The 47522-nt window shown below is 34.8% G+C and carries 38 protein-coding genes; 19 read left to right on the top strand and 19 right to left on the bottom strand.

What is annotated here, in order from left to right; genetic code table 11:
* The first annotated feature begins 322 nt into the window (after positions 1-322).
* Positions 323-634 carry a hypothetical protein gene (locus BU804_RS06190; RefSeq protein WP_143298941.1) on the top strand — a complete coding sequence of 104 codons (312 nt, stop codon included), beginning with the start codon at positions 323-325 and terminating at the stop codon, positions 632-634.
* Between the two features lie 165 nt (positions 635-799).
* Here BU804_RS06190 and BU804_RS06185 read toward each other — a convergent pair whose 3' ends face one another.
* The 3 genes from BU804_RS06185 to glmM are packed head-to-tail and all read right to left on the bottom strand — an operon-like array spanning position 800 to position 5268.
* Complete coding sequence (locus BU804_RS06185) at positions 800-2002, bottom strand: amino acid permease (RefSeq protein WP_075883410.1); 1203 nt, start codon at positions 2000-2002, stop codon at positions 800-802.
* Positions 2003-2040: 38 nt separating this feature from the next.
* Complete coding sequence (glmS, locus tag BU804_RS06180; protein ID WP_075883409.1) at positions 2041-3867, bottom strand: glutamine--fructose-6-phosphate transaminase (isomerizing); 1827 nt, start codon at positions 3865-3867, stop codon at positions 2041-2043.
* Positions 3868-3894: 27 nt separating this feature from the next.
* Entirely contained in the window at positions 3895-5268 is a 1374-nt protein-coding gene (gene glmM, locus BU804_RS06175) for a phosphoglucosamine mutase (RefSeq protein WP_039359678.1), read from the bottom strand.
* 664 nt (positions 5269-5932) lie between these two features.
* Between glmM and pcnB the strand changes: the two genes are divergently transcribed.
* The 6 genes from pcnB to BU804_RS06145 are packed head-to-tail and all read left to right on the top strand — an operon-like array spanning position 5933 to position 11195.
* Positions 5933-7207: a polynucleotide adenylyltransferase PcnB gene (gene pcnB / locus BU804_RS06170; RefSeq protein ID WP_075883408.1), complete on the top strand. Its 1275-nt coding sequence runs from the start codon at positions 5933-5935 to the stop codon at positions 7205-7207.
* Positions 7188-7958 (top strand): alpha/beta hydrolase family protein, encoded by a 771-nt coding sequence (locus BU804_RS06165; protein WP_075883407.1) that lies wholly within the window; start codon positions 7188-7190, stop codon positions 7956-7958. The genes pcnB and BU804_RS06165 overlap by 20 nt, the downstream gene beginning before the upstream one ends.
* 13 nt (positions 7959-7971) lie before the next feature.
* The gene (locus tag BU804_RS06160; protein WP_039359626.1) at positions 7972-8697 is read left to right on the top strand and encodes a glycosyltransferase family 2 protein; all 726 of its coding nucleotides are present in this window, start codon (positions 7972-7974) and stop codon (positions 8695-8697) included.
* Positions 8698-8708: 11 nt separating this feature from the next.
* Positions 8709-9392 (top strand): lipid-A-disaccharide synthase N-terminal domain-containing protein, encoded by a 684-nt coding sequence (locus BU804_RS06155; RefSeq protein ID WP_075883406.1) that lies wholly within the window; start codon positions 8709-8711, stop codon positions 9390-9392.
* A complete protein-coding gene (lpxB, locus tag BU804_RS06150; protein ID WP_075883405.1) occupies positions 9389-10558 on the top strand; it encodes a lipid-A-disaccharide synthase in 1170 nt (389 codons plus the stop codon). The genes BU804_RS06155 and lpxB overlap by 4 nt, the downstream gene beginning before the upstream one ends.
* A complete protein-coding gene (locus BU804_RS06145; protein WP_075883404.1) occupies positions 10542-11195 on the top strand; it encodes a lysophospholipid acyltransferase family protein in 654 nt (217 codons plus the stop codon). Before lpxB ends, BU804_RS06145 begins: the two co-directional genes overlap by 17 nt.
* 57 nt (positions 11196-11252) lie before the next feature.
* Here the strand turns inward: BU804_RS06145 and plsX are convergent, their stop codons facing one another.
* The 3 genes from plsX to BU804_RS06130 are packed head-to-tail and all read right to left on the bottom strand — an operon-like array spanning position 11253 to position 12978.
* Positions 11253-12272, bottom strand: coding sequence for a phosphate acyltransferase PlsX (gene plsX / locus BU804_RS06140; RefSeq protein ID WP_079988633.1), 1020 nt, complete (start codon positions 12270-12272; stop codon positions 11253-11255).
* A gap of 20 nt (positions 12273-12292) precedes the next feature.
* On the bottom strand, positions 12293-12475 hold the full coding sequence (rpmF, locus tag BU804_RS06135) for a 50S ribosomal protein L32 (protein WP_011175864.1): 183 nt from the start codon (positions 12473-12475) through the stop codon (positions 12293-12295).
* Positions 12476-12501: 26 nt separating this feature from the next.
* Entirely contained in the window at positions 12502-12978 is a 477-nt protein-coding gene (locus tag BU804_RS06130; RefSeq protein WP_075883403.1) for a YceD family protein, read from the bottom strand.
* 781 nt (positions 12979-13759) lie between these two features.
* Between BU804_RS06130 and BU804_RS06125 the strand changes: the two genes are divergently transcribed.
* The 6 genes from BU804_RS06125 (at position 13760) to BU804_RS06100 (ending at position 19221) form a co-directional block, all read left to right on the top strand.
* Positions 13760-15298: an Rne/Rng family ribonuclease gene (locus tag BU804_RS06125; protein WP_075883402.1), complete on the top strand. Its 1539-nt coding sequence runs from the start codon at positions 13760-13762 to the stop codon at positions 15296-15298.
* A gap of 6 nt (positions 15299-15304) precedes the next feature.
* Entirely contained in the window at positions 15305-16297 is a 993-nt protein-coding gene (locus BU804_RS06120) for a 1-acyl-sn-glycerol-3-phosphate acyltransferase (RefSeq protein WP_075883401.1), read from the top strand.
* A 624-nt stretch (positions 16298-16921) separates the two neighbouring features.
* Positions 16922-17071, top strand: coding sequence for an insulinase family protein (locus BU804_RS17515; RefSeq protein WP_079988632.1), 150 nt, complete (start codon positions 16922-16924; stop codon positions 17069-17071).
* A 176-nt stretch (positions 17072-17247) separates the two neighbouring features.
* Positions 17248-17772, top strand: a complete 525-nt coding sequence (locus tag BU804_RS06110; protein WP_445082300.1) for a hypothetical protein — start codon at positions 17248-17250, stop codon at positions 17770-17772.
* Between the two features lie 2 nt (positions 17773-17774).
* Positions 17775-18710 (top strand): TerC/Alx family metal homeostasis membrane protein, encoded by a 936-nt coding sequence (locus BU804_RS06105; RefSeq protein ID WP_075883399.1) that lies wholly within the window; start codon positions 17775-17777, stop codon positions 18708-18710.
* A 190-nt stretch (positions 18711-18900) separates the two neighbouring features.
* Entirely contained in the window at positions 18901-19221 is a 321-nt protein-coding gene (locus BU804_RS06100; RefSeq protein WP_042280418.1) for a hypothetical protein, read from the top strand.
* Positions 19222-19900: 679 nt separating this feature from the next.
* Here BU804_RS06100 and proS read toward each other — a convergent pair.
* The 8 genes from proS to prfB form a co-directional block, all read right to left on the bottom strand.
* Positions 19901-21424 (bottom strand): proline--tRNA ligase, encoded by a 1524-nt coding sequence (gene proS, locus BU804_RS06095; RefSeq protein WP_075883398.1) that lies wholly within the window; start codon positions 21422-21424, stop codon positions 19901-19903.
* A gap of 147 nt (positions 21425-21571) precedes the next feature.
* A complete protein-coding gene (locus BU804_RS06090) occupies positions 21572-22402 on the bottom strand; it encodes an aminotransferase class IV (RefSeq protein WP_075883397.1) in 831 nt (276 codons plus the stop codon).
* On the bottom strand, positions 22392-22883 hold the full coding sequence (locus BU804_RS06085; RefSeq protein WP_075883396.1) for a hypothetical protein: 492 nt from the start codon (positions 22881-22883) through the stop codon (positions 22392-22394). The genes BU804_RS06090 and BU804_RS06085 overlap by 11 nt, the downstream gene beginning before the upstream one ends.
* A 137-nt stretch (positions 22884-23020) precedes the next feature.
* A complete protein-coding gene (locus BU804_RS06080; RefSeq protein ID WP_075883395.1) occupies positions 23021-24415 on the bottom strand; it encodes an anthranilate synthase component I family protein in 1395 nt (464 codons plus the stop codon).
* A gap of 113 nt (positions 24416-24528) precedes the next feature.
* Entirely contained in the window at positions 24529-25266 is a 738-nt protein-coding gene (locus BU804_RS06075) for a YebC/PmpR family DNA-binding transcriptional regulator (protein WP_039359666.1), read from the bottom strand.
* A gap of 39 nt (positions 25267-25305) precedes the next feature.
* Complete coding sequence (locus BU804_RS06070; protein ID WP_075883394.1) at positions 25306-26013, bottom strand: hypothetical protein; 708 nt, start codon at positions 26011-26013, stop codon at positions 25306-25308.
* Positions 26014-26016: 3 nt separating this feature from the next.
* Positions 26017-26529, bottom strand: a complete 513-nt coding sequence (locus BU804_RS06065; RefSeq protein ID WP_075883393.1) for a GNAT family N-acetyltransferase — start codon at positions 26527-26529, stop codon at positions 26017-26019.
* A protein-coding gene (gene prfB, locus BU804_RS06060; protein ID WP_197970172.1) for a peptide chain release factor 2 occupies positions 26529-27624 on the bottom strand; the annotation gives its coding sequence in 2 pieces (ribosomal slippage) (positions 26529-27554 and positions 27556-27624; 1095 coding nt in all). Before prfB ends, BU804_RS06065 begins: the two co-directional genes overlap by 1 nt.
* A 311-nt stretch (positions 27625-27935) precedes the next feature.
* Here prfB and BU804_RS06055 point away from each other — a divergent pair.
* The 4 genes from BU804_RS06055 to BU804_RS06040 all read left to right on the top strand — a co-directional run bounded on the left by BU804_RS06055 (position 27936) and on the right by BU804_RS06040 (position 33518).
* Complete coding sequence (locus BU804_RS06055; RefSeq protein ID WP_075883391.1) at positions 27936-28883, top strand: DMT family transporter; 948 nt, start codon at positions 27936-27938, stop codon at positions 28881-28883.
* Positions 28884-29774: 891 nt separating this feature from the next.
* Complete coding sequence (locus BU804_RS06050) at positions 29775-31598, top strand: ABC transporter ATP-binding protein (RefSeq protein ID WP_075883390.1); 1824 nt, start codon at positions 29775-29777, stop codon at positions 31596-31598.
* Between the two features lie 849 nt (positions 31599-32447).
* Positions 32448-32972, top strand: coding sequence for a DsbA family protein (locus tag BU804_RS06045; RefSeq protein ID WP_075883389.1), 525 nt, complete (start codon positions 32448-32450; stop codon positions 32970-32972).
* Positions 32973-32981: 9 nt separating this feature from the next.
* Entirely contained in the window at positions 32982-33518 is a 537-nt protein-coding gene (locus BU804_RS06040) for a GNAT family N-acetyltransferase (protein ID WP_075883388.1), read from the top strand.
* Positions 33519-33591: 73 nt separating this feature from the next.
* Here BU804_RS06040 and BU804_RS06035 read toward each other — a convergent pair whose 3' ends face one another.
* Both BU804_RS06035 and BU804_RS06030 read right to left on the bottom strand, forming a co-directional pair.
* The gene (locus tag BU804_RS06035; protein ID WP_079988631.1) at positions 33592-34197 is read right to left on the bottom strand and encodes an NADPH-dependent FMN reductase; all 606 of its coding nucleotides are present in this window, start codon (positions 34195-34197) and stop codon (positions 33592-33594) included.
* A 132-nt stretch (positions 34198-34329) separates the two neighbouring features.
* A complete protein-coding gene (locus tag BU804_RS06030) occupies positions 34330-34896 on the bottom strand; it encodes a DNA-3-methyladenine glycosylase I (RefSeq protein WP_075883387.1) in 567 nt (188 codons plus the stop codon).
* A 948-nt stretch (positions 34897-35844) separates the two neighbouring features.
* Between BU804_RS06030 and BU804_RS06020 the strand changes: the two genes are divergently transcribed.
* Complete coding sequence (locus tag BU804_RS06020) at positions 35845-40611, top strand: DUF294 nucleotidyltransferase-like domain-containing protein (protein ID WP_075883385.1); 4767 nt, start codon at positions 35845-35847, stop codon at positions 40609-40611.
* Positions 40612-41376: 765 nt separating this feature from the next.
* On the opposite strand, the gene BU804_RS06015 is transcribed toward BU804_RS06020, so the two are convergent.
* Together BU804_RS06015 and BU804_RS06010 are read right to left on the bottom strand one after the other, a co-directional pair.
* On the bottom strand, positions 41377-42846 hold the full coding sequence (locus BU804_RS06015; RefSeq protein WP_143298939.1) for an Npt1/Npt2 family nucleotide transporter: 1470 nt from the start codon (positions 42844-42846) through the stop codon (positions 41377-41379).
* Positions 42847-43049: 203 nt separating this feature from the next.
* Positions 43050-43397 carry an arsenate reductase family protein gene (locus BU804_RS06010; RefSeq protein WP_075883383.1) on the bottom strand — a complete coding sequence of 116 codons (348 nt, stop codon included), beginning with the start codon at positions 43395-43397 and terminating at the stop codon, positions 43050-43052.
* 1570 nt (positions 43398-44967) lie between these two features.
* On the opposite strand from BU804_RS06010, the gene BU804_RS06005 reads away from it, so the two are divergent.
* Positions 44968-46005 carry a hypothetical protein gene (locus BU804_RS06005; RefSeq protein ID WP_075883382.1) on the top strand — a complete coding sequence of 346 codons (1038 nt, stop codon included), beginning with the start codon at positions 44968-44970 and terminating at the stop codon, positions 46003-46005.
* 196 nt (positions 46006-46201) lie between these two features.
* Here the strand turns inward: BU804_RS06005 and BU804_RS12710 are convergent, their stop codons facing one another.
* Complete coding sequence (locus tag BU804_RS12710; protein WP_158025030.1) at positions 46202-46378, bottom strand: hypothetical protein; 177 nt, start codon at positions 46376-46378, stop codon at positions 46202-46204.
* Between the last annotated feature and the right edge of the window lie 1144 nt (positions 46379-47522).

The raw sequence follows: 47522 nt of genomic DNA, 5'->3' as shown, positions 1-47522 counted from the left end.
CCATTTTGACCTCTCATGTCATATTAAACATTAGCTTGGGAAAACAAATGTTTTAAATGATGCAGAGGTCCTTTGTCATTTAAATTTTATTCTTCTTATTTATTATCAAAGAGATAAATTCAAAATTCAGGTTAACTAGATCTACTTCTCTTTGCCTCCCAAAAAAATGGCCACTTTTTATTCGATAAAGTAACAAGGTTGAAATTAAGTCTTTCAACGTAAGCAAGTTAATACTTTCCTTAAGCATTTAATTGTTGTATTTAACAAGAAAATATATTTATGTTTAAAAATAACGGTCAATTATTTTTTAAGGGGTTTGTATATGAACCAACTCATCAAAAGTTTTTTTATTGCCGGCTTACTCTGTTCTTTTATGAGTCTAGGAGCTCAATCTGACATTGGCTACAGAAATAGGAGCCAAGAATGCAACTGCAGCTATGGATGTAGATGTGATTCTGATGGGCATGATCGATATAAGGGGAATCCAAGCGATCCTAATTACTCTCATTCTCACTATGATACCTATTATGACTATCCTTCTCAAGCCAATAGCGATTCCTATAGTTACCCATCCTATGGTCAATATGAACATAGTGATGGAGGGATCGGCTTAATCAATTATAAATTTAGATGATTCCTTAAAAAAGGAACAATTATACTTGAACCGGACGCATAACCCGATTCAGGTAAGTCGATGTTGCTACCTAAGGTAGCAACATCGATATCTTAAGGCAATCCTATAAATTGCCAACGACCCGAAAAGAAGAGAGTAAAATTTCTTTCTTTTTGGGTTTTTTGTTTATGAAAATATTCTGTCAATTAAATGCTTTGTTTCGTGAAAGAGCTCAAAAACAACAAATACACCGAGCAAGATCAGTGACATTTTGCCTCCCGGTAATTGTCGATTTGACTCTAATCTTTGTCGATAACGCCCAATCCAAGTCATTAAAATGGGAAGAAGTCCTAATAAAAGAGCAACTCCAAATCCCCCTGCGTAATCTAAAGCAATTAAAAAGATATGAGGGTAACTCACAGAAATGAGGAGGGGAAAAGCAAAGATAAGTAAAGTTAAAAGCATTTTGCCTTTGATATTTTTATGAATATTCAAACCATCTGCCAAAAAATCTCTTAAACCTAACGTCACACCTAAAAAAGAAGTAATCAGAGCAAAAAAAGCAAAAGCTTGCCCTAAGTAATAAACAGCAGGATTATGAATAAAATTTTTTAAAGGATGAACAGCATTATTCCCATTTTTTAAAGCTTCTATGAGTCCTCCTGGGCCTCCTTTAGGTACAATACCTAAGATAAGTCCTTCCCAAATAATATAAGCGATTAATGGAATAAAACTTCCGATTAAAATTGATGTTCGAATGGCTTTAGCATCGTGATGCAAATAACTCGCAAGCGTTGGAATAATTCCTTGATAAGCAAAGGATGTAAAGGCAATAGGTAACACCATTAAAGAATAAGACCAATTGTAATCGCTCAGAAAAACTAGATCGACATGACGAAATCCTAATAAAACAAATCCTAAATAAGACAAAGCAAGACCTATAATAAGCCATACATTTAAACGACCCGCCCAAGCAGTAGGAATTAAAATAAGAGGAGAAAATAAAAGAACAAAAATAATTGGTCCTAGCCAATCTGGAATTGTAGATTGAGAAAACTCTACAACAATATTGCCGCAACCAACCATATAGGCAATCGTTAAACAATAGAATAAGAATAAATAAACAATCCAAGCAAAATAACGCCCTCCCTTTCCAAGCGTTTTTTCAGCCATAGTAATGATGTTCGATTCCCCTTTAATCCATTGAGAAACCTCTAAAAATAAAAGGCCTGTACTAACCATGAAAAGCCAACATAATACATAAATAGCAAGAGAGGGAAAAAAGCCAGCTAAACTTGTTAAAACTGGCAAAGCCAGCATTCCTCCTCCAATCGATGTTCCTGCGACAAGCAATGAGCCATTTAAAATGCTACCTTTCTGATGATCCATGATCCATTTCACTAATTTAAATTCGTAATATTTATTTTTTACTCAACTGTCACAGATTTTGCCAAATTGCGAGGGTGATCAATATCTGCTCCTCTTTCTTTGGCTATATAATAAGCTAATAATTGGGTTACAACAGTTGTTAAAATACTTGCTAACTCATCAATGACTTGGGGAATATAAATAACATCATCCGCGATTTTTTCTATTGCTGTCCCCTCCTGTTCTTCAACAATCGCTATGATTTTTCCATGCCTTGCTTTAATTTCCATTAAGTTGCTAAGTAGTTTTTCAAATGTTTGACGGTTAGCACAAAGAGCGACAGTAGGGCAATCTTCATTAATAAGCGCAATCGGTCCATGCTTCATTTCACCCGCTGCATAACCATTGGCATTAATATAAGAAATTTCTTTTAATTTAAGTGCTCCTTCTAAACTTGTCGGAAACATATAACGCCGTCCAAGATAAAAAAAGTTGTCAAACCCAGCATATTTTTTTGCAATTCTCTCAATCGCGATTGATTGATCTAAAACCATTTGTACTTGGTCTGGAAGCTTTAAAATAGCCTCTAGAAAATCCTGCCCTTCTCCTTTGCTCATATGACGCATTCGAGCTAAAAGAAGAGTAAATAAAGCAAGTACAACAACCTGACTAGTAAATGCTTTAGTGGAGCAAACTCCAATTTCAGCACCAGCTTTCAAAAAAATGGTCTCATCAGCCTCTCTCGTTAATGTAGAGCCTTGTACATTACATAACGCTAATACACGAGCTCCTTTTGCCTTGACTTCTTTAACGGCTGCGATTGTATCAGCAGTTTCTCCTGATTGGCTAATAGCAATGACAAAAGTCCCTGGAGGAACAACAGGATTTTTATAACGAAATTCAGAAGAAATTTCTACTTGTACAGGAATCCGCGCCTTATCTTCAATTAGGTAAGCAGCGACACAGCCAGCGTGCCAAGAAGTTCCACAAGCCAAAATCAAAATACGTTCAACCGTTAACAAATCAGTCATATTAAAATCGAGTTCTTCAAATAAAGCTGTTCCATATTCAGGCAGGATACGAGAAAGCAACGCATTTCTAATCGCTTGGGGTTGCTCATAGATTTCCTTAAGAGTAAAGTGTTCGAAAGAACCTTTTGAAATCTGCTCTAAATCTCCTTCAATGAGTTGACTTTCTTTAGTGATTTCATGATGGATATTGTAAACTTGTTGACTTCCTGCTTTAATTACAGCTATTTCAGAATTAGACAAGTAAATTGCTTGACGAGTGTAAAAAGCAAAGGCATTAGGATCTGACGAAACAAAAGCTTCGTTGTTTCCAATTCCAATCACTAGAGGACATTCATGAGCAATCGCAATGATCTGATCTGGGAAATCTTTGTGAACAACAGCAACTGCATAAGCTCCCTTTAATTCAATGACTGTTTGTTGAACAGCATTAAGTAAATCTCCTGAATAATGGTGAGCAATTAAATGAGCAATGACTTCCGTATCAGTATCTGAAACAAAATGGATTCCCTTTTCAATTAATTTTTTTTTCAAAATATCGTAATTTTCAATAATTCCGTTATGCACGACTGCAATTGACTTAACATGATCAAAGTGAGGATGTGCATTTACTTTAGTCACAGCACCATGTGTAGCCCAGCGCGTTTGTGCAATAGCCATCTTAGGAGCTAAATGCATCTGCAAAACTTCTCGCTCAAGCGAGACTACTTTACCGACTTCTTTACAAGCGACGATTTGCCCATTTTCTACTCCGGCTAATCCTGCGGAATCATATCCCCGATATTCAAGCTTTTTAAGTCCATCTAATACCATTTTGATGGGATCTTTTATTCCCACATAACCAAATATTCCACACATACTGTTCCCTTTTTCTCAATGGTATAATTATGAAACTGACAATCCAATTTCTTCTTGCACAATGTCAGCAATTTGATTTGCCAATTGAATGACTTGTTTATATTTTGGCCCTTCCACCATCACTCGACAAGTATTTTCTGTCCCCGAATAACGAACTAAAACTCTACCTGAATTTCCAAGAATTTCTTCCACTTGTGCTACCACTTCTTTCAATCGTTCGATGGAATCTAAAGAGGGTTTAGAAGACACTTTAATATTTAAACATGTTTGTGGGTAGCGTTGCACAAATGACGCCAAATCGGATAATTTAGAATCTGTTTCGATCATAATACGCAATACTTGAAGAGCGCAAACAAGCCCATCGCCAGTTGTATTGTGATCTAAAAAAATGACATGACCACTTTGTTCTCCGCCTAAGTTAGCATCGTATTTGAGCATATCTTGAATGACGTACCGATCTCCCACCTGAGATTTAATTACTTCAACGCCCAAACATTCCATAGCTTTAATAAAACCCAAATTACTCATGACTGTTCCAACGACGCGATTATTTTTTAGCAGCTTTTGCTTAAACATATCGCGGGCACAAATCGCTAACATGGTATCTCCATCAACAATTTGAGCATTTTCATCAATCATCACAACTCGATCTGCATCACCATCCAAAGCAATTCCTACATCAGCTCGATTATCAATCACAGCCTTTTGAGCAGTTTCAGGATGCATAGATCCACACTGGCTATTGATATTCAAGCCATTTGGAGTCACTCCACAAGTAAATACCGTAGCATCTAATTCTTTAAATACCAGAGGCGCTACTTTATATCCGGCTCCATTTGCACAATCCAAAACGATTTTTAAATTTTTCAGTGAAATTTTTCTTGGGAAAGTTGCCTTCACAAACTCGATATAACGTCCATCCGCATCAATAATTTTTGTGTTTTTGCCAATATCATCATCAGCAGGAAGTTCTTCATCGAAATGATTTTTTGCTATCATTGCTTCCATTTCAGCTTCCCACGAATCAGGAAGCTTAAATCCTTGTGAATCAAATAATTTAATCCCATTGTCGTAATAAGGATTATGAGAAGCAGAAATTACAATTCCTGCGTCGGCACGATAAGCACGTGTAATAAAAGCCACACCTGGTGTAGGTAAAGGACCAACCATTAAAGTATCTACCCCCATCGAACAAAGCCCAGCAATCAAGGCATTTTCAAAAACATAGCAGGACAGACGCGTATCTTTACCAATAACTACCCGAGATTTACCTAAACGACTTAATAATTGTCCCGCTGCTCGACCTAATGCTAGGGCAATTTCTGGAACCATGGGACTTTTATTTGCTCGTCCTCTAATTCCATCCGTACCAAATATTTTGAATGGTCTTTTTAACTCCACTCTTCCACCTAAACTAAAAATTATTATTCTATTAATAAATTTATCTATAAAATCCTCAGTAAAAATACCTTTTTTTTATTGGATAAGCAAGCGATTCCTTATAAAATATCTTCTTGTTAATTTAGAAAATTAAAAAATAAATACCCCTGCTCATGTATAGCTTTGCTTATGAATGAAAATAGATTCTTGAATTAGACCTTAAAGCAACTTTAACTTAACTCAAATAATGAAGTTATTTGCTTAGAAATCAATTTTTTTAATGAGAATTAGTTTAGATGGCTATAAAAAGCATCAGAGAAGCCGAAATAGAATTTTCAATAAATGATATTTTAAAATTTTAAATGCTTAAAAATGAGTAAATTAAGTTTTTAATATAAAAGTAATGGCTTTTGTAACGAAATTTGTTCAATTAAAATAAATTTTTATACAAGAGTTCTATTTTTGCTAATTTAAACTTAAAAAAAATTTAACAATTAGTCATGTAAGAAAGTAAAAGAAAGATTGACTTTTTCAGTTTATTTAAATAAAGTTATACTTAAATTTTTCTCATTGAATCTCATCATTTTTGCAAAGACATTAGACAATTTATTTTTAAATTTCTTTGAAGGGGAATTCTTATCCAATAGATATTGAGAATGTTACAATTTTCAGGAGCTAATCTTTCGTGCAACCCAAGACCTATTTCGCTAAAGACCATGGAATTGATCCTGCTCTTATTGATCGCGATGCACTTTATGTTTTAGAAAGGCTAAGACACGCTGGATTCACCGCTTATTTAGTCGGTGGAAGTGTTCGAGATCTTTTATTAAAACGAGTCCCTAAAGATTTCGATATTTCCACTTCTGCTCGACCCGAACAAATTAAAGCGATATTCCAAAGGCAGTGTATTTTAATTGGAAGGCGATTTCGTTTAGCGCATATTCGTTTTGGTCATAAAATCATTGAAGTATCCACATTTCGTACCGGCGAGAACGATAGCGGTCTTATTCTTCATGATAATGAATGGGGCACTCCTGAACAGGATGTTTTGCGCAGAGATTTCACTATTAATGGGCTTTTTTACGATTCTTCCAACCATTCAATTATTGATTATGTCAATGGATGGGAAGACGTTCAAAAACATTTGTTGCGTACAATCGGTGAACCTGAAAAACGATTTAAACAAGATCCAGTACGTTTGTTAAGACTTTTAAAATTTCATGCTCGTTATAACTTCAAAATAGAAGAACAAACAGAGCAAGCTATTCATGTGTGCCGAATAGAAATCACCAAAAGTTCTCCTGCCAGAATTTTAGAAGAAATTCTTCGTATGCTAGAATCAGGAGCTTCGGCTCCTTTTATTAAACTTTTAGCTGAATATGGAATCTTAAATATTTTGTTTCCTAGTCTCACACAGCTTTTAAAAACAACTTACGGAAAAACAATTTTTCATTATTTAACTTGTGCGGATCAGCTGTATCAACATAAAGGTAAAAATGTATTAGATCGAGCTATTTTAACAGCTTGCCTACTTTTTCCTGTTTTAGAACGTGAATTAGACAAACACTATTTGAGTAAAAAACAAACTCCGCACATCGGAGAAATTACCCTTGTTGCTTCCTCTCTTGTTAAAGAGATTTTGATTCAATCTTTTTCTCATTTTCCAAGGCGAATTACCTCAACGATGTTATCCATTTTAGTTGCTCAGTATCGTCTAACTCCCTTGAGTGGAAAAAGGCATTATCGAGAAAAATTGTTTCGCCAAAAGGATTTTGAATTAGCATTAAAGTTTTTCAAGTTAAGGGCTCTTGTTAATGAAAAATTAGTGGAGACATATTCTTCCATTCGCGATCAATATCGTCAATTCGTGCGACATGGAGAGAGACGTCATCACAATTATCATGGCCGGCCTGCTCATTCCCCTCATCAAGTTATATCTCATGACCGTGCAGCTACTTAATCAAGTTATCCATCCTCCTCAAGGAGGGCCTCCAATCTATTATCGTGGATCTGACTTATCAGAGGGAGCTAAACCAGCCATTGTTTATTTTGCCCTTTCTGCTGAAGCCAGCCTCTATGAAGATCCTTTTAATCAACCGGTCCTCCCTTGGATAGAACAAGGCTTTCGCGTTTTTTCTTGGGATCTCCCTTTTCATGGACCCCACCTTGATCACCATGCAGCCATGCATAGTTGGGCAAAAGAACTTTCGAACAATCCCCTTTTTATTGATCAATTCATTGAAATTTGCAAAAAACATCTGCAATTTTTAATAGATCAAAAATGGGTAAATACACATTCTATTGCTGTTGCTGGGTTATCAAGAGGAGGATTTATCGCTACTCACTTGGCCGCCAAAGCCAACTTTATTAAAAAAGTTCTAGGTTTTTCACCCATGACGCAAGCACCAGAAGTAGAGGAATTTAAATACACTAATTTACAAAATCAAGAGGCTATTAGTCTCACTAAATTGGTTGACCAGCTTACACACACTACTCTTCGCTTTTACATTGGCAATCATGATAAACGAGTCCAAACAAGTTCTTGCTATCAGTTTATTCAAACTTTGAGTGATAAAATCTATGAAAATGGTCTGAGATCTCCACCCGTAGAACTAATTATTTACCCTTCAATTGGGTTTAAAGGCCACGGAACTCCATCAACTATTTTTGAAAATGGATCAAAATGGATCATTACTCAATTAACCAATTAAGAGATTTTATTTAATGTCTGTTTACTATTCCGTTGTCATTCCTTTAAAAAATGAAGAGAGCAATATTGAGGAACTCATTCAAGAATTAGAACCTGTCATGAATCAACTTAGGGAAACTTGGGAATTGATTTGTATTGATGATGGTTCAACAGACAATACAAAGGCTATTTTAAAAAAATTAAACGAAGAAAAAGGTTATTTACGATCTATTTTTTTTAAGAAAAATTATGGGCAATCCAGTGCTTTTGAGGCAGGATTCAAAGCAGCTCAAGGAAAATTTATCATTACGCTAGATGGAGATAGGCAAAATGATCCAACAGATATACCTAAATTGATTAAAGAAATTAACACTTGTGACCTCGTCTGCGGGATTCGTCTTAACCGTAAAGACTCTTGGAGCAAACGGATGATTTCCAAGGGAGCTAATTTTGTCAGAAGTCGCCTTTGTGGGGATGGAATGCGAGATACGGGTTGTTCATTAAAAGTTTATCGAGCTTCCTGTTTTCAAAAAATTAAAATGTATAATGGAATGCATCGTTTTTTACCGGCATTATTTAAAATTGAAGGATTTGAGATTAAACAAATCCCTGTTAATCATCGAGAACGTTTGAAAGGAAAAAGCAATTACAACTTTTTTAATCGTTCTTTAAACACTGTTTCTGATCTGTTAGCTGTTTGTTGGATGAGAAAAAGACATCTTCATTACCAAATTGAAGATGACTTCTCACCAAAAAATTAAAAAGGGATTTTGTGGAAGATTGGAGAACATTTTTATATCCTCTTGGATTTTTATCTTCGATAGCTTTTGGAGCACGTTTTATTGTCCAATGGCTCCAGAGTGAAAAGCAACATAGAAGTGTTGTGACGCCACTCTTTTGGTATTTATCTTTAACAGGAAATACTTTATTAGCTATCCACAGTTTTATTCAAATCCAATACCACATTTGTCTCGTTCAAGTCTGTAATGGTGTGATTTCCTGGCGCAATCTCAATTTAATGCACCCTTATCGTCGACAATTTACTTTTCAATCTGTTATAAAATATTTAGGAATTGCATTTGTTTTAATAACCCTCGCTTTTTTTGCTCAGGATTATTTTCTAACGCAAGATGGAAGCTGGTTTCGCGTTCCAAAAGCTCCCTGGCAATCTCATTCTCAAGTGGAAAATTCGTTGTGGTGGCATGGTTTGGGAACTATTTCTTATTTATTATTTTCAAGTCGGTTTTGGGTTCAATGGTGGCTAGCTGAAAAATCTCATTCTAGCGAGCTTCCCACTTCTTTTTGGTGGTTAAGTTTGAGTGGAGCTATCCTTTCTATTGTCTACTTTTCACATATTCAAGATAGCGTCAATTTAATTGGCCCTTTAATTGGAATGGTTCCTTATATTCGAAATTTAATGCTATTGAAAAACACTAAAATAGCGGCTGCAAAATGAAAAATTGTTTTATTTTTGCCGGGGAAGCAAGCGGTGATTTGCATGGTAGTCGCTTGATGCGTGCCTTGAAAGAGCAATTCGTTTTTTCCTCTTTAAATGGGGTTGGAGGCCCTCTTATGCGCCTCGAAGGTCTTGAAATTCTTTACCCCATGGAAAAATTTCAAGTCATGGGTTTCACAGATGTATTAAAAGCTTTTCCAAAGCTTTACAAACTATTTTATGCTATTCGAAAACATATCCTTAAAACAAATCCTTCCTGTGTGATTCTTATCGATTACCCGGGATTTAATTTGCGACTCACTAAATCTCTACGCAAAGGTGGATACAAAGGAAAGATTATTCAATTTATCTGTCCTACTGTTTGGGCTCATGGCAAAAAACGTATCGATACAATGGTTAAACATTTGGATTTACTTTTAACCATTTATCCATTTGAAGCTGCATTTTTTTCCCATACCCCTTTAAAAGTACGTTATGTGGGTAATCCGCTAGTTGAAACTGTCAGCAATTATCCCTATAAAGAAAATTGGAAATCTATTTGCGGAATCCCTCACAGTCAAAAATTATTAGCCATTTTTCCAGGGAGCCGAATCGGTGAAATCCAAAGGCATCTTCCTCAGCAATTAGAAATTGCTCAATTATTAATAAAAAATCATCCTTCAATTCATTTCGCTATTTCCTGCTCAAACGACCACCTTCTCTCTTTTATAAAAACCCACATTCATAACTCTTCTCTACAAATGGGTCTAAACATTCATTTAGTTCCCCGCTTTTTTAGCTATGAACTAATGAAAGATTGTCATTGTAGTTTAGCCAAATCAGGCACGGTTACCTTAGAACTCGCTCTCCATCAAAAACCGACTGTTGTGCTTTATACCTTAACGCAATTAAATTATTTATTAGCCAAGTATTGGATGCATTTAAATCTTCCTCATTATTGCATTGTCAATATTTTACTAGGACGAACTGTATACCCTGAATTTATTGGAAAAAAACTCGATATTTATCAAATCTTTAAGCAAATCGAAAAGTTATTTATTAATCAAAACCACTATGACAGCGTTATCGGAGATTGTGCCACTTTACGCCAGCAATTGGGAGATGGTATAGCTTCCAGCCTTGCAAGTCGAGAGATTCAGGAGCTATTAAATGCTAAAAAAATTTAAACAAGGGTGGAAAAATTTCTCTTATCGATGCTTTGCTTTTCTTATTGCGACAATAGGTAAAGCCTTAATTCGTATTTTGTTAGCCACATGTCGTTGGAAAGTTCATGGACTAGAAAAATATATTAAAATTGCCGAAAAAGAAAAATGCATTGTCATGTTTTGGCATAATCGATTAGCGCTTGCTCCTTTTATTCTTTACCACTTGACTCCCCAATTTATTTACGCCGCTTTTATTAGTAATAGTCGAGATGGAGAATTAATTGGAAGAATTGTTCGCTCCTATAAAACAGGCAGAGTCATTCGAGTTCCTCATCATTCTCGACATGAAGCACTACGTGAAATGATTCGACACGTTAATTTTAAAAAATCTATCGCTATTATTACACCAGATGGGCCTAGAGGACCTCGCTACAAAATGAAACCTGGAATTGCTTTGGCAGCCATTGAAACTGGTGCCTATGTGTTCCCTTTGAATTGGACGGCAACCAGCTTTTTTACATTCAAAACTTGGGATCAATTACGACTTCCCAAACCCTTTAGTACAATTGGATTTTTTTTTGGTGAGCCTATTAAATTTAATTCAGATGTTCCTCTGAATATTGCTCAAACCTATCTTCAAAAATCTCTAAAAGAATAACATACATACAAGGCCCAAGAATAATGAGCATTGAAGAGACAAATTGAATGACACAAATTATAAATTTTCGACGTTTAATTCTTGTTTGAGCTGGGAAATAAAATCATTCTGAACAAGTTCAATAGCCCCATTAATCCCATTAAGCATGGCTTGGGAGGAAGATTTACCATGACATTTGACAACGACACTGTCAATGCCACAAACGATAGCTCCGCTATACTCTTCATAGTCAAATTCATCGTGAAGTTGCTTTAAAATAGTTTCTGCTTGTTGTTGAGGAATATCTTTTAAACTATTTTTAAGTTGCTTTAAAAGAAATACTGAAACACCTTCAGAACTTTTGAGAAGAACATTTCCTGTAAATCCGTCTGTAACAAGTACATCGACACAACCTTCAAAGACACCTCTTCCTTCAACATTACCAATAAAATTCATTTTATTTTTAGTTTTTAGTTGTAAATCTTGAAGTAACTGGTAGGCTCGTCTGATTTCTGAAGTTCCTTTTTTAGATTCTAAGCCAATATTCAATAAACCAACTTTTGGCTTTTCAATTCCTAGACAACAACGTTGATAGGCTGCTCCCATTTGAGCAAAGCAAACTAAATGGCGAGCTTTGCAAGAAACATTCCCTCCCACGTCAATGACAACGACATCCCCTCTTTCTGTTGGTAATGTAGCAAGCAAAGCAGGCCTCTTAATTCCCGGCAACATCGGAATTAAAAGAGTCGCTCCCGCTATCAAAGCTCCTGTATTACCTGCAGAAACAAAACCATTTAAACGTTTTTTTCGGATTAATCTTAGGCCAGTGACTAGGGAAGATTTCTTTTTTTCCCGGACGGAAATAACTGGTTCATCGTCCATTTCAATGACGTTAGAGATTGGATAAATTTCAATTCGGCAAGGAGACTGAGACAAAAAAGAGGAAAAAACAGAATTTTCTCGAATTTTAGCGACAACAGGTAGAGTAGCTAACACAACAAAAATGACATTTCTTTGTTTTTGTGCAGCTAAATAAACAGCTTCAAAAAGAGTAATGGGAGAGCTTTCGCTTCCCATTAAATCAATTCCAATACGCAAGCTTATCACTCTTCAAGAGTTTATTGAGCTTCCTGGGTTGTAGGAGTTCGATCAGCATATGTTCCACAAGCTTTGCAGCTGCAGTGAGGAAGACGCGCTGTTCCACAATTACTACAAATAGAAAGGCTCTTTGGTTTTTTTGCGTGATGAGCACGTTTCGAATTTTTACGTGCATTTGACAAACGGTTACGTGGCACTGCCATGGTTAAAGTCTCCTGATCAATTAAACTTATTCTTTCCAATCGAGATTAGCAAAGGGTTGGTACCCATCTTCAATATCTTGCTCATCTTCGGAAGGCTCTTTTAAATATTTTGATACTTCTTGACGTCTTGGACAATTTCCTTCTTCACATTCAGCAAAAGCAGGAACTTCAATTAAAATTGTCTCACGCAAAAGATCTTTAAAATTATAAATGGCCCCTTTAACTTCCGCTAAGGGTTCACTGTGATAAAAATTATCTATTTCAATATTGACTGGAACAGATTCATTGCAAATTGAACAGCTCATTAAAGCTTGAGCTCGAATTTTCCAATTTAATATCAGCTCATCATCTGCCTTGTAAGCAATACCATCTAATTCAATATTCTTTTTAAAACTCAAGTCTTTTTCATGAATATCAATAAAATCAGGGAAAAGGCTTTCATGAATTATTTTTTCATGACCGTCTCTCAATTGATCTACAAAGATCTTAAACTGATCATCCATATTAACTTTATCCCTTAGAAATAAAGGAACTCATTCTAAATGAGTTTTATTTTTTTTGCCAATATATTCTACTTGGATTTCATCTAAATCATGCCTTTCCGAAACGAAAAATTTAATCCCAATACCTTATTTATTTTTTAACTTTGTGTCAGAGATAAGAGGATAAAAAGGCTAATAAAATTCTTAACATCGCCAATATTGCCCCTCTAGTCAATTTTATTTTTTACTAGTCAATAACCTTTTAATCGCTTAATCTTTGTTCTAGACTTTTTAAAATTAACGCAATATTAACGCGAACTCTGTGTTCGCCTAGTAAATTAGATATAATCCTGGTTTACAGAGATAACTCAGATGACCAGCAAAAGCTAACATTATTTATAAAAAGACAAAGACAATCCGTTTCTAAATTTAGCTCTTTCGGAAACTCGGCTGCTCTGGATAAATAGAGATTTTGAATAAATTTGTAATCAAAATGGGAGCTCTAGACTACCAAACAGGATAAACTTCTTTAAAAACCTTGCTTAATCAATGATTTTGAACGGGTTTGGAACAATTTAGTAACAAAAAAGTCAAAAACAAAAAGTGAAGTTTTGAAAAAGTTTTTAGAAATACCCAGACATTTGAATGAGATAAAATTTTGCTTCTAGTTCTGAAAAATTTTAAAGTTATGAGAAGAAAAATTTCAAGATTTTCTCCTATTAAAAAATTGTATGAATTAGCAGAAAGATGAGACAAATAGAAACGTGAACCTGTCTTTCGTCATAAAGACTAAGGTAACGACATGCACGAAATTTTACTTAACATTGAATCTAAAGAAACTCGCTATGCCCTGCTAAAAAATGGTGAGTTACGTGATCTCGTCGTCGAACGTAAAAAAGAGCGGCAGCTAACAGGTAATATTTATCGCGGTCGAGTCAAAAACATTCTTCACAATATTCAATCTGCTTTCATCGACATTAATGAAGGAGAAAATGGATTTATCCATATCTCTGATATCATTGAAAATACCAAAAAGTTTGAACAACTTTTTGATATGGACTTCGACCTCGACTACGATATTAAAGCTTTAAATGAAAAAGAACAGCAAAATTTAGACATTGAACAAGTCATGAAACCGGATCAACCGGTCCTAGTTCAAGTTGTCAAAGAACCAATTGGCTCAAAAGGAGCTCGTTTAACTTCAAATGTTTCTATCGCAGGCCGTTATTTAGTTTTACTTCCTAACTCTTCTCATCGCGGAGTTTCTCGCAAAATTGAAGATCGAGTTGCTCGTGAAAGACTAAAAAAACTCATTCGCGCTTTTGAAATGCCACAAGACATGGGCCTAATTTGCCGAACAGCTAGTGCTAGTGCTACTCAAGAAATGCTCATAGCCGAAGCTCATGACCTTTTGCATAACTGGCAAACAATCATGGAAAACTTTAAAAAGGCAACAGAACCAACTCTTTTATACGCCGAATCTGATCTTATTAAAAAAGCGGTCATTACCGCCATAGACAAACGTTATGACCGCGTTTTAGTTGATGATTATGCCACCTATCAAACTTGTAAACGGCTTTATAGTCGTTATGCCAGCGAACATGCTTTACGAATCGAGTATTATCGGGATAAAGTTCCCATGTTTGAACGTTTTAATGTAGAGCGAGAAATTGAAAAAACCTTACGAAGAAAAATTTGGCTTCCTAGCGGCGGATATCTTTACTTTGATCGTACTGAAGCCATGTACACAATTGATGTTAACTCAGGCCGCAGTACTAATAACAAAACTGATGTGGAAGAATCTTTAGTTAGAATTAATTTAGAAGCAGCTGAAGAAATTTCTAGACAATTACGATTACGCAATATTGGTGGATTAGTCATCTGCGATTTTATCGATATGCGTCTAAGAAAAAATCAACGACGTGTTCTAGAAAGATTAAAAGATTGTATGAAAGAAGATTCTGCTAAATGTACAATTTTGGGAATGAGCGAATTCGGCTTAGTGGAAATGACCAGACAGCGCAATAGAGGCTCTTTATTGCAAACTATTTTTACTGGCTGTCCCTACTGTGCTGGTAGTGGTATCATCAAATCTCATGAAAGCTTATCTATCGAAATCGAACGAGCTTTCAAAAAAATTGTCGCTTATCACGAACAATTTGCTCTCAAACTTGTCGTTCATCCTGAATTAGATCGGTATTTAAATATTATTGATAAACAATATTTGTTCAGGCTGGCAACCGACTGTAATGCACATCTTTCTTGTGAAGTCGATGATCGCTTACACCTCAATGAATACCAATTTTATTCGACAATTACCAATAAACGAATCGAGGTTTAATTGGGTATGGTCAAACCGATCGTAGATCTTGCTAAGTATCTTGAGAAAGGAATCCTAAAGCCCCCATTCGCAGCAATCATTGAACATTTTCATGATAGTTATTTACTGGCAACTAAACATTCCTGCTCCCTTGAAACAAGCCATCGTTTATTTATGCAATTATTTGAGCTGGCCATGAAACAAAGTGAAAATCCTTATCAATTCGAAATTTTTCACCAATCTATCCGCTCACCTTTTGATTATTATCAATTTGGACTAGATTTCATTCGTCCTCTTATCAATTTTGAAAAATCGACTGTTTTAGGCCGTGAACAACTTGCCAAAATTTGTCAACAGATGGCGCAAGGGGATAATGTTATTTTGTTAGCGAACCACCAAACAGAACCCGATCCTCAGATACTAAGCTTAATGCTTGAAAATATTGATAAAAAGTTAGCAACAGAGATGATCTTTATTGCGGGTCATCGCGTTATAAGCGACCCTCTTGCTATTCCCATGAGTATGGGCCGTAATTTATTATGTATTTATTCAAAAAAACATATCTCCCATCCTCCTGAGAAAAAAACCCAAAAAGTTTCTCATAATCAGCGAACGATGAGAAAAATGAGCGAATTGCTCAGCGAAGGAGGACGCTGTATTTACGTGGCTCCAAGTGGAGGCCGGGATAGGCGCAATTCTGAAGGACAGATTACCATAGCTCCCTTTGATCCGCAAAGCCTTGAAATGTTTTGGTTAATGGCTCAGCAAGCAGACCATCCCACTCATTTTTATCCCCTTTCTCTTCACACATATGATCTTATGCCTCCTCCTAAACACGTTGAAAAAGAATTAGGAGAAAAAAGAACTGCTCAATTTTCTCCTGTCCACCTAGCATTTTCTGCAGAAATAGACATGAAACGTTTTTCAGAAAGTGAACATCTCGATAAAAAAACAAAAAGAAACAAACGAGCAGAATTTATTTGGAAAATTGTCCGAAGAAATTATGAGCTTTTTAACTAGCTAATCATTCAGTTCTAAAAATGATAACCACTCAGTACATAAACTGGGATTGGGCATTGTCCCGGAACAACGTATTCAAACAAATGAAATTGATCATAGTATTCAATGGACTTTATCAAATCCTAAAGAAGAAAATCAGAGACGATTCTAACATTACTTTCTCAACAGTTTTAAACCAAATTTAAATCAAAATTTGATTGAAAATGCTCGTCAACACCTTATTTAGGCAAATAAAGTATTTTTTTATATGTCAATAAATTGGTTAGTAAATATCCTTTTAAAGCAGCATTACAAACCTAAACTTTGGGTTATTTAATGAATGATACAACTTTAACTCATGCAATTTCAACTATCTTAAAAAATTATTACCGTTATTATGTTTGATTTAGGAAGTCCTTCCTCTCTTTTGTATGGTCAAAATGACTATCAAATCATTGAAGACCGCACTAAACTTGCTATTTTAACTTCCTCATTTTCTAAAAGACAAACTTTTAAATTCGTCTTTCTAACGGTTTAGAAAATTACTTAATTTCAGATCCTGATGTTACCTAGGACTCGCTCATTTCTTAGAACATATGTTATTTTAGGAACTGGAAAATACCCTATTGAGTCTGATTATGATAAATTTATTCGGTCGAATGGAGGCAATCAAACGCTTACACCGCATGCGATCACACATTTTATCTTTTTTCTATGAAGCATCATGCTTTCCCAGAAGCTTTAGATCGATTTTCTTCATTTTTTAAACACCTTTATTTAATCCCTCTGGAATAGTAAGAAAGCTTAATGCTATTGAACAAGAGTTTTTAAAAACCTTAATTTTGTTTTGCCTAACCAAACTTACCAAATTGATGTCTCAATTAAAAACCCTCTAACGCAGCTTTACTTGCCCTTGAAAATGATTTTTTTTATTCAAAACAAAAGCTGCTCAACAATTTTTTTCTCAAGCAATCGCCAGTGATTTTTTTGCAGCCTTGCGAACAAAACAACAAACCGGTTATTTAATTTTTAATACAGCTGAAGGATTCAATCAACAACTCTTTACCCTTTTTCCTGTGCAATTCAATACGCATGATCCACAAGATTTGCTATTTCGATTTGAATTATTTTTAGAAGTTTTCTTAACCGATATAGAGCAAAAAGCTTTAAATCAATCAAATTTTGAAAAAATTAAAAATGGATTGCTAGAAAAACTTAACTATCCTCCTCAAAATCTTCAAGATATGGGAAACCTTTTAAAGACATTGACATTTAAATATGAAGGTGACTTTGATAGGGTTACTAAGGGCATTCAAGGATTTAAAGAGCTCCATTACGAAGACTTTTTAGAAATTGTCACGCAATTAGTAGGAAAAGACAATAAAAGACGACTAGCAATTTTAGTCAAAGCAACTTCGGCTCCTAAAAGACTTTTATTTACATCATTAAAAGAAGAAGAGCTCAAAGAAAGAAGCACTTATAACCATTTGGATTAAATATGGCTGATTCATGGCACTGGATATTTTTTAATGTATTCATTCTTCTACTTCTCGCTTTAGATCTTTATCATTTTTATTACAAACCCCATAGCATCAAATTTAAAGAGGCTGTTTTAACTTCTGTGGGTTGGGTAGCAATTGCTTTTTTGTTCAATGCTTGGCTTTATTACCATTTCGGCTCTGAAACAGCGATTAATTTTTTTACAGGATATTTATTAGAAAAATCCTTAAGTGTGGATAACCTCTTCATTTTCTTACTGATTTTTACACATTTTAAAGTTCCTAATGATTGTAAACACCGTGTTCTTTTTTATGGAGTACTAGGAGCCATCTTCATGAGAGGCTTGCTAATTTGGGGTGGAGTTTCCCTAGTTCAACGATTTGATTGGATGTTCTATTTGTTTGGCTTGTTTCTTATTTATACCGGAATAAAAATGGGGCTCTCAAAAGAAATTAATCTCAAATTAGAAGAAAATCGTATCTATCTTTTTTTAAAAAAAATGATTGGAATGACTTCGGACTATCATGCACAATCTTTTTTCGTAAAAATAGGTGGTAAGTGGATAGCAACTCCCCTTTTTCTAGTAGTCCTATTAATTGAATTTGCAGATTTAGTATTTGCCATTGATTCTATTCCTGCCATCCTAGGTATTACAACGGATCCCTTTATTGTTTATACTTCGAACGTCCTAGCTATTTTAGGTCTTCGTTCCCTCTTTTTTGTTTTAGAGGGTATGATGCAACGTTTTTATTTACTTCACTATGCATTGGCTTTCATTTTGACTTTCATTGGTTTTAAAATGTTATTAGCAAATCTCTTTCACATCCCTACATTTATAGCCTTGGGGATTTTATTATTAGCTCTGCTATGTGCTGTGATAGGCTCTTTTTTATTTCCAATTTCGCAAGAAGAAATCAAACAAAATGAAAAATAGTTGTAAAAAAGAAACATTCTAAGAATAACTAATCAAGCTCAAATAGATATGACAAGAAACCTTAAAAAATCGTTTATAAATTTATTACTTACACTTAGAAAAGATAGATAGACTTGAAAATTTGGAAAAATATTGAAATTAATTCAAATACATATTAAAATATTAATTAAGTATTAATTTGGAGTTTTATATGAGTTTAGAACAAAAAATGGAGGAAAAATTTCATTCAACTCAAGTAAAAATGAAAGAAATCTCCGTAGGCATGGGAAAATTAGAATCGGAGTACCAAAAGCTTTTGAAAGATTTGGGGCTTTCTAGTGAAGAAGTTCATGAATTCGCTTCTAATGCATCCAATTATTCCGCTCCTATATGGGAACAACTGCAAAATGAAAAAAAACAATTAGATGAAAAATTAAATCTAAATCTAAACAACGTAAGAGACCCTTTAAAAGTAAAAAAAGCTTTTTCGGATCACGCCACTATCCAATCTCACTGGATTTACGTCCGCTAATTTTCAAAACTTAAATCATAAAATTTGCTAATCTAATATTTATGTGCATATCCATTCAACCATTCAATCTTAGTCATGCACAAAACAATAAATTTTTCAAAAGCTTGCACATCAACAAGTTAATTTTTTCTTCTCGTCTGACAGTTTATATCTTCTGCATAATTTGAAACATGTGCTTTCTAAACCCATGCTTAATATGATATGAAAGGCTAAATTGAGCTTAATCAAATTATATTATTGCGCAGATGATATTTGAAAGTCTTTTGATAAAAGTAAAAGTTAGATAACCAGACAGGATAAAGCGGGGACCCAACCTAAATAATTGATTACAGGTGGCGATGACAATTGTGATTTTATTTTATCAATGAATAAATCTAAGCTATTGCTTTAGAGTTACTGAGACGCTAGATTAATCCATGTAATATCCCAGTTACCTCATAAAATCTAGGCTTAAGCCATTGCAAAATCTTTATTGATAAAGAATTTGCTCATTTTAAATTTTAATATCCTTACTTTATTTGAAATATAGTTTACGGGAATATTATTCTTATTAATCAAAGGAACAAGGTTCTTCAAAAGAAATAAGCTGCGAAAATTAAACATCTTTTTCACTTTAGCCAAGCAGACAATTCAGTAGAAAGTGAATAAATTCAGCATTTTCAACCACTTAAATTTTGAATCAGTAAGATTTTGCAAAGATAGCATCTAATGTTGCCTCTCGTCCTGTCAAAATGCAGCGCCCTTTTGTTCCACTTTGCTTCACAGGTAAGCAACGAATCGTGACTTTTAAATCGCTTAACATTTCTTCAGTGACCGGATCTCCACACCACTTTGCTAAAACAAAACCTCCATGAATTTCAGGTTTTTCTTCATTCTTAGGAGTAAAAAAAGCACGCATTTCTTCAAAAGTTTCTAAATGACGATAAATATGCTGATCTCTGTAAGTAGCTGCTTGAACGTAATAGTTACGCTGAATGTCTTCTAAAATTGAAGCAGCTTGCTGCACAATTTGGTGTTTGGGCAACGATTGTTTATTTTTAGGAGACTGATCTCTTCTTGCTACCATCACAGCTTGCTCATTGACATCTCTTGGCCCAACCTCTAAACGTAGCGGGACCCCTTTTTTAACCCACTCCCAATTTTTCTCTCCGCCTCGTTTATCTCTTTTATCAATATGAACGGTTAAAGGTTTGCCGTAAAAAATTTGTTTTCTCAATTCAGCCGCCAAACTTTCAGCATATGCGAGAACTTGAGCTTCTAATTCAGGTTTAGGGATGACTGGAACAATCACAATTTGTTTATGGGCAATACGGGGAGGAAGTCTCAATCCATCATCATCTCCATGACACATAATTAAACTTCCAATCAATCGCGTTGTCATTCCCCAAGATGTCGTATAAGCATATTCTAATTGCCCTTCCATATTACTAAAGCGAATATTAGAACCTTTAGCAAAATTTTGCCCTAAATAATGAGAAGTACAGGATTGTAAAGCCTTACGATCTTGCATCATGGCTTCTAAAGTGAAGGTATTTTCAGCGCCAGGAAATCTTTCTCCCGGAGACTTTTCTCCGACAATCACAGGAATAGCTAAGACATCTTCAACAAAAGAGCGATAGACTTCTAACATTGTCATTGTTTCTTGTAAGGCTTCTTCATGTGTTGCATGCGCAGTATGCCCCTCTTGCCATAGAAATTCTGTCGTCCTTAAAAAGATGCGCGGGCGCATCTCCCATCGAACAACATTCGCCCATTGATTAATTAAAAGAGGTAAATCACGATAAGATTCTACCCAACGAGAAAAAGAATCTCCAATGATTGTTTCCGAGGTGGGCCTCACAATTAATGGCTCTTCTAAAGGACCGGCAGGGATTAAACGACCGTCCTTTTCTTCTAAGCGATGGTGCGTCACAACGGCACATTCTTTAGCAAAACCTTCTATGTGCGCCGCTTCTTTTTCTAAAAAACTTAAGGGAATGAAAAGAGGAAAATAGGCATTCTCATGTCCAGTCTCTTTAATCCGATCGTCTAACTGCCGCTGAATGTTTTCCCATATTCCATAACCCCAAGGTTTGATCACCATACTGCCCCGCACAGGTGAATTTTCAGCGAGATCCGAGGCTTTAACGACTTGCTGATACCATTCTGGATAGTCATTTTCTCTTGTGGGTGTAATAGCAGTTTTATCTTTTGTACTTGTCATGGTTTTCTCATTATGCTTTTGATAAAAAATGCTAGTCTATAATATTTCTAAAAAATTAACATCCAAATTCAATTCTCGCTTAAAATTATGTTCGTCTTCTTTTACCAATTCTAGTCTGCAAAATATTTTAAGAATCAGCCTTGTCAGTTATGGATATCTGTTATTAGATAAAGCTAGTTGAATGACTTCTTGTAATTGTTTTTCTAGATCCAAGTGACGGGAAAAAATTCGATGATCAATTTCAGTGACGGGACGTAGATGATTCAAGGAGTTACTAATAAAAATAGTAGCTTCGTTTGGGATATCTTCTATGCCTCCTTTAAAAAAATGGATAGGAAACTTCAAATATTTGATGAGGTTAGTTAAAAAGATCCCTTGTAAATATGAAAGGCTGGGATCGGGGATATATAATTGACAATTCTTTATCCAAAATAAATTCGAAAAAGCAGTTTCTAACAAATAAGCTTCACAATTACAGACCACCGCATCGTCATATCCTTTTAAATTTGCATAATCATAAACATATAATCGATCAAGATAGGATAATGATTTTAAATGTGCTGTCGGTTTAACGATGGGACTGGGATATAAAGTTAGCCGACAAGGAGTAAATGGTTCCAATTTGTACGATTGTAAAGTTAATAATTGAATAGAGGATTGTCGTAAGGGAAGAGATAAATAACGTTCATCTCCCCCTGTAATCATCATTTTTAAACGCCAAATCCCTTTGTGAGCCAAATTTAACCTGATTAACTCTTCTATCCATTTAAAATCTAATCGAGGAAAAATGAGCCGTAATTGGTGGCATTGATGGACTAATCTTTCTAAATGAGATTGCCAAAACTCAACTTGCCCTTGCTCAACTCGCAAGGTTGTAAAAAGGCCATCTCCAAATAAAAATCCTCGATCTGTGATAGGGATACTTGCTTGATTTTCTGGCATTAATTGGCCATTTAGACAAACCCATTTATTGGCCATTAGCGGTACCAAAATCCAATTTACGCCTAACTGGTTTTTGGGGGTTAGCAACCAACTGCGTCCGACTAATGCGTGGCGTTTCTGCTGAATCGTCTATTTCTGATATTATTTGAGGCGTTGGATTTGGCCTAACGTGAGGAAATTTATTTAAAATCGTTTGAGAAGGACTTGGGGAAAGGCCAATACTATCATTTTTATTTTGAGTCACAAAAACCAATTGCTTGACAAGTAAACTAATTCCCAAAGAGGCTACCCAAGCACAACTTGTTCCGTGAACAACTGCATTAAATGCTGGAGGTAAAATGGGTTTAAAATAATTATAACAATAAAGCGCCACGAATGCTAATATGGCTCCTCTAGCAATGATTTCTATCGTTTCCCAATAGTGCCTTTCCGCTTGTGCAAAGTGAGCACTGAATTGTAAGGTCGTTAATCCCCATAAAATAGAATCCAATTGTTTAAGTCTGCTTGAAATTTCCATTTATGACCTTATTTATATACATACAAATTAAATTCTTTACTTCAAACAATCTAAAAATTTGTTGAATCTTACTATTTGATTAAATTAATAAACAAATTTTATTTTTCTGCATTTTAAATACAAAGACTTAAATGCATTTAAGTCTTTAGTACTCGAAATAATGAGTCACCCTTAAAAAGAGTTTCTGCATATTCATTAATTGGATCAGAATCGATAACAATTCCACCCCCCACTTGGAAGCTAATGTAATTGTCTTTAAATACCAAAGTTCGAATCGCAATATTCAAATCAAAATCTCCTTTTCCTGTCATATATCCCATTGAACCTGTATAAATACCCCGTGATCGATTTTCTAATTTTTGTATACATTCCATCGCTTTCAATTTGGGACAACCGGTAATAGAGCCACCTGGAAATGCGCTACGGATAATTTCTAAAGATTTTAGATGCTTTAAAGCGATAGAACGAATAATTGAAATCAAGTGATATACGTTCGTATAGGCCTCACAACGCCACAAATCAACCGTTTTAACACTGCCAATTTCACTGATTTTACCTAAATCATTGCGCATTAAATCTGTAATCATTAACAGCTCAGCTTTTTCTTTTTCAGATGAGAGTAATCTTTCTTTGAACAATTGATCTTCTTCAAAATACCCACCTCTTTGTATTGTTCCTTTAATTGGGCGCGTTTCTAATAGCCTTTCCTTTTTTTGCAAAAATCTTTCAGGAGAGCTTGATACAATTGTATAATGATCTGCTTTCAAATAAGCGGAAAAGGGAGCGGGATTGATTTCTATTAATTGACGAAAGACGTCAAAAGGTCGCAGGACACCTTCAAATGTAAATTCTTGGGATAAATTAATTTGGTAAACATGTCCCGAAAAAATCCACTCTTTTGCCTCATCAATCATCTTTAAATAAGTAAGTTGACGATTTGAAAGAGAAAAGTTTTTTAATTGAGCTTCTGTTTTTTGTGAAGTTCGAGAAAAAAAATTAAAGCCATCACTTTCCCACCAATTTTTATCAGAAAGTTTTTCAACCCAATGTTGATGTAAAGGATTTAGTGTTTGGCCAGTAAAATCGGCTATTTTAAGGATAGCCTGTTGGTTAGAATGGTTGTAGATAATTGTAATTGCGCATTTTTGCCACATGGCATCAGGTGTCCATTCATGAGATTGGCAAAATAATTGTACATCAGGATCGGAAGAAAATCCCATTTCATAACCAAAAAATCCAAAAGCGTAGTTTTCAGAGTTATTTTCTAACGAATCAAAAAAAAATTTTTGAAGAGCTTCCCAAGGATTTTTTATCTCTTGCTGGAAGATCTGTTGCTTTGTTTTATGGATCACTTGCCGATCTTTTACAATCACAATCTCAATCGGAAAAAGAGATAAAAAAGAATGCTCAGAGGAGTCAAATTCACCTCCAGAAAAAAGCAAGCAAGTTCCTTCAAACTCCGCAAAAAAATCTGCAACAGCTAATAATAGATCTTTTTGAAAAAATGAAGGTAAGATAAAAGAATTAAGCATCTTATACCAATTGCAAAAGTAACGGTATAAATTCAATGTTCACCCAAAGCATAAAATAGAGCGATGAGTGAATAAAGTTTCTAAAAAAATTTACGCGTCTTTTTGATGAGAAATTATTCGTTTTCTAATTCTTCTGGAATTTTCATATTATGATAAACAGCGTCGACATCTTCAAGCTCTTCTAACCACTCGATCAACGCCAAGTTATCTTTAGCAGTTTCTACACTACATTCCACATAAGTTCTGGGAATCATTTCAAGTTCGGCTTCTTCGCAAGCAAATCCTAAGTGGTTAATAGCATCTTTCACACTATATAAATGGGATGGATCTGTAGTAATAATAAAAACATCATTATCTACTTCGAAATCTTCTGCACCAGCTTCGGTAGCAGCTAGAAACAACTCCTCTTCAATCGCATTTTTCTTACTAATTTGTAAGATCCCTTTACGATCAAAATTAAATGTGACAGCGCCTGGAGTAGCTACCGTCCCTCCACGCTTATTTGTCGCTATGCGCATGTCAGAAGAAATTCGATTTTTATTGTCTGTCATTACATCGACCACAATTCCGACTCCCCCATGCCCATATAATTCATAAGTCATTTCATGATAATCTTCTTGATCTGCACTAGATGCTTTTTTAATATTTCGATCAATGTTTTCATTGGGCATATTGGCATCACGCGCTTTTTGCAAGGCTAGCCTAAGACGGGGGTTGTTTTTTTGGTCTGCTCCTCCTAATTTAACTGCACTAATAATTTCTTTCGCGATTCGAGAAAAAATCTTTCCCTTTTTTGCATCCGCTTTACCTTTACGATGCTTAATGTTTGCCCATTTACTATGACCTGCCATGAAAGAACCTTATACGATTTAAGAATTTATCTTTGCGAATTATATACAAGAATAAGATGAATTAAATAAATAATTCTGATTATCTTTAATCCATTGCTGAGCCATTTTATAATGCTTAAATTGCTTCTCTCTCTCTTTAAATGCTTTACTATGAATATGTTTTTGCCCTTTTTCATCGACGTAGGTGGGACACACATAATGTAACATTTCATGGTAAACAACAAAAGATACAAAGTAATAAGGAAAGTAATTGTTATCTAGCATCCGATTAATTTTAATCAGCTTTAAAGGGTCGTGAAATAACCCAAAAGTAATGCGATTAGGTCGATGTTTTTTTTTCTTAGATTTTCCAAACCAGGTAATATGTAATTCTAATGCATTATTGAAATATTCTTCATTTAATTGAGCATAGATACTTTTCAAATCATGCACAGAACCCTTTGCTTGGAGTTTACTCAAATCTAGTTCGTGAGAGTAATCTAGCTTTTGTAAATTATCCTCAATATAAGCTTTAATGCTGGGAGCAATTTTTTTATGCTCTCCTTTGAGATAACAACCTAGTGCTTGCATGACATTTAAAGGAGCTTGTAAGAACATGCGATGAAGAGAAACTTTTGCGCAGTCAGGCTCCCATTTAACGCTTAACATCGTTGAACGATTATCATTGATTTTCAACTGTAATTTCATACCGGCACTATTTTCAAGCTTTTGCTGAAAAGTTTGCGTTAATTGAGAATCGTTTATCATTATTTATATAAATCTCTCCATAAAAACGCGTCCACCATATCCTTCGTTTTCTTTAATCCAATTATTTTGCTCCCCAAAAATTTTAAAGCCAAAACGCTCATAGAGACTAATGGCCGCTTGGTTCCCTTTATAAACTTGAAGATGAAGCAACTCGATTTTGAATTTCTCTTTTGCTAAATGAATAATACTATTCATCAAATAGGTGCCGATTCCCTGTCGATGAAAATCACGCGCCAAAATAATCCCGAATTCACACTGGTGGGCTAATCTGCGATAAGGCTGAAGATAAAGAGTTGCGATTCCGCAAGGAATGCCATCTTTAAGAATCGTTAAACTACATTTATAACGATAAAAAACAATCCATCTCATGACAGCATCATCAATTTCTAATTCATCATACATAGGAAACCAACGCCGAATTTCTGGATCCATCAACCATTCTTTAAGGTATTTAGCATCTCCAGATTCCGTATAGCGCACTTCAATCCCAGTAGGAATCGCCTTTGAACTATCCATCAGCCAAACTCCTTTAAATAAGCGTTAACAAATTCATCTAATTCACCATCCATCACGGCTTGTATGTTACCACTTTCAGCTTTCGTCCTTGTGTCTTTAACAAGCGTATAAGGTTGAAAAACATAATTGCGGATTTGGCTACCCCAAGCGTTTTCTTTTTTTTCCCCTTTTAGATTATTTAGGGCTTTTTCACGCTCTAACACTTCCATTTCATATAACTTTGAACGAAGCATCTGATAACAAGCTTCTTTATTTTGTACTTGACTTCGTTGAGTTTGACAAGAAACAACAATTCCTGTAGGCATGTGGGTTAAACGTACAGCAGAATCTGTTTTGTTTACGTGCTGCCCTCCAGCTCCTGAAGATCTAAAAGTATCGACTCTAACATCCTCAGGTTTAATTTCAACTTGAATGTCAGTAGTTATTTCTGGAGAAACATCCACTGATGCAAAACTGGTATGCCTCTTAGCATTACTGTCGAAAGGGGAAATGCGCACTAAACGATGTACGCCTTTTTCAGCTTTGCTATAACCATAAGCATAAGAGCCTTGAAAACGCAGAGTAATACTTTTTAAACCAACCACGTCTCCATCGACAAAATCGATAATTTCAATTTTCCATCCCTTCTTAGCCGCCCAGCGTTGGTACATCCTCGACAACATCTGAGCCCAATCACAAGCTTCTGTTCCCCCAGCTCCTGAATTAATCGTCAAATAGCAATCTTTGTTATCCATTTCTCCAGATAACATCCGCTGAACTTCTAAATCTCCCAGCACTTTCTCAATAGAATCTAAATCTCTTAAAAGTTCTTCAATAAAAGATTCTTCATTTAATTCATAGGCTTCAGGAAGTAACTCTTTGCAATTCTCAAATTTTGTTTTAAGTTCCTGATAAGGGACAGTCCAAGCTCGCAAATCACGGCATTCATTAATAATTAATTGCGCTTGTTCAGAATTATTCCAAAACGAGCTTTCTCCCATTAATGTCTCTAATTCTTTTACCCTAGCTTCCTTCGCAGCCAAGTCAAAGATACCTCCACATGTGAAGAAGGCGTTCTTCGATTCCTTTTACTTTCAATTCAGCTTCATTATTCATCTCTACCTCATTTGAAAAACCTTTATCTAGCCAATTAATTTTATTATTCAGCCCCATTAAATTTAAATGATTTTTTATTTTAGTGGTAATAATTAACATTAACTATTTATAATTCATTAACAGACAAAACATTATAATTTAAATTAAAAATAAATTCATTATTTATCCGCTCCCAAAGAAAAAACTTTTGAAAATATTTTCTTCAGAATGGTGGGATTAAAGATCTTGCTTTGTTTATTATTTGTTAGTAAAATTAATCAATAAAGAATTTTTTTATTCTAACAACAAGCACAATTTTAAAATCTATTAATATGTATAAAGGAATCGTTCTTGTACTAAGCGCCTGTTTATTATGGGGGCTTATTTTTGTGATTCCAGATTTATTGATTAGTTTTACACCTCTTGAAGTTGCTTTGGGCCGTTATTTTTGTTTTGGTTTTATTTCTTTTATTATCATGCTTTGTCAAGGAATCAACAAATGGCTTGCCATTCCAAAAATGATTTGGATACAAGCCCTAATTTATGCTTTAGTGGTTAATATTTTTTATTATTTTTCACTGGTCCTGGGTTCAAGATATTCAAACGCTTCCACAATCACTCTTCTTTTAAGTTTAAGTCCTATCACGCTAGCGCTTTACGGGAACTGGCACCATCAAGAATGCTCTTTTAAACAATTAATTTTGCCAAGTTTGATTGTTATTGTAGGACTTGTTTTAGTCAATTACTCTGCCATTAATAACTTATGCACAACTTCTTGCCATACCTATTTATTCGGTCTCGGTTGCGGAATTTTTTCGCTATTTTCCTGGAATTGGTACGTTTTATCCAACGCAAAATTTCTCAAACAGCACCCAGAAATTCCACCCAGTGATTGGGCAACACTTCTTGGGCTAGCAACTCTATTTTGGGTACTGCTTATCATCTCTTTTTCTTTGATTGTCATAGACAAAAATTCTCTAAACAAATTTTTTGTCTTTGATCGCCCTCTTCAAGAATTTTTAATAGGAAGTTGTATTTTAGGATTTTTTTGTTCCTGGATTGGCGCTTATTTATGGAATAAAGGGAGTCAGGAAATTCCCATGACATTAGCTGGTCAACTAACCATTTTTGAAACAATTTTTGGCTTGATTTATGTCTATTCCTTTCATCGCCGCTTTCCAACTGTTTGGGAAGGAGTGGGAATGATTATTCTTTTATGGGGAACTTTTTTTACTTTGCAAACATTTAAGAAAGGGCAGATAATGGCTCCTACTCATTGAGGCAATTTGGACAATTCCCGAATTGGTTTATTTAATTTAATCTATCCATTAAAAATTTTTAATTTGTCGTTTCAAAGTAAGATTTATCATTTCTGGATTTTCAAATTCTTCAAAAGCCGCGATATTTTTTTATAAATTTACAAATGCATTTTAACGAGCTATGAATAAAAAGTTTATTGGCCACAAAACTTCCATTGTCATTCTAAATGTTTATGAAATTCGATTTCATTACCAAGTCCCGTCCGGTAGTGAGTAAAATTACAAAATACCATGTGTTAAATTTATTTATTCGAGGCAATCTGGTTTAAATCAGCATTGACCAAATCTTATTTCAAAAAAATTGTTAAGCAGAAAAAAATATGGGAAAGGTTCGAATAAATAGCCCTTGTTGTTTTGTGTAGTTTCTTAAAATAATTAACCAAATTTATTATCTAAAAATATCTCTTTAACAACTTATCTTAAGTTAAATATTTGCAAAATAGGAGATCTGGAATAAAATTTGATCATCTATAATTTTTATCAAACCCTAAAAAATTTAAGTTTTCAACTTGATTGAAGGCCTTTCCATCACTCCAGTCAGTAAATTAAGCGAGTAAGATGGCATGGCTTGAATTAAGTTCACTTTTTACCCTAATTGTATTTTTTTTATTCAGCGAATTTAGGAAAAAATCACAACGATTCTATTTTTAAAAAATTAAGGAGTTTGTAAAAATTTTTAGTTAAAACCCTGAATTTTGGATTCATACGTGAATTTGAGCATCGTAGATACTTTTTTGTAGGGAGATAAATATCCTTCGTTTAGAGTAAAAAGGCAGCGCAAGCAATCATTATGTTGATTAGCCTGTTTTTTTGTTTTTTCCAAAATTCAGGCTCACAGGAGAATTATCAGTTATGCCACAAGCGACTTTGCCTAAAACATTCCCGGCCTTTTTTTGGTTTTTTTTAAAAAAGCAATGGAAATGGCTTCTATTTGCACAAATATTCAGTTTCGCATGGTCACTTGACCATACGTTGTGGCCTTACGTTATCATGACATTAATCGATACAATTACTAATTTTGCTGGACCACAAGCTGAAGTATGGCACGCTCTAGCGAAACCCATTATTATGGGTATTTCCTTGTGGTTAGGCGTTGAAATTTCTTTCCGCCTAGCTGGCTTTATAATCGCTTACATTGTTCCTAAAATTGAAGCTGATATTCGAATGAGTATGTTTCAATATGTGATGCATCATTCTCATCAATATTTCAGTAGCCATATGGCTGGTTCTATCGCAAATAAAATTGCTGACTTGCCGCAAAGTTTAACTAGACTTCTCACACTGATTGTCCAACTCTTTTTACCTGCTTGCTTAGCTCTAATAATATCAACAACTATGTTTGCATTTATCAACCCATTCTTTGCCCTCATTTTAATTAGTTGGGTGATTATTCATATGGGAATCTGCCTTGCCTTCTCTAAAAAATGTGATGATTATTCGAACACTCATGCAGAATCTCGAACACTTCTTTCAGGAAAAATTATTGATAGCTTATCGAATAATGCGAATATTCGTTTATTTTCAAAAAGCCAATTCGAAGCTAGTTATTTGTCATTTTTCCAAGAAGATGAGTTAAACAAACATTGGCGATCTCTGTTTTATATGGAGAAAATGAAAATTGCTTTAGGCATTGCTTGTTTTTTGGGTGCCTGCATCGCACTTAACTGGTACATGCTATACAGTTGGCAACAAGGCGAACTCTCCGCTGGTGAAGTTGTTTTCATTTTTAATACAACATGGAACATTACTATCATGGCTTGGTTAGCTGGTTTAGAACTCCCGCAAGTTTTTAAAGAAATTGGTATTTGCAAACAAGCTTTGACAGTTATTCAAGATACTCATGATATTATAGATAGCCCTTTCGCTGAGCAGCTTACCATCCATCAAGGAGAAATTATCTTCGATAATGTGACATTTCGTTACCAAAAACAACAAAGCCTCTTTCAAAACATGAATATTACGATCGAAGCTGGCCAAAAAGTAGGACTTGTTGGATTTTCAGGGTCGGGTAAAACAACTTTTATCAATCTCATTCTAAGAAATTACGATATTGAAAGTGGACGTATACTTATCGATAATCAAGACATCTCTAAAGTCACTCAAGCTTCTCTTAGAGGGCAAATCTCAATTATTCCACAAGACCCTACTCTTTTTCATCGCTCATTAATAGATAATATTCGTTATGCCAGACCAGATGCAACAGATGAAGAGGTCATCGAAGCTTCTAAACAAGCTCATTGCCATGAATTTATTTTGAAGCTTCCCGATAAATATCAGACACTCGTCGGAGAAAGAGGCTCAAAATTATCTGGGGGTCAACGCCAAAGAATTGCCATTGCTCGCGCGATTTTAAAAAATGCTCCTATTTTAATTTTAGACGAAGCCACTTCAGCTTTAGATTCTGTCACTGAAAGAAACATTCAAGAAGGACTAGAATTTTTAATGAAGGATCACACAAGTCTTGTGATTGCTCATCGCTTATCAACATTGTCGGGTATGGATCGTATCCTAGTTTTTAAAGAAGGAAAAATTATTGAAGATGGCACCCACGAAGAGCTTATTCAAGCGAACCAACATTACGCGAATATGTGGGAGATGCAAGTAGGAGGCTTCTTAATAGACAATTACGATGAGTTAGAAGATGAAGAAAGTGAAATAGATTCATCTGTTCATTAATAACCTGGACAATTGTTCCGGTTATTAAAGCCCGTTCTAAATTCTTCAAACCTTCTATAGTTTCAATTTCGATGAATAAACAAATTAATTGATCTGTCATTCTTAATGTTTTCTTCTTTTTAAGGAATGAACACATGTGTCATTGAAGTGAAATATTCAATTAAACTTTCCGCTAAGCAAGTAATCGATAACGTTTTAACCTAGCTATAATTCCTTCTAATAAACCTTTTAATTGAATAAAAATTCTTTCGTCCAAAGCTCTCATTTGTTTTCCTTGGCAAAATGGTTATGAAAAAGACACTCTCAAAAAAAGTCATTTTTTAATAAAAAATTCAAGTAAGGTTCTTTCTTGTTCATTCAAGGAGGATTATATGGTTGCTCTAAAAGCTGGAACAAAAGTGCCTTCCTTAACTCCTTACAGGGCCTAATTACTTACTACCTCTTTATGAATTTGTAGAAAACCTCTTAAATTTTTGCCCTTTATCCCACTTAATTGAAGTCCTGCTCTGCAGCAATCCACTAACGTTATATAATGAAGTTATAGAGAAATTTAAACGGTTTAAAGCACAATTTGTTGAAATTTCTGTCGCGGAAATTTGTTCCCATTTAGCTTTTTTCCACCAAAAATAATTAGGTTTTCCATTATTGTCAGATTTTAAGCCAAAAAAAAAGATGTTCAAGGCGTATGAAGTATTTCGAATATGAAAAAGGAGTATCTAAGAAAGCTCTTTTTGTCACCAATGGAAAAGGAATTATTCTCTGAAGCGATGTTTCTCCGATCGATATTAACCCAGGAACTGAGGAAATCTTAAAACCGTTAAAAAAATTGTCTATCAAAGGAGATCATTGATGCCTCAATTATCTACACCCATTTCTGGAAAAGATCATATTTTAGGCAATCTAAATGCACCTGTAGTATTGGTAGAATATGGAGATTATCAGTGCAAAACATGTGCCTTAACTCAACCCATTGTCAAGCAACTCTTAAAAGAAATGCGCGGACAATTATGTTTTGCATTTTGTCATTTCCCACTTAAAAACTCTCATCCATTAGCATTTATTGCTTCTCAAGCTGCAGAAGCGGCAGCATTACAAAATAAATTTTGGCAAATGCATGAATGTCTTTATCATCATCACCATGCTTTAAGTTTAGAAGCTTTCCCAAGTTATGCCGAAGAAATTCAATTGAATATCAAATTGTTTAATGAAAACTTACGAAATCCTTCTCTCATTTCTTGTATTGAAGAAAATTTTTGTAGCGGTTTAGATAGTGGTGTTAATGGAACACCCTGTTTTTTTATCAATAAAGAACGTTATGATGGGGATCGATCTTATGATACTTTATTATCCGCTCTAAAAAATGCTGTCAACTGATATAAATCAATGAAGATTTACTTTCAATTTTTAGAAAGTCAACATGTGCCATTAATTTATGCTTGGTTTCAAACCCCACATATTAAAAAATGGTACGGATCGGAACAAGAATGGACAATTGAAGCAATTGAAAAAAAATACAACCCTCATCGATTACAGGCCAATAAAATTGCTGCCTTCATCATTTATTACAAACAAATTCCAATAGGTTATATTCAAAAGTATTCTGTTAGCGATTATCCCTGGGAAGGGCTTGATTTATCTAAACTTGCTTCTAAATTAGCAGGAATAGATTTATTTATTGGAAACCCCGTCTACCTTTATCAAGGTTTCGGGCAGCTTATTTTAGAACAATTTTTAACCCAACAGATTCAACCTTACTTTCAAGAATGTTTAGTGGATCCTCGTTGTGATAATTATGCTGCTATTCGCTGTTATGAAAAAGTCGGTTTTGAATTTTATCAAACTGTACTTTGTAGCCGAGAAGCACTTTACATAATGAAAAAAAATTTAATGCATCATTTGGTAGAGATACCAAAGAGTTAAATGTAAGTAATTCTATCATTTACACCTACAATTGCCCCAGAATATCCGGTGGCAATCATAGATTTTATTCAAATCAATGAAGAAGTTCTTGAATTTCTTTTTTAAGCTTTTCTTTTATAACAGGATCTTGCAAATTTCCTTGAGAATCAAACGCTTGATGAGCATTTGACAAAGCCACTTGTTCAGACACAACTTTTCCCCCTACACCTTCAATCACTGCACGTAAATGATCAAGAGCATGTGAACCCCCACTAGGTGATGGAGAAGCGCTCAAAATAGCAAATTTCTTACCGGCAAAAGCATCACGAGATGGCTTTCCTTGTTCGTTTCGTGTTGCCCAGTCAATGGCATTTTTTAGAACACCGGATAAAGAACCATTATATTCTGGAGTTGAAATAATAATCGCCTGGCTTTCCATCATCAGCTGACGCAATTTTTTAGCATTTTCTGGTAAACCTTTCGCGTTTTCTAAATCTCCATCATAAAATGGAATAGAATAATCACGAAGATCAATGATTTGAACCTTCGCTCCCATTTCTTCGGCTATTTTAGCCGCTTGGTGCACGAACTTTTTATTCAGAGAATCTATTTGCGTGCTTCCCGAGAATGCCAGAACTTTCAATTCTGCTGCTAAAGAACTAGTTAAAACTAAACCTATGCATAACATCCATTTTAACATGATTCACCTCGATTTAAATATTTTATATTTTAGACATAACAATTTACAGAGAATTAAAATGATGGCACATTAAAAATTTACTTAATATGATTTTTTTACCTATCAATTTACTTTTATTCGTTTATTGAATGCTCAATGCTTAGATGGATGACAAAAGCAATCTATTGTATGATCATTAACCAATCCACAAGCTTGCATATAAGCATACATAATTGTTGCTCCAACAAATTTAAAGCCCCTTTTTTTCAAATCTTTACTAAGAGCTAAAGATTCTTTTGTTTCCGCAGGTACCTGCCTAATCGTTTCCCATTGATTCTGGATGGGTTTCCCGTTTACAAATTGCCAAATATAGGTATTAAAGCTTCCAAATTCTTCTTGAACCTTTAAAAAGTGTTTCGCATTTGCAATTGTTGACTCAATTTTTAATCGATTACGAATAATGCCCGGATGCAAAAGCAACTCATTTTTTTTCTGCTCATCGTAGGTGGCAACGATATGAGGATCGAAAGAGGCGAAGACTTGCCGATAATTTTCACGTCGTTGAAGAACCGTTTGCCAACTCAATCCTGCTTGAGCTCCTTCTAAAATTAAAAATTCAAAGTGTTTATGATCATGATGAACCGGAATTCCCCATTCTTCGTCATGGTAAGCAACATACAAAGGGTTGTTTAATTGCACCCAATCACAGCGTTTAAGCATATAAAAGACCTGATTAAAAATTAAGATGTGGAATAAAAATAACGAAGAGAACCCTTCCTGTCAATCTAGGGTTAAAATATACTTATAAATTAATTTAGTGCTAATATTTAAATTAAATAAACTTATCCCTTAGTTTATTCTTGCAATCCTCAAATAGTTTTCTAATTAGTTAAACTTAATAGATTCGAATAGATTTATTCAAATCATTGAGTAACACTTTAATAATAGACGTATTTCAACCTAGGCAAATTTTTCAAAGTTTATGAATACTTTTACGTTCAAATCATAAAAAATCTATTGATTTTTGTTTGCCAATGATACTCTCTACAGTGTTTTGAAATTTAATGCTCTCTTTGATGCAAGACCTGATAAATGTAGCATTCATATCGTTTGTAGTTATCGTTTCCTCTTTTTTTCTTGGTTTGAAGTTACAAGGAAACGCATTTTCCATTGAATCTTTACATAGAAATTTCATAGGTTACATAAAAATTTTCCTTAGGCATGTAGCTCTCTTCCTTTTTAAAATCTGATAGATTTTAACTTTTTTCAAACTATCGTTGCGTAAAATAATTTAATTTTTTAAGTTCCAGAATTTACAAATAACACATTTTGTAAACTAAAGCTTTTTTACTTTATTATAAGCAAACCTATAGTGCTCAATAAATTTTAAAAAAAAGAATTAACTTAGGACAAGCTTGAACATTTGTTGAAATCTATCCATTAATGGCAAATTTTAGGATTGTTGCTAACTAAAAAGGCAGAGATGCGAAACAAAGAATATCACTTATGCGCCATAGGAAAAATTTGTCATACCGCTTTTTGGATACCCATATCTTTGGTTAAAATTTCTTAATAAATTTTTCAAATTTTAAATTGCTTGAGGTATTTCTTTTTGATAGTATCTTTTCCACGTGAATTTTTGTTAAACCAAAGGATAGCCACCAAGTCATGCAAAGTACTCATCCTATCTCGCCCCACCCTTTTAGTGAACAACCAGCAATATTCCGATATTTAGCTAGTCTTGATGCGATTACAGTAGCGATCACAGAGAACAAATACCCTAAAGCTATCGAAAATTTTAATGTTTTCATGGCCTATTTGCCACCTCATGTGGAAAATGAAGTGCTGAAAAAGGCTTTTGACTGTCTCTTCACACTTATTCCTGTTATTGAGACACCTCAAGAGATAGAAGAAAGCGTACGTCTCTTGCTCAATTTGACAGCAGATCCGTGTTTTGCAGAAGATCAACAGCGATTAGCTAGCGAACTGGCCAAGTGGCACTACAAAAAAGGAAAAAAAACGGAGCTAGAGGATAAACAATTTAAATATTTCATGGATGCCATTCACTATGTAGGAAAGGCACAAATCATTTCTGAGGCTTCCGCAGACCTTCAACGCTTAGCCTCGCGCCTTTTTAAAGTTGCTTTAACTTCCCTCGCCGTTTTTAAGCAACGCTTAGAATTAGCAGTGGGGAAAAACGATAGCCAGCAAGTGATACAACTCGTCACTGATCTTGAAACGCGCTTTGAATCGATCTGCTGCGAGGGTGAAAAGCATGCTTTGATTAAATTATTCTATAAACAAGTGCGTACAGTTGTTTCGCATACGTTAAGGACACGGGGGCTAGAACGAATAGAGTCAAGTGGGCTACGTAACTTAGATGAAACAATGCGCCATTACTTATCAAGTGACCCTCTTTCCATTGATTGTTTTATCACAACTCAATACCGAGAGAAATTAAAGTCTTATCGCGAAAATTTTCGCGCGTTGTATCAGACAATCGACTTGCAAAATTTCACGATTGCAGAGGTGCGTGCTTTGCAAAAAAAAGTTTCGACGGACTTGATCGAGTTATTGCACGCTTTGATTGATGATGCGATTGCCATTTTAGGAGATCCTCCGTGTTCGTACGATTTGCGAGCAATGGGGTCCCTAGCCAAAGAAGAGGTCTGCCCCTACTCCGATTTAGAATGGTGCATTCTCATTGAAAATATAGAGCATCGACCCTACTTTGTGCAATTAGCTCGCCTGTTAGAACTACAAATAATAGGCTTAGGAGAGGATCCCGCAAAAGGCTTACCCGTCTTTACTTGCATCGGGGCTAAACACCGCTCCGGTTTCCATGTCGATTCTGGAGGCAATCCGGCTGTTGATACTGATCTTATCAACACACCCGATGGATTGGCCCAGATGCAAAAAATGGAAGAATATTCTTCTAATTCGCATAGCAATACGCTGCGTAAAACCATTTCCTTTCACCAAAATAACCTAGAACTCTGTGATAGTTATCAAAAGAGAATGCGCACCTATCTCGATAAAGAATTACCGCAAGCAAAAGAAATCAGACGCAGGAGCCAGGCTTTGCAGCTGCTGACAGATCGACTAAAGACGTATGAAGAGATGTGGCATGATCCTTTTCAAGGCCAGGTCATTGATCTAAAAAAACACTACTCGGAGCTACTCAATCATTTTTTAAATGATTTATCACTTTATTTTCGCATCAAAGGATCCAATACACTCGATCTTATCGACAATCTCGTGAAAAAAAAATACCTTACAGTTGAAAGTGGCTTCTTATTGCAAGAAGCGGTCGCAGCCGTTTATCTAAAAAGAGTGGGTCTCCATTTTAAGCATAAAGAACAAAAAGAAGAGGTTAGCCTAGAAGATCTGGGTAGTGAAAGAAAAATCTTTGAAAAGGTTTATTGGCTTGTACTGCGTCCTCTTTACCGCAAATTAAAGCATGGCATCTCTAAACTGGACTTCGATTTTCAATACATCGACCTTTTTCAAGGAACGTATTATGACGAAGAGTTGCAACCTGGTGAAGTAGAAAATCTCAAGCCCTGGATGACTCATTTCGTGCATCATCTCGTTTCCAGGCAACGAGCTAAGGCGCTGGATCCGGATCAGGCTTGGCTTTGGCATGAAGCTTACTACCAAAGACTGTCACATATGACCTTTGCAGAACCTTTAAGAGAGATCTATCTTAATGTTTTGAATAGCTATCCGGAAGAGGGAAACTTGGCTGCGTTAAGCGTCCATCTGGCCTCTATCCCCAATCCCAATGGGGTTAGGCAAAGCCAGCGCTTGGAAGAAGAGCAGTTTAAACAAGCGATTCGTGCCATGACAACCGACCAGCCGGATCCAGACGATCCCTTTCAAATCAGGATCCGCTGTCCAACATTGTCCGATGCTTCGACATTGCCTGATGCTCCGACATTGCCCGATACCCGGTATCTCAGACAAGCAGTAAGCGAACAAATCTTAGAAGAAACAGGCAATCTCAAACGACAATACAAAAATAGCGCTCACCCCGTGGCAAGTGCCTCCTATGGTGGCTACCAGCTGCACTTTAAACAAAAACCGACGCATCCGCTGCTGGAATATGCCATCCATGCGCTGACGGCACGCATTGCGGGGCACTTAAGTCCTCCGACTGAACTAGCCCGCTTTGAAGTCGACATCAAAGGAAAAAAACGGATCTATCCCGTCTTAATTTCCAAAACCATTCAAGGGCAAACGTTAGAAAACGCCAACCAGTTAGACGTCAAACAACTGACCTGGGCTTGCCTGTGTGCCTTATTGACCCGCCCAGGCGACGGGAGGTTTCCCAACTACGTCGTTGAAGAAGGGACACGGCGCATTTTCTGCGTCGATAATGATATTTCTTTTGTCGAAGCTGTCATTCACTATTATTTCGGACATAAAGTGCAGTTTTCTTCCGCTCTTTTTTGCCTGGATGCTAAATACCATTTAGACCCTGAAGTGTTAGAGGCTTTTATTCATTTGAAGCCTAACCTCATCCTCAATAGTTGGCTCGAGGATTTAATCCAAAAAGATGAAAGCTACCGCGCTCTTCGGCTCTTTACCACTGAAGAGGAAAAACGTTTATACGAGGAAGATTCGGAAGATCGCTTTAAGGGAACGCTTCTTCTGCGCAGCGGCACGGTGACAAATTTACTCGTGCAATTTTACCATCTGCAAGACTGCTTGCGCCAAGCCTTAAAAGCAAAGAAGAAACTCATCCCTCTCGATCTTTTACCCTATCTCGTCACCTTACGGGGCAATCAAATGCAAACCTTGGACCGCTGGGTTTATCCCAAATATAAGCAAGCCGCCGCAAACAGTTTAGCGCCCAAACAAAGACTACAAAACGCCATCGACCGCCAGGTAGATATTTCTCTCACTTCCGCCCAAGCCGACGCAGCTAGCTTTGGCAAACCCCCAACGTTTGAAGAAATTCAACAGCGCAAAGAATACTCTCCCGAAAAAGCTCAAAGCGAGCTTTTTGCGTTTACCTTAAATCGATGCGCTTCCCATGTTCTGTTTGGCGAAAACCAAGAAGAAGAGTGGATGGAAGCAGATTTTAAACGGATGGTCAAAGGGAAAACGCCTGATCGCGAGCGGCAACGCCTCGTGCTAAACGCCTTAATCTTTTTAATGAAAAATAAAGGTCTTCGACCCAAAAAATTGACTTTGATGAACTGCGCTGTTTTAGATCACATGACGTTAAAAACTTTTTTGCATAAGGACCTTGACTATTTAAACGTAAGCGGCTGCCCACTTATTAAAGAAGAGGCCATTCAGGAAATTGAAAAACGCTGTCCTAACCTTAAACAACTTTATTTAAACCGCTGCGCCCAGCTGCACACGTTTGAAAAATCAAGCTATTTTTTCGCTTCTAGCTATTTGCAGTTTGCCAAATTAGAAGTGTTGCAAATCATGCGTTGCGAAGCACTTGTCTCGATTCATTTAGATGCCCCTTTTTTGCATACCTTAAAAGCCGATAAAAATCCCCAGTTAAAAACGCTTTTTTTTACAACGTTTGCTCCTTATTTCAAAGGGAGTTTTACACAATGCCCGAATTTAGATTTAAAAATAATCAAAAAAGAACAAGAGAATAAAGTTTTAAAAGAAATAAAAATTTTAAAAATTTGCTCTACACTATTATTTCAACTTCATATGAATGATCCTAAGCTCAACACGCTTAGCCTTTATCGCGAGAAAATAAATGATGAGGGAGCGGAAGTTATTGCTAAGGTTCTTACTTTCAATACTGCTCTTAGTGAACTCGATCTTGGCCTTAATAAAATAAGCGATAAGGGAGCGAAAGCAATCTTTAAGGCTCTTGCTTCCAATACTGTTCTTAAAAAACTTACTCTTAGCTATAACCAAATAAGTGATGAGGGAGCGGAAGCAATTGCTCAGGCTCTTGCTTCCAATAATACTCTTGAGATACTCTCCCTTGAATATAACCAAATAAGCGATGAGGGAGCGGAAGCAATTGCTCAGGCTCTTGCTTCCAATACTGCTCTTAAAATACTTTGTCTTAACAGTAACAAAATAAGCGATAAGGGAGCGAAAGCAATCTTTAAGGCTTTTGCTTCCAATAATACTCTTGAAACTCTCTCTCTCAACAATAACCAAATAAGTGATGAGGGAGCGAAAGCACTTGCTAATATTCTTGCTTTCAATACTATCCTTAAAATAATCGATCTTAGCGTTAATGAAATAAGCGATGAGGGAGCGAAACCACTTGCTAAGGCTCTTGCTTCCAATAATACTCTCAGGGAGCTCTTTCTCTATTGTAACCGAATAAGCGATGAGGGAGCAACAGAAGCTATAGCTCAGGCTTTTGCTTCTAATACAGCTCTTGAAATAATTGATCTCAACAGATTGAAGTTAAAATTACGAAGAACTTTCATTTACAAATAGAGGTCAAACTAACAAACTAGCAAAACAGCAATGAATTAATAGATAAAAAACTAACCCAGGGAATAAAAGCCATTAAACAGGAACCAGAATAGTACATACATGACGTAGTAAATCTGTCAGTTGAAGAAGAAGCTAAGCCGCTATTTGGTTTTAGAAGGGTTGAAGCTGAATTTTTTTATACAACGTGCAGCAGTAGTGAGAGTTGAAAAAAGGGATAAACAAAGACTAAAACAAAAATTTAAGAAATAGAAACAAGCTTAAAGATTACCTAGAGCAGAAAAAATACTTAGAATGGCATCTTGAGATAATGATTTTAATTAGAGGAGGATTAGAAAAAATTCACAACAAATAACAAAGGTATATAAAACAACTTGAGTTAATTCAGAGTTCGTATGCTTGATAATAGAAAAACTTTACTTAAGTTTCCAACTTTTGCTTTTTGAATTTGCAAGCTTTTCTTGGTAGCTTTCTTTTTTGTTCTTTAATACTAAAAAATAAGGATGCACTTTTTTAAGTTGATTTGCTTTCCAACAATGTCGTTAAAAAAGGGACGCAACGCATTTTCTTGATAAATAACGCTATTTCTTTTGTAGAACCCGTTATATCCACTATTGCTTCGGACATAAAGTGCATTTTTTCTTCCATTCTTTACTTGCCTCTAAATTCCTCGTTAGTGGCGTCTATAAAAAAATCATTTAATTGTTTCTACAGACAGCAAAATTGATTTTTTACTATTTATTACCACCTACTTTATGTGGTAATTGATTATACATGCGAAGCTTCTATAAAGCGATGGTTTTCATTTTTTCCAGACAGCTGCCCACCCAATTTTTTCGTAGCAAAAATTGAAATTCCAATCATTATAATGGATACAATTCCAATTAATAAAATATGTTCGGAAGCAATTCCAAAGGCAATAAGAAGAAATTGATAAAAACAAGAAGCGCCAGATTTTCCCAAACGAGAGCCAATGCTATCAATTACAGATTTAGCATACGTTCTTTTTTCTGTTTCAATAGAAAGAAAAGCTATTTCTTTACTAGTATCAAAAATTGTGTACTTCGCAGACATGCTAAAAACGTAACAAATAGATCCTAGTGTCACTATCAATTGAGTTGGAGAAAACTGAAAAAAAGAAGCAACTTCCACTAACAGCTCTTTAGGCATAAGAAGCGATGAAAAAAAAGCAGAGCTTGTGATTAATAAACACAAAGGAGTTGTGAGTGCAATTTGTGTCCAAGTAAACTTTCTAAAAATCCAGCTTGATAACAAGGCTATACAAACAGCACCCGTCCCAATTAAAGAAGTCAATTGATTAATATAAGCATTGTAGGCTTGAGGTGTCGGGTGTAGTTGCCTAATATTTTCTTTCCAAATAACTTCAATTAGATTCGTTGTCAGTCCAAATCCCACCACCAATACAGCTATACAAAGTAAGGGACCTGTTCTTAAAACATCCATAACATTATCTTTGAAAGAAGAGGGAGCTATTTGTTTTTTTTCTTTTTGTTTAATTGCCGAAAAATCAGTTGTCAAAGCCAGCCGTCTATTAATAATCATAATTAAAAGGCCGCAAACACAGACAATACCAATCATCCATTGAAGGGTTCTTTCCCATGACATGAAATCAGACAAATGTTGACATAAGAAATGAGAAAGCTGACCAGAAATAATTCCTGCCATATTTCCAACGAACATACAGAGGGGGTAAAATTTTTTAGCTTCTACTAAAGAAGTCGTATCACTCACATAACCCCAAAAAAGGATAGATAGAATGAGCATCGACCATAATTCTGCCGTTAAATAAAATAGAGTGTAATGCCAATAGCTTACCATGGCAACAAACCCTTTCGCTCCAACAGGTAAAATCATATGTAAATAATCTGCAACATTTTCTAAATAAAAGAACTTGCGGAATGGATATAATACAAAAGCGAAGAAAAAATAGTTAACTAGTAAGAAAGAGCTAAAAATATAAAATGTTTTTTCTCTCCCAAATTTATTATAAAATTTAGCAAAAAAATAACTAGCACAAATGGCAAGAGGAAGCATTCCCCAAATTTTAATAAAAGGAATGATCTCTGCACCTGCATCACTTGCTGTGATAACAATCGTATCTTTGAGATCTTTTAATGTATGATAAACAATGATAATTAGAAAAAATTGAAATAGGATCAAACTACGCTTTTTTAAAATTAATAAGGTAGAAGATACAGAATTTTGTTGATTTTTCATGGACTTTTTTTTTTGCAAAAAATCTTGCAAAAGAAAAAGCCGTTTAAGGGTGAATTTTAGTAAAATGCAATGACAATAAAGTTAATTATTTTTTTCTTATCGATCGCAAATCATTGTCATATTACAGTATTTCTTATTTATAAGCAACTAGGCAATATAACTACTGTATTCACCTTTTTTTATTGGTTTACGAATCCCTCATCTTATAAATAATAGTTCCATTCCTCTTCTTTAAATCCCACTAAACCAAATCCTTCTCCTAAAAAAAATGGTCGTTTCACAAGCATTCCATGCTTCGATAAAAGAACCAAAGCATCTTCCTCTGTAAGCGAGGGCATTTTTTCTGCGATTTGTAATTCTCGATAAAGTTTTCCCGAAGTGTTAAATAGCTTCTTTAAATTTTCGTTTTGATAATGAAACATTTTTTGTAATTCTTGTAAAGAAGGAGCTTGCTCCAGAATTTCTTTGCAAGTGAAAGAGAGTTTCTTTTGCTTCAAAAAACGGATGGCTTGTTGACAGGTTGAACATTTGGAATAAACATAAATTATCATAAGTTAAACTTTACCCATTCATTTTTTTAATATATTAAAAAATTCCTTAATCATAAATGACTAATCAATCACAACTTAAAAGCAAACTATACTCTCTTGGCTATAGGTAAAGGCTTCTAAGGATTACTCCGAGAGGCCATCCAATCCGAGGCTCGAAATTTTCATGCCTGCGAATGACCAAGATCAAAAGTCAGTCTTTCTCCTTAGAGCAAAACTAAAATCAGGTTCTGCTAAGCAGCTTTGCGTTGCGCAAGTAATTCATTGTAAAACCATCTGAATTAAAGCGCTCTAGCCTACTTTTTCGGGCATAACCTGAATTAAAAAGTTTTTTAATGAGTATGATATATTTCGGCTTATGAATACGTCAACAGAAAGTAAATATTTGGTTAATCTATTCATTATTAAAAAATCTCCCTTACATCTTTTACGGCTTGATTTGCATTATTTTTATGCTCTAGATTGTCTGGGTCAAATACAACGAATATACTCGTATGCGGCATGTTTAAAAAAATCCCCCACTAGCAAAGTGTTTTTCAGAATTTGTGAAAGGGTTAACGAATGAGTTTTAGCTCTAAGAATTTCATGAAACGTTTCAATGGCTCTATTTACTAATTTTCTTATCTGTTATAAGTGGGGATTTATGCGAAAAAACAAGAAAATCTATTGGCAGTCTGCTAAAAAATAAGAAATACCTATATAAGGCTAGCAATAGGAATGAAAATTACCCTTTCATCCTGATGCAAAATTGGTTGGAACAAAAATCTTTGAGATCTTCTTTTCCCACACGTAGGGTATTAGCAACGATTAATTTTGAGCGACTGACTCATAGGCGTGATCTTGGCAATCCGAAAAATTTCTTCCAGTGAAATTATTTTCTTCATATCCAAGAAAACAACAAATTCGTTTTTTTACCTCCCCTTTTCTTTGTCAAGCCAACCAATTTGTTCTTCAAATGTGGAAGAGCTGGCGAACATTGTCAAATGGAGTATCTATGCCTTTTTTAATGAACAGATTGTTAAATGATTAGATGAAAATTTATAGTATAAAAATGATTGCATGAGTTTCCTGCAAATGCAGGAAACTCATGCCTAGCTAGCTTATCTTCAAAAAAGATTTAAGCGTTAAACTCTTTATCTATAGTGAGAATCGCAATTGTGGTGAAAGGCATTTCGAGATTTGCTAAAGAAGCAGCTGCTACGGCGACTTCTTGGGGTTTAGCATATCGATTAAGAGCAATATATTCTTACTTAATTTAAGCAAAACTAGAGTTTTCTAAATTTATTTTAGTAGTAATGAGGCCTGACTGTATCAGGTTACTGTGATATTTTTCGGCCCTAAATTTTTAGCCTATCCTTTTGTATAAGCAATCCAGTCTGATTTACTGATGCCATAACCTGCTATTTTTGCTAAAATTACAAGATTAAAACTTCATCTTATCATAAAAGTAAACAAATCTAAGTTTAGGTGTAACGATTCTATGTATCAAATCTATGTATCAAAAACTTGCGTTAAATAAAACTTCGTTTAAGATAAAAAGCTTTAACTCTATACGTTGAATTAGGAAATGAAAATGAAAATTTCTAAAGAGAATTTTTTTTCCGTTGGTTCTGATGTCAATATTCCGATTGAGCAACTTCAAGTATTTTGGAAACTACTAGAAAAGGTCCATCATTTTTCTAAACTTCCCTATCAATATAGCACTTTGACACAATTGTTATTTTTTCTAGGAATTCTCATTTTAATTTCAGCCATGTCTTGGTTGATGAGTATGGGGTGGGAAATGTTTGGTGGCGGTGGTATTTTTTTTATCTCTTTTGGATATGCAGTATTATTTATCTTAATCGGTCAATCCTTATGGAATAAAGAAAGGCTAAGAATGCCAGCAGGTCTATTTATCACCCTAGCTGTCTGCATGATTCCTTTAGCGATATATGGATTGGAAACTTATTTTAATTTCGAATCTTTATATGACCATAGCCACAATTCTGATTTTTATGTGTTGCTCGATAGAGAATGGATTTTTATCGAATTAGGAACAATGTTAGCCGGCGGTATAGCCCTCTTTTTTTTTCCTTCTCCTCTCATTATAGTTCCTATTTTTTTTGCCACTGGATTTTTGACAATGGACGTTGCTCCCCTTCTTTTTGGGCATCAACTCAATTGGGAACAGCAACGCTGGATCGCATTATGTTTAGGAGTTATTTGGATGACCGCAGGACGCATTTTTGATAAAAGAAAAATGCCAGACTATGCTTCATGGAGTTATCTTTTTGGAACCTTGTTTTTTTGGGGAAGTTTGAATGCCCTGGTGTGGGACAAAGGAGAATTCACTTTATTTCTTTATTTTCTGATTAACTTACTGATGATGCTTTTTTCTATTTTATTGAAAAGGAATGTCTTGATGATTGCTGGTACAACAGGAGTTTTTATCTACCTAAGTTATCAAGCACATGTCATCTTTAAAAATTCTGTCTCGTTTCCGTTTATTTTGTCTTTTATTGGCTTAGGACTAGTTTACTTAAGTATTTTATATCAGAAAAATCAGAGATGGATCGAAAAAAACTTGTTTAATAAACTCCCTTTTTGGCTAAGAAAATTTTTCAATTGAAAGTATTAAATGGAATGAAAAGTTTGAATATTCAAGAGAACAAGCGGTTTTTGAACAAGCATTTGAAAACAATTTTTTTATCAATGCCATATTCAATGAGTGTTTTTTTGAAAGCTATCTTTTTTCTGAAATTCAGCTGACACATAGTCTGTTTCCTGAGTGTACATTCAAACATTGCCATTTGTAATTGATGAATTTATCCGGATGTCGTTTGCAAAATGTTTCTTTTTAAAAAAGTAAAATTATTGACATAGTATTTTACAAATGTAATCCCCAATTTTTTCTGTTCAGTTTCAAAAATGTATTCTCTTAGATAGTAAGAAGGAGTTGCTGTATTGACAAGATAACTATAACTTAAAGTAAGAAGATTCAAAATAACCATCCAAATGAATTAAATAAATTTTAATTTATAGATGTTTTAACAGCATGACCCATAGCTAAAAAATCAGTGCAATAGCCATGAGATACAATAGGCAGTCACGTTTTAAGAGAAAATTTAGTTCTATCACTGGAAAGCTATTAAAAATTAAGTAAGGAATCAACAGGGCTTAAATATAAAACCTTTAATATGAAAAAGCTTAAGTCATTAGATTATCGTAAAACAAATGGTTTTTAGGAGCATATAGATTGAATAAAATCAAATTTTAAAAACTATAATGATCCATTCAAAAAATATCTTAAATTTTTAAAAATGAATAAAAATGTGTTTTTTTAAGAAACTCATCTTTCTCAAAATCTAAATTAATTATTAATCTACCTTTCTTCCTTATTTTAAAAGAGATACATAATTTCGGGCCGTCCTAAAAAGGTAGTGATTTCAAATTGCTATTGTAGTTACAGATAAACATCTCTCGATCAATCCAATAAATAGGGTTTTCTATTTTAAAAAAGGTCCTATTTTTCGCATGAGTCTTGCGCATCGTTGCCTGATTGGACAATAAAATCTTTCCATGTCACTCCTCTTCCTGATTCTTTGCCAACAAGACTGTGTGCTACCATGGGATCATTTCATCCTAAGCTGCCAAATGTATCTGTGAAAAAGTGGGCTTTTTTAGCGAGGATGCTCAACGAACTGCTTGCAACATGCAAGACATTTCTATTTTTATTTTCCGGTATAAATCGAACCATTTTTACGTATGGGATGTGAATGACGATTAAGGCAAGTAATGCCCATCGAATGCTTTACTATTTAAAAAAAATACCATGAAGTAGCCATAAAATAAAACTTGAATCACCCTGCTGTTGAGGACTATTGCTTTCAAATAAATCTCTGCTACTAGAAGGCTATTTATATAATAAAACATACTTAGTTTCCGATAAATTTTGAATTAATTCAATTCAACTTCTATTTAAAATCATAATTATTTCCAATTTTAATTGATTAAAAACAAGTCATTTAGATTAAAAAAAATTAAATTATATTTTAATATTTATTAATATTATATTTTTTAAATTATTTTTAATTTTATAATTAATTATATAAACAGTTTTTAATAAAAGTTTAATTATGACTAGAA

It is taken from the genome of Candidatus Protochlamydia sp. W-9, from assembly GCF_001950615.1.
GTDB classification, from domain to species: domain Bacteria; phylum Chlamydiota; class Chlamydiia; order Chlamydiales; family Parachlamydiaceae; genus Protochlamydia; species Protochlamydia amoebophila.
Note: the sequence above shows the minus strand (reverse complement) of the source record. Positions and strands in the feature narration are given on the sequence as shown.

Bases quoted from the DNA above. Each gene is read 5' to 3' on its own strand.
- BU804_RS06190 (WP_143298941.1), top strand. From the start codon at position 323: ATGAACCAACTCATCAAAAGTTTTTTTATTGCCGGCTTACTCTGTTCT.
- BU804_RS06185 (WP_075883410.1), bottom strand. From the start codon at position 2,002: ATGGATCATCAGAAAGGTAGCATTTTAAATGGCTCATTGCTTGTCGCA.
- glmS (WP_075883409.1), bottom strand. From the start codon at position 3,867: ATGTGTGGAATATTTGGTTATGTGGGAATAAAAGATCCCATCAAAATG.
- BU804_RS06165 (WP_075883407.1), top strand. From the start codon at position 7,188: ATGACCGTGCAGCTACTTAATCAAGTTATCCATCCTCCTCAAGGAGGG.
- BU804_RS06160 (WP_039359626.1), top strand. From the start codon at position 7,972: ATGTCTGTTTACTATTCCGTTGTCATTCCTTTAAAAAATGAAGAGAGC.
- lpxB (WP_075883405.1), top strand. From the start codon at position 9,389: ATGAAAAATTGTTTTATTTTTGCCGGGGAAGCAAGCGGTGATTTGCAT.
- BU804_RS06145 (WP_075883404.1), top strand. From the start codon at position 10,542: ATGCTAAAAAAATTTAAACAAGGGTGGAAAAATTTCTCTTATCGATGC.
- rpmF (WP_011175864.1), bottom strand. From the start codon at position 12,475: ATGGCAGTGCCACGTAACCGTTTGTCAAATGCACGTAAAAATTCGAAA.
- BU804_RS06130 (WP_075883403.1), bottom strand. From the start codon at position 12,978: ATGGATGATCAGTTTAAGATCTTTGTAGATCAATTGAGAGACGGTCAT.
- BU804_RS06125 (WP_075883402.1), top strand. From the start codon at position 13,760: ATGCACGAAATTTTACTTAACATTGAATCTAAAGAAACTCGCTATGCC.
- BU804_RS06120 (WP_075883401.1), top strand. From the start codon at position 15,305: ATGGTCAAACCGATCGTAGATCTTGCTAAGTATCTTGAGAAAGGAATC.
- BU804_RS06105 (WP_075883399.1), top strand. From the start codon at position 17,775: ATGGCTGATTCATGGCACTGGATATTTTTTAATGTATTCATTCTTCTA.
- BU804_RS06100 (WP_042280418.1), top strand. From the start codon at position 18,901: ATGAGTTTAGAACAAAAAATGGAGGAAAAATTTCATTCAACTCAAGTA.
- proS (WP_075883398.1), bottom strand. From the start codon at position 21,424: ATGACAAGTACAAAAGATAAAACTGCTATTACACCCACAAGAGAAAAT.
- BU804_RS06090 (WP_075883397.1), bottom strand. From the start codon at position 22,402: ATGGCCAATAAATGGGTTTGTCTAAATGGCCAATTAATGCCAGAAAAT.
- BU804_RS06085 (WP_075883396.1), bottom strand. From the start codon at position 22,883: ATGGAAATTTCAAGCAGACTTAAACAATTGGATTCTATTTTATGGGGA.
- BU804_RS06080 (WP_075883395.1), bottom strand. From the start codon at position 24,415: ATGCTTAATTCTTTTATCTTACCTTCATTTTTTCAAAAAGATCTATTA.
- BU804_RS06075 (WP_039359666.1), bottom strand. From the start codon at position 25,266: ATGGCAGGTCATAGTAAATGGGCAAACATTAAGCATCGTAAAGGTAAA.
- BU804_RS06070 (WP_075883394.1), bottom strand. From the start codon at position 26,013: ATGATAAACGATTCTCAATTAACGCAAACTTTTCAGCAAAAGCTTGAA.
- BU804_RS06065 (WP_075883393.1), bottom strand. From the start codon at position 26,529: ATGGATAGTTCAAAGGCGATTCCTACTGGGATTGAAGTGCGCTATACG.
- BU804_RS06055 (WP_075883391.1), top strand. From the start codon at position 27,936: ATGTATAAAGGAATCGTTCTTGTACTAAGCGCCTGTTTATTATGGGGG.
- BU804_RS06050 (WP_075883390.1), top strand. From the start codon at position 29,775: ATGCCACAAGCGACTTTGCCTAAAACATTCCCGGCCTTTTTTTGGTTT.
- BU804_RS06045 (WP_075883389.1), top strand. From the start codon at position 32,448: ATGCCTCAATTATCTACACCCATTTCTGGAAAAGATCATATTTTAGGC.
- BU804_RS06040 (WP_075883388.1), top strand. From the start codon at position 32,982: ATGAAGATTTACTTTCAATTTTTAGAAAGTCAACATGTGCCATTAATT.
- BU804_RS06035 (WP_079988631.1), bottom strand. From the start codon at position 34,197: ATGTTAAAATGGATGTTATGCATAGGTTTAGTTTTAACTAGTTCTTTA.
- BU804_RS06030 (WP_075883387.1), bottom strand. From the start codon at position 34,896: ATGCTTAAACGCTGTGATTGGGTGCAATTAAACAACCCTTTGTATGTT.
- BU804_RS06020 (WP_075883385.1), top strand. From the start codon at position 35,845: ATGCAAAGTACTCATCCTATCTCGCCCCACCCTTTTAGTGAACAACCA.
- BU804_RS06015 (WP_143298939.1), bottom strand. From the start codon at position 42,846: ATGAAAAATCAACAAAATTCTGTATCTTCTACCTTATTAATTTTAAAA.
- BU804_RS06010 (WP_075883383.1), bottom strand. From the start codon at position 43,397: ATGATAATTTATGTTTATTCCAAATGTTCAACCTGTCAACAAGCCATC.
- BU804_RS06005 (WP_075883382.1), top strand. From the start codon at position 44,968: ATGAAAATTTCTAAAGAGAATTTTTTTTCCGTTGGTTCTGATGTCAAT.